Source organism: Lysobacter humi (ex Lee et al. 2017), assembly GCF_054781815.1.
In genome coordinates this window covers 57,038-105,147 of the sequence record NZ_BAAGTR010000006.1, presented here as the reverse complement: position 1 = coordinate 105,147, position 48,110 = coordinate 57,038, and the positions used below count along the sequence as shown (strand labels likewise).

At 71.7% G+C, this 48,110-nt stretch carries 49 protein-coding genes and 1 pseudogene (1 of these 50 cut by a window edge); 28 read left to right on the top strand and 22 right to left on the bottom strand.

The genetic code is table 11. The annotated features are described in order from the left end of the window. From ACYVJJ_RS05995 to ACYVJJ_RS05980, 4 genes are all read right to left on the bottom strand, one after another. A partial coding sequence (locus ACYVJJ_RS05995) for a hypothetical protein (protein ID WP_460831941.1) occupies window positions 1-189 on the bottom strand: 189 nt, incomplete at its 3' end. A 103-nt stretch (window positions 190-292) separates the two neighbouring features. Then, complete coding sequence (locus ACYVJJ_RS05990) at window positions 293-919, bottom strand: ion channel (RefSeq protein WP_460831952.1); 627 nt, start codon at window positions 917-919, stop codon at window positions 293-295. A gap of 150 nt (window positions 920-1,069) precedes the next feature. After that, the gene (locus tag ACYVJJ_RS05985; protein WP_460831939.1) at window positions 1,070-1,405 is read right to left on the bottom strand and encodes a hypothetical protein; all 336 of its coding nucleotides are present in this window, start codon (window positions 1,403-1,405) and stop codon (window positions 1,070-1,072) included. A 61-nt stretch (window positions 1,406-1,466) separates the two neighbouring features. Continuing rightward, window positions 1,467-1,625, bottom strand: a complete 159-nt coding sequence (locus ACYVJJ_RS05980) for a hypothetical protein (protein WP_460831938.1) — start codon at window positions 1,623-1,625, stop codon at window positions 1,467-1,469. Between the two features lie 132 nt (window positions 1,626-1,757). Between ACYVJJ_RS05980 and ACYVJJ_RS05975 the strand changes: the two genes are divergently transcribed. Together ACYVJJ_RS05975 and ACYVJJ_RS05970 are read left to right on the top strand one after the other, a co-directional pair. After that, on the top strand, window positions 1,758-2,225 hold the full coding sequence (locus ACYVJJ_RS05975; protein ID WP_460831936.1) for a DUF1203 domain-containing protein: 468 nt from the start codon (window positions 1,758-1,760) through the stop codon (window positions 2,223-2,225). Between the two features lie 229 nt (window positions 2,226-2,454). Then, complete coding sequence (locus ACYVJJ_RS05970) at window positions 2,455-3,252, top strand: ZIP family metal transporter (RefSeq protein ID WP_460831935.1); 798 nt, start codon at window positions 2,455-2,457, stop codon at window positions 3,250-3,252. A gap of 38 nt (window positions 3,253-3,290) precedes the next feature. Here the strand turns inward: ACYVJJ_RS05970 and ACYVJJ_RS05965 are convergent, their stop codons facing one another. Next, complete coding sequence (locus ACYVJJ_RS05965; RefSeq protein WP_460831933.1) at window positions 3,291-4,322, bottom strand: sensor domain-containing diguanylate cyclase; 1,032 nt, start codon at window positions 4,320-4,322, stop codon at window positions 3,291-3,293. Window positions 4,323-4,495: 173 nt separating this feature from the next. Here ACYVJJ_RS05965 and ACYVJJ_RS05960 point away from each other — a divergent pair, with 173 nt between their 5' ends. Next, complete coding sequence (locus tag ACYVJJ_RS05960) at window positions 4,496-5,746, top strand: threonine synthase (RefSeq protein WP_460831931.1); 1,251 nt, start codon at window positions 4,496-4,498, stop codon at window positions 5,744-5,746. A gap of 1 nt (window position 5,747) precedes the next feature. On the opposite strand, the gene ACYVJJ_RS05955 is transcribed toward ACYVJJ_RS05960, so the two are convergent. From ACYVJJ_RS05955 to ACYVJJ_RS05920, 8 genes are all read right to left on the bottom strand, one after another. Beyond that, a complete protein-coding gene (locus tag ACYVJJ_RS05955) occupies window positions 5,748-6,635 on the bottom strand; it encodes a GGDEF domain-containing protein (protein WP_460831929.1) in 888 nt (295 codons plus the stop codon). Window positions 6,636-6,644: 9 nt separating this feature from the next. Continuing rightward, window positions 6,645-10,532 (bottom strand): response regulator, encoded by a 3,888-nt coding sequence (locus ACYVJJ_RS05950; protein WP_460831927.1) that lies wholly within the window; start codon window positions 10,530-10,532, stop codon window positions 6,645-6,647. Beyond that, on the bottom strand, window positions 10,529-11,377 hold the full coding sequence (locus tag ACYVJJ_RS05945; protein ID WP_460831926.1) for a porin PorA family protein: 849 nt from the start codon (window positions 11,375-11,377) through the stop codon (window positions 10,529-10,531). Before ACYVJJ_RS05945 ends, ACYVJJ_RS05950 begins: the two co-directional genes overlap by 4 nt. A gap of 139 nt (window positions 11,378-11,516) precedes the next feature. Next, complete coding sequence (locus ACYVJJ_RS05940) at window positions 11,517-11,837, bottom strand: hypothetical protein (RefSeq protein ID WP_460831924.1); 321 nt, start codon at window positions 11,835-11,837, stop codon at window positions 11,517-11,519. A 59-nt stretch (window positions 11,838-11,896) separates the two neighbouring features. Then, window positions 11,897-12,730 carry a phytanoyl-CoA dioxygenase family protein gene (locus ACYVJJ_RS05935; RefSeq protein ID WP_460831923.1) on the bottom strand — a complete coding sequence of 278 codons (834 nt, stop codon included), beginning with the start codon at window positions 12,728-12,730 and terminating at the stop codon, window positions 11,897-11,899. A gap of 31 nt (window positions 12,731-12,761) precedes the next feature. Then, window positions 12,762-13,109 carry a thioredoxin family protein gene (locus tag ACYVJJ_RS05930; RefSeq protein ID WP_460831921.1) on the bottom strand — a complete coding sequence of 116 codons (348 nt, stop codon included), beginning with the start codon at window positions 13,107-13,109 and terminating at the stop codon, window positions 12,762-12,764. 4 nt (window positions 13,110-13,113) lie between these two features. Then, window positions 13,114-13,302, bottom strand: a complete 189-nt coding sequence (locus ACYVJJ_RS05925) for a hypothetical protein (protein ID WP_460831920.1) — start codon at window positions 13,300-13,302, stop codon at window positions 13,114-13,116. A 9-nt stretch (window positions 13,303-13,311) separates the two neighbouring features. Beyond that, a complete protein-coding gene (locus ACYVJJ_RS05920; protein ID WP_460831918.1) occupies window positions 13,312-13,521 on the bottom strand; it encodes a hypothetical protein in 210 nt (69 codons plus the stop codon). Window positions 13,522-13,645: 124 nt separating this feature from the next. On the opposite strand from ACYVJJ_RS05920, the gene ACYVJJ_RS05915 reads away from it, so the two are divergent. Continuing rightward, a complete protein-coding gene (locus ACYVJJ_RS05915) occupies window positions 13,646-14,218 on the top strand; it encodes a hypothetical protein (protein ID WP_460831916.1) in 573 nt (190 codons plus the stop codon). On the opposite strand, the gene ACYVJJ_RS05910 is transcribed toward ACYVJJ_RS05915, so the two are convergent. The 3 genes from ACYVJJ_RS05910 to ACYVJJ_RS05900 form a co-directional block, all read right to left on the bottom strand. Beyond that, complete coding sequence (locus tag ACYVJJ_RS05910) at window positions 14,212-17,145, bottom strand: bifunctional diguanylate cyclase/phosphodiesterase (protein WP_460831915.1); 2,934 nt, start codon at window positions 17,143-17,145, stop codon at window positions 14,212-14,214. The genes ACYVJJ_RS05915 and ACYVJJ_RS05910 overlap by 7 nt on opposite strands. 108 nt (window positions 17,146-17,253) lie before the next feature. Next, complete coding sequence (locus ACYVJJ_RS05905; RefSeq protein ID WP_460831912.1) at window positions 17,254-17,859, bottom strand: DNA-3-methyladenine glycosylase; 606 nt, start codon at window positions 17,857-17,859, stop codon at window positions 17,254-17,256. 147 nt (window positions 17,860-18,006) lie between these two features. Beyond that, complete coding sequence (locus ACYVJJ_RS05900; RefSeq protein ID WP_460831910.1) at window positions 18,007-18,507, bottom strand: hypothetical protein; 501 nt, start codon at window positions 18,505-18,507, stop codon at window positions 18,007-18,009. Between the two features lie 113 nt (window positions 18,508-18,620). Between ACYVJJ_RS05900 and ACYVJJ_RS05895 the strand changes: the two genes are divergently transcribed. From ACYVJJ_RS05895 to ACYVJJ_RS05885, 3 genes are all read left to right on the top strand, one after another. Then, on the top strand, window positions 18,621-19,376 hold the full coding sequence (locus ACYVJJ_RS05895) for an HAD family hydrolase (protein WP_460831908.1): 756 nt from the start codon (window positions 18,621-18,623) through the stop codon (window positions 19,374-19,376). A gap of 104 nt (window positions 19,377-19,480) precedes the next feature. Beyond that, on the top strand, window positions 19,481-19,918 hold the full coding sequence (locus ACYVJJ_RS05890) for a hypothetical protein (RefSeq protein WP_460831907.1): 438 nt from the start codon (window positions 19,481-19,483) through the stop codon (window positions 19,916-19,918). 155 nt (window positions 19,919-20,073) lie between these two features. Beyond that, window positions 20,074-20,853, top strand: a complete 780-nt coding sequence (locus ACYVJJ_RS05885; RefSeq protein WP_460831905.1) for a hypothetical protein — start codon at window positions 20,074-20,076, stop codon at window positions 20,851-20,853. Window positions 20,854-20,949: 96 nt separating this feature from the next. On the opposite strand, the gene rpsU is transcribed toward ACYVJJ_RS05885, so the two are convergent. Further along, complete coding sequence (gene rpsU, locus ACYVJJ_RS05880; protein ID WP_115647413.1) at window positions 20,950-21,165, bottom strand: 30S ribosomal protein S21; 216 nt, start codon at window positions 21,163-21,165, stop codon at window positions 20,950-20,952. A 143-nt stretch (window positions 21,166-21,308) separates the two neighbouring features. On the opposite strand from rpsU, the gene tsaD reads away from it, so the two are divergent. Genes tsaD through folK form a run of 3 tightly spaced genes read left to right on the top strand, consistent with a single transcriptional unit; the run spans window position 21,309 to window position 23,258 of the window. Beyond that, window positions 21,309-22,367 (top strand): tRNA (adenosine(37)-N6)-threonylcarbamoyltransferase complex transferase subunit TsaD, encoded by a 1,059-nt coding sequence (gene tsaD, locus ACYVJJ_RS05875; RefSeq protein ID WP_460831903.1) that lies wholly within the window; start codon window positions 21,309-21,311, stop codon window positions 22,365-22,367. 43 nt (window positions 22,368-22,410) lie between these two features. Further along, on the top strand, window positions 22,411-22,767 hold the full coding sequence (gene folB, locus ACYVJJ_RS05870) for a dihydroneopterin aldolase (protein ID WP_460831902.1): 357 nt from the start codon (window positions 22,411-22,413) through the stop codon (window positions 22,765-22,767). Next, the gene (gene folK / locus ACYVJJ_RS05865) at window positions 22,764-23,258 is read left to right on the top strand and encodes a 2-amino-4-hydroxy-6-hydroxymethyldihydropteridine diphosphokinase (protein ID WP_460831901.1); all 495 of its coding nucleotides are present in this window, start codon (window positions 22,764-22,766) and stop codon (window positions 23,256-23,258) included. Before folB ends, folK begins: the two co-directional genes overlap by 4 nt. Window positions 23,259-23,270: 12 nt before the next feature. Here the strand turns inward: folK and ACYVJJ_RS05860 are convergent, their stop codons facing one another. Continuing rightward, the gene (locus ACYVJJ_RS05860) at window positions 23,271-24,023 is read right to left on the bottom strand and encodes a pteridine reductase (protein ID WP_460831899.1); all 753 of its coding nucleotides are present in this window, start codon (window positions 24,021-24,023) and stop codon (window positions 23,271-23,273) included. Between the two features lie 73 nt (window positions 24,024-24,096). Here ACYVJJ_RS05860 and ACYVJJ_RS05855 point away from each other — a divergent pair, with 73 nt between their 5' ends. The 10 genes from ACYVJJ_RS05855 (at window position 24,097) to ACYVJJ_RS05810 (ending at window position 35,287) form a co-directional block, all read left to right on the top strand. Further along, window positions 24,097-25,302 (top strand): class I SAM-dependent methyltransferase, encoded by a 1,206-nt coding sequence (locus tag ACYVJJ_RS05855; RefSeq protein ID WP_460831898.1) that lies wholly within the window; start codon window positions 24,097-24,099, stop codon window positions 25,300-25,302. Continuing rightward, complete coding sequence (locus ACYVJJ_RS05850; protein ID WP_460831896.1) at window positions 25,302-25,715, top strand: VanZ family protein; 414 nt, start codon at window positions 25,302-25,304, stop codon at window positions 25,713-25,715. Before ACYVJJ_RS05855 ends, ACYVJJ_RS05850 begins: the two co-directional genes overlap by 1 nt. Before the next feature lie 33 nt (window positions 25,716-25,748). Beyond that, window positions 25,749-26,885, top strand: coding sequence for a lytic murein transglycosylase B (gene mltB / locus ACYVJJ_RS05845; protein WP_460831894.1), 1,137 nt, complete (start codon window positions 25,749-25,751; stop codon window positions 26,883-26,885). Then, window positions 26,861-28,138, top strand: coding sequence for a septal ring lytic transglycosylase RlpA family protein (locus ACYVJJ_RS05840; protein ID WP_460831950.1), 1,278 nt, complete (start codon window positions 26,861-26,863; stop codon window positions 28,136-28,138). The genes mltB and ACYVJJ_RS05840 overlap by 25 nt, the downstream gene beginning before the upstream one ends. Window positions 28,139-28,180: 42 nt before the next feature. Beyond that, a complete protein-coding gene (locus ACYVJJ_RS05835) occupies window positions 28,181-29,386 on the top strand; it encodes a D-alanyl-D-alanine carboxypeptidase family protein (RefSeq protein WP_460831893.1) in 1,206 nt (401 codons plus the stop codon). 83 nt (window positions 29,387-29,469) lie between these two features. Continuing rightward, window positions 29,470-29,748 (top strand): DUF493 family protein, encoded by a 279-nt coding sequence (locus ACYVJJ_RS05830; RefSeq protein ID WP_460831892.1) that lies wholly within the window; start codon window positions 29,470-29,472, stop codon window positions 29,746-29,748. Beyond that, a complete protein-coding gene (lipB, locus tag ACYVJJ_RS05825) occupies window positions 29,736-30,425 on the top strand; it encodes a lipoyl(octanoyl) transferase LipB (protein WP_460831890.1) in 690 nt (229 codons plus the stop codon). The genes ACYVJJ_RS05830 and lipB overlap by 13 nt, the downstream gene beginning before the upstream one ends. A 272-nt stretch (window positions 30,426-30,697) precedes the next feature. Further along, window positions 30,698-31,711, top strand: coding sequence for a lipoyl synthase (lipA, locus tag ACYVJJ_RS05820; protein ID WP_460831888.1), 1,014 nt, complete (start codon window positions 30,698-30,700; stop codon window positions 31,709-31,711). Window positions 31,712-31,975: 264 nt separating this feature from the next. Beyond that, complete coding sequence (locus tag ACYVJJ_RS05815) at window positions 31,976-34,153, top strand: carboxy terminal-processing peptidase (protein ID WP_460831886.1); 2,178 nt, start codon at window positions 31,976-31,978, stop codon at window positions 34,151-34,153. Between the two features lie 306 nt (window positions 34,154-34,459). Further along, on the top strand, window positions 34,460-35,287 hold the full coding sequence (locus tag ACYVJJ_RS05810; RefSeq protein WP_460831885.1) for a methylated-DNA--[protein]-cysteine S-methyltransferase: 828 nt from the start codon (window positions 34,460-34,462) through the stop codon (window positions 35,285-35,287). On the opposite strand, the gene ACYVJJ_RS05805 is transcribed toward ACYVJJ_RS05810, so the two are convergent. Beyond that, a complete protein-coding gene (locus ACYVJJ_RS05805) occupies window positions 35,284-36,294 on the bottom strand; it encodes a LysR family transcriptional regulator (RefSeq protein WP_460831884.1) in 1,011 nt (336 codons plus the stop codon). The genes ACYVJJ_RS05810 and ACYVJJ_RS05805 overlap by 4 nt on opposite strands. Before the next feature lie 148 nt (window positions 36,295-36,442). Here ACYVJJ_RS05805 and ACYVJJ_RS05800 point away from each other — a divergent pair, with 148 nt between their 5' ends. The 6 genes from ACYVJJ_RS05800 to ACYVJJ_RS05775 all read left to right on the top strand — a co-directional run bounded on the left by ACYVJJ_RS05800 (window position 36,443) and on the right by ACYVJJ_RS05775 (window position 44,150). After that, window positions 36,443-36,712, top strand: coding sequence for a hypothetical protein (locus ACYVJJ_RS05800; protein ID WP_460831882.1), 270 nt, complete (start codon window positions 36,443-36,445; stop codon window positions 36,710-36,712). Next, window positions 36,709-37,485 carry an SDR family NAD(P)-dependent oxidoreductase gene (locus ACYVJJ_RS05795; RefSeq protein WP_460831881.1) on the top strand — a complete coding sequence of 259 codons (777 nt, stop codon included), beginning with the start codon at window positions 36,709-36,711 and terminating at the stop codon, window positions 37,483-37,485. Before ACYVJJ_RS05800 ends, ACYVJJ_RS05795 begins: the two co-directional genes overlap by 4 nt. Further along, complete coding sequence (locus ACYVJJ_RS05790; RefSeq protein WP_460831880.1) at window positions 37,482-38,645, top strand: efflux RND transporter periplasmic adaptor subunit; 1,164 nt, start codon at window positions 37,482-37,484, stop codon at window positions 38,643-38,645. The genes ACYVJJ_RS05795 and ACYVJJ_RS05790 overlap by 4 nt, the downstream gene beginning before the upstream one ends. 90 nt (window positions 38,646-38,735) lie before the next feature. After that, entirely contained in the window at window positions 38,736-41,906 is a 3,171-nt protein-coding gene (locus ACYVJJ_RS05785) for an efflux RND transporter permease subunit (RefSeq protein ID WP_460831878.1), read from the top strand. A gap of 76 nt (window positions 41,907-41,982) precedes the next feature. Beyond that, window positions 41,983-42,714: an SDR family oxidoreductase gene (locus ACYVJJ_RS05780; RefSeq protein ID WP_460831877.1), complete on the top strand. Its 732-nt coding sequence runs from the start codon at window positions 41,983-41,985 to the stop codon at window positions 42,712-42,714. Beyond that, the gene (locus ACYVJJ_RS05775; protein ID WP_460831875.1) at window positions 42,708-44,150 is read left to right on the top strand and encodes an efflux transporter outer membrane subunit; all 1,443 of its coding nucleotides are present in this window, start codon (window positions 42,708-42,710) and stop codon (window positions 44,148-44,150) included. Before ACYVJJ_RS05780 ends, ACYVJJ_RS05775 begins: the two co-directional genes overlap by 7 nt. A 173-nt stretch (window positions 44,151-44,323) precedes the next feature. Here ACYVJJ_RS05775 and ACYVJJ_RS05770 read toward each other — a convergent pair whose 3' ends face one another. Next, complete coding sequence (locus tag ACYVJJ_RS05770) at window positions 44,324-44,818, bottom strand: Lrp/AsnC family transcriptional regulator (protein WP_460831874.1); 495 nt, start codon at window positions 44,816-44,818, stop codon at window positions 44,324-44,326. Between the two features lie 101 nt (window positions 44,819-44,919). On the opposite strand from ACYVJJ_RS05770, the pseudogene yedA reads away from it, so the two are divergent. After that, a pseudogene (gene yedA / locus ACYVJJ_RS05765) lies at window positions 44,920-45,804 on the top strand (drug/metabolite exporter YedA); the annotation flags it as partial. A gap of 62 nt (window positions 45,805-45,866) precedes the next feature. Further along, window positions 45,867-46,760, top strand: a complete 894-nt coding sequence (gene rarD, locus ACYVJJ_RS05760; RefSeq protein ID WP_460831872.1) for an EamA family transporter RarD — start codon at window positions 45,867-45,869, stop codon at window positions 46,758-46,760. A gap of 5 nt (window positions 46,761-46,765) precedes the next feature. Here the strand turns inward: rarD and ACYVJJ_RS05755 are convergent, their stop codons facing one another. Beyond that, the gene (locus ACYVJJ_RS05755) at window positions 46,766-47,953 is read right to left on the bottom strand and encodes an ABC transporter permease (protein ID WP_460831870.1); all 1,188 of its coding nucleotides are present in this window, start codon (window positions 47,951-47,953) and stop codon (window positions 46,766-46,768) included. A gap of 4 nt (window positions 47,954-47,957) precedes the next feature. After that, on the bottom strand, window positions 47,958-48,110 hold the end of the coding sequence (locus ACYVJJ_RS05750) for an ABC transporter permease (protein ID WP_460831868.1). The gene runs 1,008 nt beyond the window's last position; 153 of the gene's 1,161 nt are visible here — the last part of the coding sequence; its start codon lies beyond the right edge, outside the window; its stop codon occupies window positions 47,958-47,960.

Here is a 48,110-nt window from a genome sequence, read left to right as displayed (position 1 = left end):
GCTGCCGGCGCCGCCGCCCGCGAGCGGGGCCGTCGCGCGGTGCGCCGCCGAGGGATTGCTCGTCGCGGCGCGAGCCGCGGGGCGCGCGGCTGCCGCCGGCTTGCGGTCGCCGACGCGACCGCGCTCGAAGAACTTCGAGAACGCGCGGGAGATCGGGTTCGAGCGGTCGTGGTCGGGGGTACGGTCCATGGAGGGACTCCTGTCGTCGATTCCCCATGACGATCCCACCGCGACCGTGAGCATCGCATCGGCGGCGCGTGACCGGCGTGCGAAGCGCTCAGCTTGGGATCGCTCAGTCGCGCGGGCGCGCGACCGACAGGCCGATCAGGCGCGAGACCACCACCGCGATGTAGCCGATGCCCGCCATCTGCTCGAACATCACCAGCACGCGCGCGGGCCCGCCGAGCGGCACCACGTCGCCATTGCCCACGCCCGAGAGCGTGGCGCAGCTCAGGAACAGCAGTTCGAGCCAGGTGCGCGGCCGCTCGGGCTCCACCGCGCCGGTGAAGCTGTCGGGATACCAGGCCTGGCAGACCAGGAAGGCGTAGGCGAATGCGGTGGTGAGCAAGGTGAACGCGGCGCCGGAGGCATAGAGCTCGTCGGTCGTCACCACGTGGTCGTGCAGCATGTAGTGGATGAGGCTGCCGGCCGCGTAGAAATACAGCGCGGACTCCAGCAGCGACGACCACACCACGAGTTCGGGCCGGTCCAACGCGATCGCGGCGAGCGACAGCCCGATCGCCGGCAGCGCGAGCGCCCAGGCGATGCCGTTCGAGAGCGCGCTGCGCCGCACGACCCACACCGCGAGCGGCACCACCACCAGCGCGACGGCGCTGAGCAGCACGCGCGCATCGTGCGCATCGCTCGTGCCGACCTGCGCATACAGCAGCAGGCTCAGCAACTGCACGGCGAGCAGCATCGCGGACGGATGCCGCACGAGGTCGCGTGCGTTGAAGCGCACGCGCCGGCGCGGCGCATCGGGTGCCCGCGTACTCACGCGGGGGCCCACCGGCGCTTCGTCGCGCGCCTGCCGGACGGGGCAGCCGGCCGGCGCGCGTCGCGACGCGGATCAATCGCCATCGAAGACGTCATCGATGTCGAGCGCGTCGATCACGTCGACGCCGGCCGATCCGGGCCGCGCCGACCGCACGCGCGCGCCCGCCATGTAGAACAGCTGCATGAAGGCGAGCACGATGCCGGCGGTGACGGCCGAGGCGACGAACATGAGCAGCCCCGCCGACAGGCCCGCGGCGCATTCCAGCAGCGAACCGGAGCACCTCGCGAACAGGGCGTAGCCGCCGAGCACGACGGTGAGGGCGATCCCGAGCAGCGAGCCGACGAACCACAGCAGCGAGAGGTTGCGGAGCACGCGGAAGACCGTGGAGCGCGGCGCGATGGTGCCCATGGAGACCACTGGCGGGGACGAAGCCGCAAGGATAGACGCGCGGCGTCCACGGCGCCCGTGCTCACGGCTCGACGATCACGCAGGCCGCGAGCACGAGGCAGGCGACCACGAGCAGCACCAGTCGCCGGAAGCGATGCTCCATGCGCCGGAGCTGGCGCCGGCTGAGATGGCGCGAGGGGCGGCCGGCAGCGCGTCGGGCAGCGATGTATCGAGGCGTCATCGCAGCATCCTGCCCGCGCCCGACGTCATGCCGGCGAGAACGCGCGGTGGAGGCACCGCTCTGGCCGCATGATCCGGATGTCGGGCGGATCGCGCCGTCGCGATGCTGGGCACCCGTCTCGGAGACATGGCCATGGCCTACCGCATCCGCGGGCTCGACCCTGCGCCCTTCCGCCACCTCTACGGGCTCGACGATGCCGCGCTCGCCACGCACGGCGCGCGACGCGTCCGCGTCGATCGCGCGCCGGGCGTACCCGATCGGATCGAGCTGCGCGACCTCGCGCCCGGCGAGACCGCACTGCTCGTCAACCACGTGCACCAGCCCGCGCCGACGCCCTATCGCGCGAGCCATGCGGTCTACGTCCGCGAGGGTGCCGACGCGGCGGTCGAGGCGGTCGACATTGTTCCCGAGGTGCTGCGCCGGCGCAGGCTCTCGCTGCGCGCCTTCGACGCAATGCACATGATGGTCGACGGGCGCCTGGTCGACGGCCTGCAGCTGCACGAGACGCTGCCGGCGATGCTCGCCGCCACGGAGGTGGCCTACGTGCATGTGCACTTCGCCGCGCACGGCTGCTACGCGGCGCTTGCGGAACGCGCCTGAGGCCGACTTCGTCGCATGCTGCGCTGCAACCCCATGCATCGCGGGGCCTGAACCGTTTCACCCGCCACTCATCGTCGCTGCGTACCTTGAAGCCACGGCGCCCACACGCCGCACCATCTCCTCCGTCTCGGGAGGGGCGGGCCCCCGGCCGGAGTTGGCGCTCTCCCGGGGGCTCTTCTCGTTGGGGTCCTTCTCGTTCCGGTCCGGCCTTCGCCGGCATGCTGCCGCGATGCCCGACTCCAGCCCCGCCCTCTACGATCCCGTCGCCGCCGCGCTCGCCGGGGGCGCGATCGCCGCGGCCGCGACGATGGTCGGCGCGCTGCTGGGTGGGCTCGGCCAGCGCCTGTCGCCGCGCAGCAAGGACGCGATGCTCGGCTTCGGCGGTGGCGTGATGCTCGCGGCCACGTCGTTCTCCCTCGTGCTGCCAGGCATCGCGGCCGCGCGCGCCGCGGGCATGGGGGCCTGGGCCGCGGGCGGCACGGTCGGCGTGTCGCTCCTCGCCGGCGCCGCGCTGGTGATGCTGCTCAATGCCTGGATCCCGCACGAGCACTTCATCAAGGGCCTGGAGGGGCATTCGCCCGAGCGCGTGCGGCGTGCCTGGCTGTTCGTCTTCGCGATCGTGCTGCACAACCTGCCGGAGGGTTTCGCGATCGGCGTGGGCCATGCCGAGAGCCTGGCCAGCGGACGCATCCTCACCACCGGCATCGCGGTGCAGGACCTGCCCGAGGGCTTGGTGGTCACCCTGTCGCTGATGGCGGCCGGCTATCGGCGTCGCCATGCGGTGGTCGCAGGGATTGCCTCAGGCCTGCCGGAGCCCGTGGGTGCGCTGCTCGGCGCGGGGCTGGTGGCCTCGATGCCGTTCCTGCTGCCGACCGGGCTCGGCTTCGCCGCCGGCGCGATGCTGTTCGTGATCAGCCACGAGATCATTCCCGAATCGCACCGCAGCGGGCACGAGACGCCCGCCACGCTCGGGTTGCTCATCGGCTTCGTGGTGATGATGCTGCTGGACACGGCACTCGCGGCCTGAGCGTCGCGCAGGCCCAAGCGCGGCGGCGCGATCGCGCCTCAGCGCACCTCGATGCGGTCGCCGCCGGCGCCGCGCGCCTGCGCGAGCGCATGCGTCGCGGTCTCGATCGCATCGCTGCCGGCCTCACCGGGTTCCACGCGCGCGATGCCGATGCTGAGCGTGACCGGGATGCCCGCCGCGGGATTGCCGACGAGCTCGGCGGCGCGCCGGCACTGCGCGACCGCCTGCGCGAGCGGCACCGGCATCAGCAGGCCGAAGCCCGTGCCCACCCGTGCGAGCCGGCCCTCCACCACGCCGGCGCGCAACACGCCCGCGAGCGCGCGCAAGGCCTCTTCCGATTGCCCGGCGCCGTGCAGGCCGTCGAGCGAGGCGTGGTCGTCGATCTCCACGAGCGCGACCTGCAGCTCGCCGCCGCTGCCCTCGCGCAGCCAGATCTCTTCATCGACCGTCTCGGCGAAGGCCTGCGGGCCGGGCAACCCGGTGAGCGCATCGATCGTGCCGGGAGCGACCCCGTCGGCGCCGGCGTGGCGCAGCTGGCGCTCGTACCAGTCGCGCTCGCGCAGCTGGATGCTGAGCAGGCGGCTCACGCGGCGCAGCTCGATCAGCCGCGAAGCCTGGCGTGCGAGCGACTGCAGCGCATCGCGCTGGCCGGCGTCGAGCTCGCGGGGCTCGTGGTCGAGTACGCAGACGGTGCCGATCGGCAGGCCCTCGACGAGGATCGGCGCGCCCGCATAGAACTGGAAGCCGTCCTCGGTGACGAGCGGATTGTCGGAAAACCGTGCGTCCTCGCGTGCGTCCTGCACGTGCATGACCTCCTCCGGCGCGAGGATCGCGTGCGCGCAGAACGAGATCTCGCGCGGCGTCTCCTCGAGCGCCACGCCCAGGCGCGCCTTGAACCACTGGCGCCGGTCGTCGATCAGCGAGACCAGCGCGGTCGGCACGCGGCAGATGCCGGCGGCGATGCGCACGAGGTCGTCGTAGTCCGACTCCGGCGTGGTGTCGAGGATGCCGAGCGCCTCGATCAGGGCCTGGCGGGAATGTTCGAAGGCAGGCAGGGCAGCGGCGGGCATGGCGGGCATCCGATGGGCTGCGCGCAGCCTAGCGGCGCACGGGCGCGGCGTCATGGGGGAGAACCCCCCAGTCCGCCGGCTCATGCGGATCCGCCATGGCGACGGGCGCGACCGGCATTGGCCGCGGGCGCGCCGGCCGCCTAGCATCGGCGGTTTCCGTCTGCGGCCCTGCCATGAGCTACGTGCGTTGCCTGCGCGGCATCGCGTCCGGGATCGAATACCCGGCCGATCGCCCGATGAACCTCGATCCCGCCGACGGCCGCCCGGTCGAGATGGTGCTCGACCTCGAGCGGCTCGCGCGCGAGAAGCCCGATGCCGCGTGGTACGACCCGTCGCGCCGCGACATGTGGCGATTCGGCGCGCTGATGGCACTGGATGCGAGCGACCCGCGCGACGCCGCGCATCTCGTGCCGCTCGGCGAGGGCGGCACGCCGTCGCTCGACTACCGCGCGCACCCCGTCGCGACGCAGGCCGGCCTCGCGCTCGAGCTCAAGGACGAAGGCCGTGCGCATCCGGGCTTCGGCGCGAATCCGACGCAGAGCTTCAAGGACCGCGGCATGGCGATGGTGGCCGCGCAGGCGCGCCGTCTCGGGCTCACGAAGCTCGCGGTGCCCACGCAGGGCAATGCCGGCGACTCGCTGGTGCGCTACGCGCTTGCCGGTGGGCTCACCGTCGCGGTGGCGATGCCCGACGACACGCCGCTGCCGATCCTCGGCAGCGTCGCGGCGGCCGCGCGGCGGCATCCGGAGCGCGTCACGCTCGAGCTCATCGGCCCCACCATCCGCGAGGCGGGCGCCTTCCTCAAAGAGCACTACGTGCCGCGCGGCTACTTCTCGGTCGCGACGTTCCAGGAGCCGGGCTGGCGCATCGAAGGCAAGAAGTCGCTGGGCCTCGAGCTCGCGGAGCCGCGCGACGGAGGCACGCGCTGGTCGCTGCCCGATGCCGTCGTCTATCCCACCGGCGGCGGCACCGGCGTGCTCGGCATGTGGAAGGCCTGGGACGAGCTCGAGGCGCTCGGCCTGATCGACGCGCGCCGTCCGCGGATGCTGTGCGTGCAGAGCACGGTCACCGCGCCGCTCGTGCGTGCGTTCGAGGCCGGCGCCGACGACACCACCGTGGTCGCGGCCGGCAGCACGCTGGCGACGGGGCTCAACGTGCCCGGGGGCGTCGGGCATTTCCGCGTCCTGCAGATCATCCGCGCGAGTGGCGGCGCGGCGATCGCGATCGACGAGGCCGACATCGCTGCCGAGCTCTCGCGCGAGTGGCGCCGCACGCACGACTGGCTGAGCCCCGAGGGTGCGGCCTGCCTCGCCGCGTTGCCGCAGCTGCTCGACCGCGGCCTGCTGCGCGCGGGCGAGCGCGTGGTCGCCGTCAACACCGGTTCCAGCGAGAAGTACCTGCCGGCGCTGCGCCACCTGCTCTAGCTCAGCCGAGGATCTCGACCTCGACGCGGTCGCGGCCCGCCGCCTTCGCGCGGTAGAGCGCGCGATCGGCCGCCGCGAGCATCGCCTGCGGGTCGCCGGGCGCGACCGGCGCCACGGCGACGCCGATGCTCACCGTCATGGCGATCGGCTCGCCGCCGCCGATCGCGACCGGCGTCCCCGCGATCGCGTGGCGCACGCGCTCGGCGATCACCGACGACTGTCCGTCGGCGCTCGACACGAGCACCACGAACTCCTCGCCGCCGAAACGCCCGACGCGGTCGTAGGGCCTCAGGGTGGCCTGCAGGCGGCGGCCGATCTCGCGCAGCACCTCGTCGCCGACGAGATGGCCGCGCGTGTCGTTGACGCGCTTGAAGTGATCGATGTCGAGCAGCAGCACCGCGGTGGTGCCGCCCTGGCGCGCGGCCCGATGCAGCTCCACCTGCAGTGCGTCGAGGATCGCACCGCGGTTGAGCACGCCGGTCAGGCGGTCGCGCGTGGCCTCGAAGCGCAGCGCCTCGTGCAGGCCGAGGATGCGCTCGGCCACGCTCAGCCGTGCGGCGAGCACTTCGCGGTCGAGCGGCTTGGTGATGAAGTCGTCGGCACCGGCTTCGATGCCCGCGAGGTAGTTGCCCTTGCCCTCGAGCGAGGTGAGCAGGATCGCGTAGGTGTAGTACGAGCGGTGCTCGCTGCGGATCGCGCGGCAGAGGCCCGGCCCGTCGAGCTCCGGCATCAGCCAGTCGGAGATCACCAGCGCGAATTCGTCGCGCCGCCAGAGCTCGAGCGCCGCGGCGCCGTCGGCCACCGCGGTGACCTCGTGGCCGAGGCTGCGCAGCGTGGCGGCGAGCACGAGGCGGGAGGTGACGTCGTCTTCTGCAACCAGGATCTTCATGCGGGAACGTCAGTCCATGTCCGGAAGGAGGCGGCGCAGCTGCACGAGCACGTCGCCGTAGTCGCCTTCGAGGCGGCGGACCAGGGCGTCCACCCCGTCGAGCCGCCCGCTGCGGGCGATCGTATCGAGCTCGCCGGCGGTTGCGGCCAGGCGTGCGGCGCCGACGTTCGCCGCGGCGCCCTTGAGCGTATGCGCGGTGCGGCGAAGGAGGTCGGCATCGGCATGCGCGGCCGCGGTGCGCAGCAGGCCGAGGCGCTGCGCCGTGTCGCTGCGGAAGGCGCCGAAGATCTGCGCGAGCAGTGCGGGGTCGCTCGCCTCGGCGAGCGCGCGCAGCTGCGTGACCACCGCCTCGTCGAGCACCGGGCGGCTGTCCTCGACCGCGGCATCGGGCGGCGCGCCGGCCTCCGTCGCCACGGACGGGCGACGCAGTGTCGGCACCCAACGGCGCAGCGCGCGGCGGAAGTCGTCGATCTGCACCGGCTTGGTGATGTAGTCGTCCATGCCGGCCGCGAGGCAACGCTCGCGATCGCCCTGCATGGCCTGCGCGGTCACGGCCACGATCGGCACGCGCGCGCGCGTATCCTCGCGCTGGCGGATGAAGGCGGTAGCCTCGAAGCCGTCCATCACCGGCATCTCGCAATCCATGAAGACGATGTCGTAGTCGTCGCGGTCCAGCCGCAGCGTGGCCTCGCGCCCGTCCGCCGCGACCTCCACCCGGCAGCCGAGGTCGCGCAGCATGAGCGAGGCGACATAGCGGTTGGTCGCATTGTCCTCGACCAGCAGCACGCGCGTGCCCACCGTCGCCTCGCCGGCCTCGTCGCGCCGGTGCAGTGCATGGCGCGGCGCGTGCACGCCGCCGCGCGCCAGGCTCAGTGCATTGAGCAGGTCCGACTGGCGCACCGGCTTGGACAGGAACGCCGCGAAGCCGATGTCCTGCAGGCTGCCGCCGCGCTCCACGTTGCCGAGCGAGGTCAGCATGATCAGCGCGGTGGAGCGCAGCTGCGGATCGGCCTTGATCGCGCGGGCGAGCATCTCCCCGTCGATGTCCGGCATCTGGTAGTCGAGGATCGCGATCGGATACGCGTCACCCTCCTCCACCGCGCGGCGCAGCGCGGCGAGCGCCTCCTGCGCGTTCGCGCAGCTGCCGTTGCGCATGCCCCACTGCACGATCTGCTCGTGCAGCACACGGCGGTTGACGGCATTGTCGTCGACGATCAGCACGCGCGTGCCGCGCAGGTCGACGGGCAGCGGTGCCTCGACGACGTCCTGCTGCAGCTCCAGCGGCAGGCGGATCCAGAACGTGGAGCCCTGCCCGGGCACGCTCTCGACCCCGATCGTGCCGTGCATCAGCGCGATGAGCTGGCTGCTGATCGCCAGCCCCAGGCCGGTGCCGCCGTAGCGGCGCGTGGTCGAGACGTCCGCCTGGCTGAACTTCTCGAACAGGCGCGCCTGATGTGCCGGATCGATGCCGATGCCGGTGTCCTCGACGCGGATCATCACGTCCGCGCCCGCGTCGTCACGCCGCACCAGGCCCACGTCGACCAGCACATGCCCGTGCTCGGTGAACTTGATCGCGTTGTTGACGAGGTTCACCAGCACCTGCCGGATCCGCGCGGCATCGCCGACGAAATGCCGCGGCACCTCGGCCGGATAGCGCACCACCAGGTCCAGGCGCTTGTCCGCCGCCTGCAGGCCGGTCATGCCGCTGACTTCCTCGACGGTCTGCAGCAGGTCGAACGGCATCTGCTCGAGGTCGAGCTTGCCGGCCTCGATCTTCGCGAAGTCGAGGATGTCGTTGATGATCGTGAGCAGCGTTTCGCCGCTCGCGGTCGCGAGCCGCGCGAGCTCGCGCTGGTTGCGGTCGAGCGGCGTGTTGAGCAGCAGGCCCACGGTACCGAGCACGCCGTTGAGCGGCGTGCGGATCTCGTGCGACATGTTGGCGAGGAATTCGCTCTTGGCGCGGCTGCCGGCCTCGGCGGCCTCCTTCGCGCGCTGCAGGGCCTCCTCGGACTCCTTGATGCGCGTGATGTCCGACGCGGCGGCATAGATCAGGCCGTCCTCCGGCGACGGCGCCGACTGCCACATCAGCCAGCGGTAGCTGCCGTCCTTCGCCCGGTAGCGATTGGTGAAAGCCACCGAGTCCGCGCCTTCGGCGAGCTTGCCGGCTTCGGCGACCGTGCGTGCGACGTCATCCGGATACACGAATTCGATGAAAGGCTTCGCGCGCAGTTCGTCGAGCGAATAGCCGAGCAGCTCGCTCCAGGCGGGATTGAGCCGCACGAAGTGGCCGTCGATCGTGGCGATGGCGAGCAGGTCGAGCGAGAGCTCGAAGAAGCGATCGAGCTCGGCCTGCGCACGCTTGCGCTCGCCGATGTCCAGGAAGGTGACCACGGTGCCGACCCGTTCGCCGTGGCGGCGCATGGGATAGGCCGAGAGCTGCGCGAGCAGGCGGCCGCCGTCGGCGCGCCGCAGCGGCACCTCCTCGAGTTCGACGGCCTGCTCGAGGGCATGCGCGGCAGTGACCGGACGGCGCGCGGCATCGACCGGCGTATCCGCATGCCGCAGCATCGAAGCCATGTCCTGCCCGAGCAGCGCGCCGGCATGCGGATAGCCCAGCATCCGCACGCAGGCGCGGTTGACGAACGTGCAGCGCCCCTCGAGGTCGACGCCGTAGATCGCCTCGGCGGTGGAGTCGAGCAGCAGGCGGATCTGCGCCTCGCTCGCGCCGAGCTCGGCGGTGCGCGCCGCGACCGTCTCCTCGAGGCGCTCGGCATTGCGACGCAGCTGCTGCTCGCTGTCGTGGATGGTGCTCGCCATCAGGTTGAACTTGCGGGCGAGCCGGCCGAGCACGTCCTCCCCGCGCACCTCGAGGCGCACGTCGCGATCGCCGCGTGTGAAGCGGCCCACGCCCTCCAGCAATGCATTGACCGGACGCACGACGGTGCGCGCGAGCGCGTAGGCGATCGCTGCGGCGAGCAGCATCACCAACGCGGCGAACACCGTGAGGCGCCGGCCGAACTCGTGCGCAGGCTCCAGCACCTCGGCCAGGTCCTGCTTGGTGACCAGGCACAGCTGGTGCTCGGCGATCCAGCGGTAGGCGATCACTGCCGGTCGGTGGCGGTAGTCCGGCGCGATCGCAACACCTCGACGGCCGGCGAGGCATTGCCGCACGGCGGGCGTGTCGACCTTCTCGCGCATCACCACGGGGCGCCGGAGCAGACGCGGCTGGGTGACGAAGAACCGATCGCGCCCGACGAGGTAGGCATCGTCCGTTGCACGCAGCCCGCTGTGGGCGCGAACCATCTCGTTGAATTCGTCGAGGGTGAACCAGCTCACCAGCACCGCCACGGTGCGGCCGGCATCGTCGCGCACCGGCGTGCCGATCGCGAGCGTGGGAATGCGCAGCAGCGGGGAAAGGAACGGCGGCTGCGCATAGGTGCGGCTGCGGCCTTCCACGAAGTACGGCAGGTCGGCGCGGCTGATGCCGACGAAGCGGCGGTCGGTCGCGGCGACGATGCGGCCGTCGCGCGCATCGAGCAGGGCGAGCAGGCGGTGCGACTCGGGGTGCGCGGCCTGGCGCGCGAGCAGTTCGCCGACCACGACGGCGTTCGCCTCGCCGGCCTCACTCGTTCCCGGGTCCGCCTGCAGCAGGCGGCGCGAGGCCTCGCGGACGGACGGCGAGGCGGCAAGCGTCTCGACCGCCTGCGACTGCTCGTCGATCCACTCGCGGATGCGCCCCTCGCGCACGATCGCGATCGAGAGAAGCTCCGAGGTGGCCGCGGCCTGCAGCGAGGCCTGTCCGCTCTGCTTGGCGAGCCAGCCCAAGCCGAGCAGCAACGCCGCGGCGAACACCAGGATCGCCACGTAGATGCGCGGGGTAAGGCCGAGGTGCCTCATGCGGCAAGCCTCCGGCGCATGAGCAGGCCCGCCGCCAGCAGGGCGAGACCGAATGCCGCGGTCGCGGCCGGCAACACGATGCCGGCAAGCAGCATGCGTCGCCTCGCGGTCGCGGCACGCGCCACCTGCGCCGCGCGCGTGGCGGCGGTGAAGCGCGCGTCCCATTCGAAGAAGGCGCTGGCCGCGCTTCCGTCGGGGCGCGCGAAGAAGCTGAGCCCGTGCTCGACGTAGTCGAGGATCAGCCCGCTGCGGGGCTCCACCCACAGGCGGCCGTGGCCGTCGGTATGCGCGCGATAGCGCTCGGGCACGTCGGCGAGGTGGCGGTACCCCTGGGTCTCGTCGATCGCGCGCACCTCGAAGTCGAAGCGGTAGGCGGTGAGCCCGCCGAGCACCTCGCGCCGACGGAAGCGCATCGTGCGCGGGCCCATGAACTGCGCGTCCCAGAGCATGTAGTCCCGGCGGCGCACGTTGGGCGGGAACATGAACTGGCCGGTGCGGCTCGACGAGCCCAGGCCGGGAAGATTGCGGCGGGTGCGCCGGTCGACCGCGTAGACGCCCGCGTTCTCGAACAGGAGGCTGCCGTCGCCGAGCGCCCAGATCACGTCCGACTGCAGCACCATGCGCTCGTCGGTGGCGACCAGCATGGCGTCGACGCGGCGGCCGATCAGCCGGAGCGACGTCCAGGGGCCGTCCACGCTGTCGCGCGAGCGCGCCTTCGCATCGAAGTCGTAGCGCGACTGGAACCCACTGCCGAGGCGGCCGACCGACGGGCCGACCAGCACCAGCCACAGCGCCGCGACGAGCAGCAGCGCGAGGCCTGCAGGTATCCAGAGGGTTCGCATCATCTCGGGCTCCGGGCGCGGGGCAGTCTAGGCCGGTGCGCCGTGAGTGCCGCGACAGCGACGACACGCGCGTCGATCACCGCGGTTCGGGCTGCCGTCTCCGGTATCGACGGCGATGCGCCGCACTTGAGCGGCATCGTGCTCAACGGCCTTCACGGAGTCGGGCGGGCGACCACAGCGTGAAGCGCAGCTGCCCCGCGCGCGTGTCGACCAGGAGCTCGACCTCGTCGCCGGGCAGGTGCACGAATACGCCATCGGCCCGCTGGGCGGTGCGTTGCAGCGCCTTGAGGAAGCTGCGGTCGACGCCGGCGGCGAGGTGCGGCGCGGCGAGCAGGCGGATCGCATGCACGTGCTCGTCGAACATGGCCTGCCAGCGGCGGGCGGGCTGCTCGCGGCGATCGAGGCGGGTCAGGGCGACCGCATGCTCGACGATCGATTCGGCGACTTCGTTGAATGCACTCACGGACGGGGATCGACGCGGCGGGCCAGTCTACGCAGCGCGGTCGCAGCGGGGGCGACGCCTCACGCGCGGCCCATCACCAGCCCCTCGATCTGGTGCAGCTGCACGATCGGCTCGAGCGTGTCGACGACGCGGCAGTGCAGGTGCCGGCGCACCGCCTCGGGCAGCGCGTCGAAGTAGCCGCGCGTGCATTGCAGGTCGTGCTTGTCGGCATTGGTGCCGGTGGGGCCGTCGACGCCGAGCACGAGCACCGGCCGGGAGAGCTGCGAGCGGTTCGCGGTGCCGCGGTGGATGGTGAGCGCCGAGCGCGCGGAGATGTCGCCGCGCATCGGCAGCTTGCGCACCGCGCGCGCCGCGTAGCGCGCGGCCTCGCTCTCGGGCGGAAACATGCCCTGCTCGAATGCCTCGCCGGGCTCCCATTGCGTGCCCGGCGCGATCTCGAACGGGCCCATGTCCTCGGTGGTGTCCACCGCGGTGAGGTTGAAAGCCAGCGAATTCAGGCGCCGCCCGATGCGCGTCTCGTCGGGCGAGGGGAAATCGCGATGCCAGGGCTGGTTCATCGCGCCCGGGCCGGGCACGTCGAAGCCGATCTCGACGATGCGCCAGTCGGGCCCGAGGACCGCCTCGCAGACGGTGACCACCCACGGATGCGTTGCGAGGTCCACGAAACCGCGCAGCCGCTCGGGATGGATCTCGACGTAATAGCGATTGGGCCCGCGGCCGACCGCGCCCCCTGGCCGTGCGCGCGCGTCGGCGAAGAGCACTTCGATGTCCTCGCGCATGCGATCGGCCCAGGCCGGCTCGAACGCGCCTTTCAGGCCGATGATGCCGTCGCCGTAGAGGCCGCCGAGGATCGCGGCGACGTCGAAGGGCGCGGCGACGGGGTCGAGGGACATGCGCGGGGTTCCGGGAAGCGGACTCGGATCATCAACCCGTGCCGGTGTCCGCGGCGTCATCGGCCTCGTCGAGCAGCGCGGCGAGCTCGGACATGCGCGTCGGGCGCACGCGGCGCCCGTACTCGACGCCGTCGCGCAGCAGCACGAAGGTCGGCCAGAGCTTCACCGAGAAGGAACGGCCGAGGCGGCGGCCGCGGCCGTCCTCGATGCGCAGGTGGTGCACGTCATCGCGATCGTGGAGCACCTGCTCGAGCAGCGGGCGCGCCGCGATGCAGTGCCCGCACCAGGGCGCGCCGAACTCGAGCAGCACGAGGCCGGGCATCGCGTCGACCGCGTCGCGCGACGGCTCCTGCGCGACCCAGGCGTCGTTTGCCGCCATCGGGTCAGTGGTGGCCGCGGCCGAAGTTCGGGTCGCGCGAGCGGTTGCGGTCGAGCGCCGTCGTGTCGTCCTCCGCCTGAGCTTCCGGACGGTTCGCCGGCGAGACCTTCTGGCCGTGGCGGTCGAGGTCCTTCGCCTGGTCCTTCCTGCCGGACTGCTGCGTGACCTGCTGCTGGGCGGGATCGGGTCGCATGGGGCCTCCTCAGTCGGCGCCGTGATCGGAGCCGTTTCGATGGTCGTCGCGCCCTTCCTCGCGGGTCCGCGACTCGTCGGGCCGGTAGTTGCGGCGCTGCGTCGGCCCGTCCTTGCCGGCGCGCAGGGCATGCGTGCCGCCGCCCAGCTTGTCGGGCCCCGGCGGCGGGTTCGAGCGGCCGGCGTCGTTGCGATGCTTCTCGTGGATGTTCGTGCCCATGCCGTGTCTCCATCGGGAGCGTCAACGCTAGGCCGATCGCCGTTACGCCCGCAGCAGCGGGAAGTGAGGGCCTCGATAAGCGCACACTGACGCTCTCTTCGCGGAAACGCGCTAGCTTCCGGGAATGGCCCGAACGCTCCTGCCCGCCTGCCTCGCCCTGACGTGCCTGCTGGCCGCCTGCACGGCGCCGGCGCCGCCGGCCGCGCCGGCCGCCGCGATCGCGCCCGGCCCCGCCGCACCGGCTCCCGTCGCACCGGCTCCCGTCGCGGTCCACACCCACGCCGAGGCCGACGCAACACCCGCCGCGGCGCCGAGCGGCGGCCAGTGGTTCGAGGGCCGTGCCGACGGTGCACCGTTCGCCGCCTGGGGCGCGCCCGCGAGCGAGGCGGTGCTCCGCCTGGAATGCGACGACGACGCTGGCCGCATCGTGCTCACGCGCGAGGCGCACGCCCTGCCCGGGGACGTCCGCATCCTCACGCTCGAGGCCGACGGCGTACGCATGGATTTCCCGGCCGAGCGCGTCGCGACCACGCTCGGCGCCGACCTCGTCACCCGCATCGCGCTCGATGCGCCGGCGCTCGATCGCCTGCTGGCGACGCCCCGCCTCGCGGTGATCACCGGCGACGAGACGCTGCACGTCGACGCGCCCGGGCGCGCACTACGCCCGGTGCTCGACGCCTGCCGCGCCCGTCACTGACCGCGCGCGGCGAGGATCGAGCCGAGCGAGCCGGGCTTGGCGAAGTAATACCCCTGCCCGAGCTCGCAGCCCAGGCTCATCAGCGCCTGCCGCTGCGCCTCGTTCTCGATGCCCTCGGCCACCACCTCGAGCTTCTGCGCGCGCGAGAGCGCCAGGATCGCCCGCACCACCGCGGTGCTGCCGCCCTCGTCCTCCAGCCGCAGGTCGTTGATGAAGGAGCGGTCGATCTTCACCGTGTGCAGCTTGAAGCGATGCAGGTAGGAGAGTGACGAATAGCCGGTGCCGAAGTCGTCCAGCGCGATCAGCACGCCGTGCTCGCGCAGGCGGTCGAAGACCTGCCCGATCTGCTCGGGGTTCTCCAGCAGTGCGCCTTCGGTGACCTCGATGCGCACCTGCGAGGGATCCACGCCCTTGGCGGCGATGAGTTCGAGGAAGCGCGTGTCCAGATCCGTGGAGCGGAAGTGCCGCGGCGAGAAGTTGAGGTTCACGTACTGGCCGGGCTGCACGAGCGCGGGCAGCATCTCGAGCGTGCGCTCGAAGACCTGCCAGTCGATCGGCTCCATGCTCCCGCTCGCATCGGCCACGTGCAGGAACGCACCCGGCGCCAGCACGCCGCGCTCGGGATGGTTCCAGCGCATCAGCGCCTCATAGCCGATCACGCGCGCGTCCGAAAGGCGCACGATCGGCTGGAAATAGGGCTCGAACTCGCGGCGCGTGATCGCGCGGCGCAGATCGCTCTCGATCTCGAGCAGCTGCAACGCCTGCTCGTGCAGCTGCTCGTCGAAGACCTCGATGCGATGGCGACCGCCGGCCTTCGCGCGGTACATCGCGATGTCGGCGTCGCGCAGCAGGTCCTCCGGACTGGAGTAGTGCGGCGAGCTCAGGGTGATGCCCACGCTCACGCCCGTGAACAGCTCCTTGCCTTCCACCCGCACGGGCTCCTTGAGCGCGTCGATCACGCGCTGGCCCATGCGCAGGGCCACCTCGGGGCCGTCAAGCTCCATGAGGATCGCGAACTCGTCGCCGCCCAGGCGCGCGACCATGTCGCGGCCGCCCCGCACGCAGCGCGAGAACCGCCTTGCGACTTCCTTGAGCAGCGCATCGCCGACGAGGTGGCCGACCGAATCGTTGATCACCTTGAAGCGGTCGAGGTCCATGAACAGCACGGCGAACCGGTACGACGGATCCCGCTCGCGATGCGCGAGCGCGCGCACCAGCTGGTCGCGCAGGTAGGCGCGGTTGGGCAGGCCGGTGAGCGAGTCGTGCAGCACCTCGTGCTTCAGGCGCTGCTCGATCTGCTCGCGCACCTCGATCTGCTCGGACAGCTCGATCGTGCGCTCGGCGACGCGGCGCTCGAGGTCGGCATACGCGTTCTTGAGCTCGGCGGCGGCGCGCTGGCGCTCCAGGCCGTTGGCGATCTGGTAGCTGATGAAGGTGAGCAGCTCGCGGTCGCGGTCGGTATAGCCCACGCCCGGCGTATAGCTCTGCACCGCGAGCAGGCCCATGACGCGGTCGCCGAGCACCAGCGGCACGCCCAGCCACGCCTCGGAGATCTTGCCGATCGGCGCCAGCTCGCCGCGGTCGCGCAGGTCCTGGATGTGGTCGCGCGTCGCCGGCTCGGACATGTCGAGCAGCAGCGGGCGCCCGTAGCGCATCGCGTACTCGGAAATGCCCAGGCCCACGCGCCGGCTCTCGGCATGCTTGCCGTACTGGTCGACGAAATACGGGAAGTGCAGGTACTCGCCGTCGTCGGAGAGCAGCGCGATGTAGAAGTTCCGCGCATCGAGGAACTCGCCGACGATGCGATGCACCGCGGCGTAGAACTCGTCGAGGTTGGTCGCCGTGTGCGAGAGCTCGGCGATACGGTAGAGGGTCTCCTGCACCTTTACGCTGCGCTGGCGCTCCTGGATCTCGAGCGTGAGCTCCTGCGTACGCTCCTCGACGCGACGCTCCAGCTCTTCCTGCGCGAGCTTGCGGTCGAGTGCGGTAAGGATGTGGCTGCCCACGTACGACAGCAGCGCCTGGTCCGACGGCGTGTAGCGCGGCCGCTCGACGTAGCTCTGCACCACCAGCACGCCGCGCACGCGGTCGCCGACCATGATGGGCACGCCCATCCAGTCGACCGAATCCGCACCGATGTCGCGCATGGGCCCGGAGATCTGCTGCCGGATCTCGTCCATCGAGCCCATCAGCGGGTGCTTGTCGCGGATCACGTACCAGGTCAGACCGCGCTCGAGCACGTCCATCGAGATGAACTGGTCGGCCGGCCGGACCAGCTCGTCCTCGGTGTCGACGAGGTAGATGAAGCGGATCGCGTCCTTCTGGTCGTCGTACAGCGCGATGTAGAAGTTCTCGGCGTACATGAAGCGGCCGACGATCGCGTGCAGCTCGGGGAGCATGTCCGCGAGATCCATTTCCGAGCTCGCCATGTCGGCGATCTGGAACAGCGCCGACTGCAGCTGCTCGGAGCGTTCGAGCGCACGCAGCGAGTCGGTCAGCCGCGCCTTCTCGAAGACCGCGCGTGCGATCGGCGCGAGCAGCTCGCACTGCGCCTGCAGGGCGGCCCGCGCGCCGATGTCGCCGTCCACGACCACGCCGATGCTGTCGCCGCCGCCCTGCACCTCGATGCAGGCCGCCATGCGGCCGCGCGCGTCGCAGGCCCAGCCGTCGCCGTCGCGCGCGGCGAGGGCGACGTCGATGTCGCCCGGCCGCAGCGCGAGCGGATCGTGCACTTCGATCTCACCGCCGGCCAGGCGCCAGACCACGGCGACCTGCCCGAAGCCGGACTCGCGCAACTGCGCCGCGACCCGCCGCGCGAAGGCGGGGATGTCGGCGGCGTCGAGCAGCTCGGTCGGCACGCGGCTTGGGCCGGGCGCATCGTCGATGCCGATGTCGACTTGTCTGGCCACGCTCAGTGCAGTCCCCATGTCCTCATCCCCGGGCGCGGATGCCCACTGCCGACGTCCGAGCCGGGCGCGTCCTGACCGCGGTATCGGCCGGACAGGGGAGATTCTTGAAGGGCCTGCCCCACCGGTTCAGGCCCGCGAGATCCATGGGCTGCCGGGCACGTACCAGCGCCACGGGGCGTCGGCGGCATGGCGGATCCCGACCCGGGGCCGCGCCGTGGGCACGGCGGGTGGCGCGACCCCATCGTCCTCGATCCACAGTCCATCACTGCCTGTTATCAGGTCGGCGCCATCGTCGCCACCGGCGATGTCGAAGGCCTGGCAGAGCCGCGCCGGCCCGCGGCAGAGGTCGCGGTCGGTGCGCGCGGCCGGGCGTGCGGCGCGCATGCGTTCCAGCCCCGCGAGCGGCTCCAGCGCGCGCAGCAGCACTGCCACGCCCTCGCCGGCCTCCCCGCAGACCGGGTTGCAGCACCAGTGCATGCCGTAGGTGAAGTAGACGTACAACCGGCCCGGCGGGCCGAACATCGTCGCATTGCGCCGCGTCGGGCCGCGGTAGCTGTGCGCCGCCGGGTCTTCGGCCCCGCAGTAGGCCTCGGTCTCGACGATCCGGCCGCGCCGGCCGTCGCCGCGCACCAGCACCTTGCCGAGCAGCTCGGGCGCGACGATGCGCGGATCGCGCCGGTAGAACGCGCTCGGCAGGCGTCGCCCACGGCCGACGGGCGACGGCGGGTTCACGCGCGCCCGGCCACCGTCAACGGCCCTTCGCTGCCATCCATGCCCATGCCCGTCCGCGTCAAGACCAGTGGTTGCCTCTTCAGCATCGTCGCCTCGATCGTGCTGACCGTCGTGCTGAACCTCGCGCTACGGGCCTGCAGCGGCTGATCAGCCCGAGGCCGCGACGGTGCTCGTGTAGGGCAGAAGCTGCGCGCCGGAAGCCTCGATCGCCGGGCCGGCGACCTGCTGCGTGGCGTCGTCGGTATCCACCACCAGCAGGATCTTGCCGGCGGAGATCTCATCGTCGAATTTCTGCCGAACCGGATCGGGCAGCGCCGCGCCGAAGATCGACGAGGCCATGCCGCCGATCGCGGTGCCGGCGAGCGCCGCGATCCCGACGCCGGCGAGCGTGATGCCGATCGGCCCTAGCACCATCGCGCCGAGGCCGAGCAGCAGCCCGGTCGTGCCGCCCGCGGCCATGCCCTTGAGCGCGCCGTGCTTGAAGTCGCCGTCGGCTTCCTTGTGGTCGTTGGAGATCGAGTCGAGCTCGATGTCCGAGCGCGCGACCAGCATGATGCAGTCCTCGCCGATGCCGGCCTCGCGCGCGGCGCGCATCGCCGCGCGGGTGACCTCGAGGTTGTCGGTGCTGTAGACGTGACGGGTCTTCATCGGGCTCTCCTGATCCGGGGCGCGGGCGACGCGCCGACCGCGCCAGCGTCGGTTCCGGGCGGTGCAAGAGGCGTGAGGGACGCGCGCGGGGCGCGGTCTGGGATACTGCGCGCATGGCATCGAGCACACCCCACGCGCGCCTCGTCGGCTTCGACGGCGACGACACCCTCTGGCGCAGCCAGGACTTCTTCGACGAAGCGCAGGCCGAGTTCGAGGCGCTGCTCGCGCCCTATGTCGAGCTCGGCGACGCCGCGCTGCACGAACGCCTCTACGCGGTGGAAAAACGCAACATCGCGATCTTCGGCTACGGCGTGAAGGGCATGGCCCTCTCGATGATCGAGGCCGCGATCGAGATGACCGACGGGCGCGTCCGCGCGCAAGACATCCACCGCATCGTCATGCTCGCCCAGCGCCTGCTGCGACATCCGGTGGAGCTGCTGCCGGGCATTCGCGAGGCCGTGGAGACGATCGCCGAGCGCCATCCGGTCGTGCTCATCACCAAGGGCGACCTGTTCCACCAGGAAGCCAAGGTGCGCGATTCGGGCCTGTCGCACCTGTTCCGCCGCATCGAGATCGTCAGCGAGAAGGATGTGCCGACCTATGCACGCCTCATGGACGAGTTCGGCATCGCGCCGGAAGGCTTCGTGATGGTGGGCAATTCGCTGCGCTCGGACATCGCACCGGTGCTCGCGCTCGGTGGCTGGGGCGTCCACATGCCGTACCACACCACCTGGGTGCACGAACGCGAGTTCCAGCTCGACGACCGCACGCGCCTGCGCGAGGTTTCGTCCGCCGAATCCCTGCCGTCGGCGATCGCCGACATCGAGGCGGCAATGCGCATGGCCCAAGCGTCGATGAGCGCGAGCTGAGCGAACCTGAACAGGCAGCGGGCCGGTTAAAAACGGGTTCACCCGACGGCGCGCAAGGTCGACCCGTGCCCCGCATGGTGCGGGACGTGCTCGAGGAGATCTCCATGGCTACCGCCCGTTGGCTCGCCCCCGCCGCTCTCGCCGCCGCACTCGGCGCGGCCGCGCTGGTGCCGGCTCCCGCGAAGGCGCAGTCCGCCGACCTGGTTCGCACCATCGTCGACATCGCCGATGTCGTGATGCGTGGCAACCAGCCCTACTACCGCCATGGCGACTACAGCGCCGACGATCGCCTGGTGATGGGCCGCGACCGCTACGGCCGTCCGGTGTACTACCGCGTCGCGACCGACCCGCGCTATGGCTACGACAATGGCTACGACAGCCGCTACGGCTACCGCATCGGTGCGACCGCGCCGTACGGCCGGGCCGTCGGCTACCACGACAATCGTGGCCAGCGCCAGAAGTGCAACAAGCATGGCAAGTGCAAGGTCGAGTATTACGACCCGCGCGCGGATCGTCGCAATTACGGCTATCGCGGCTACTAAGGCCTGATCTGTTGGCGTCACGAGGCCACGGCCCTCCGGCCGTGGCCTTTTTCATGCCGCCGGTCGGCTGCGCGCCGGCGTGGCGCATCGCGGCACGGATCATGCGCGCTTAACCGCATCGGTCCGACGATGCGCGCGCCTCCCGGAGCCCGCCCATGCGCCCGTCCCCCACGTCCACACGCCTGCGCGGGGTACTCGTCGCCGCGCTGCTCGCCTGCGCGACGCCGGTGCTCGCGCAGGACGCGGCCGTCGCGCCCGGTCCCCGCACCGGCGATGCATGGATCGACGCGCGGCTGGACGACATCAACGACTACGGCCGCGCCTATCGCGATCCGTTCATCGACGAGCTCGTGCGCTATCACCGCGCTCCGCGCGAGCTCGTGCTCGAGCTGCTCGGCCGCCGCGGCTGGTCGCCCGGCGACGTCTACTTCGCCTGTGCGCTCGCCATGCAGGCCGGGCGTCCGTGCCGGGCAGTCGCCGAGGACTACGAGCGCGATCGCACGGCGGGCTGGGGTGCGCTCGCGCAGCGGCTCGGGATCGCCCCGGGCTCGCCGCAGTTCCATGCACTCAAGAAGGGCTTCGTGCCGACGTACGACCGCTGGGCGCGGCCGCTGCGCATCGACGCCGACCTCGCCCGGGCGTTTCCGGGGCGCCGCGTGGAATCACCGGCAACGCGCGACGCGGGCGGCGGAGCCAAGCCACCCCCCACGCCCGGCAAGCCACCCCGCAGGAACGACCCGGGTGACACCCCCGATGGCCGGCCGGGCGTTCAGCAGGGCAACGCGCCTGAACATGCGGCAAGCGGGAAGCCCGGCAAGCCCGCCGTCGGCGACGACGCGGTGCGCACTCGGGGCGCGAAGCCGGGCAGCAAAGGCGCCGGTGGCACGGCGCAGGACCGGGGCCCGAAGCCCGGCGGCAAGGGCAACGGGCGCTAGCACAGGCCCCGCCGCGCCTTCACGCAGACGCAGAAAAGCCGACCGCGCAGGGCACGGTCGGCTGGTCTTCGACGCTGCAGTGCCGGACGAGCCGGCTCAGTACATGCGCTGACGCTTGGTCACGTCGCGCGAGGAGCGACGGGCCTGGCGCTTCACCGCCGCGGCGGCCTTGCGCTTGCGCTCCTGGGTCGGCTTCTCGTAGAACTCGCGCTTGCGGGTCTCGGCGAGGACGCCGGCCTTCTCGCAGGTGCGCTTGAAACGGCGCAGGGCAAACTCGAAAGGCTCGTTTTCGCGGACTTTGACGCTCGGCATACGGAATCTCGGGTGATTGGGACCGCCGGCCACAGGCCAGGCGAGCCGCCTATGATATCGGCTGTCGACGCGGCGTCGCAAGCCACGCCCTCACTTTTCTTGAACAGCGCGTGCCCCGCCGGGCCGCCATCGAAGGCAAGCCCTTGAAAGTCCTCGGAATCGAGACGAGCTGCGACGAGACCGGCGTCGCCCTGTACGACAGCCGCGAGGGGCTCCGTGCGCATGCGGTCTACAGCCAGATCGCGCTACATGCGCAGTACGGCGGCGTGGTGCCGGAGCTGGCGAGCCGCGACCACGTTCGCAAGCTGCTCCCGCTGGTGCGGCAGACCCTGGGCGAGTCGGGCCTGGCACTGCGCGACGTCGACGGCATCGCCTACACGGCCGGCCCCGGGCTCGTCGGCGCCCTGATGGTCGGCGCCGGGGTGGCGCGGGCGCTGGCCTGGTCGCTCGAGGTTCCCGCGATCGCCGTGCATCACATGGAAGGCCACCTGCTCGCGCCGCTGATGGACGACGCCGCACAGCGCGCCGCGCTGCATGCCGGACAGGCGCCCGAGCCGTTCGTCGCCCTGCTCGTCTCGGGTGGGCATACGCAGCTCGTCGGGGTCGACGGCATCGGCCGCTACCGCCTGCTCGGCGAGACGCTGGACGACGCCGCCGGCGAGGCCTTCGACAAGACCGCCAAGCTCATGGGCCTGCCCTACCCGGGCGGCCCGCAGCTCGCCGCGCTCGCCGAGCACGGCCGGCCGGGCGCCTTCCGCTTCTCGCGGCCGATGACCGACCGCCCCGGCCTGGATTTCAGCTTCAGCGGGCTGAAGACGCAGGTGCTGCTCGCCTGGCGCGACAGCGACCAGTCCGAGGCCACGCGCGCCGACGTCGCGCGCGGCTTCGAGGACGCCGTGGTCGAGACGCTCGCGATCAAGTGCGCGCGCGCGCTCGACGCCACGGGCTTCCGCCGGCTGGTGGTCTCCGGCGGCGTCGGCGCGAACCGGCGCCTGCGGGCGCGGCTGCACGAGCTCGCGGAAAAGCGCGGCGCGCACGTCGGCTTCCCGCCCCCGGTGCTGTGCACCGACAACGGCGCGATGATCGCCTTCGCCGGCGCGCTGCGCCTGCAGGCGGGCCAGCGCGAGGACCTCGGCGTGCACGTCACGCCGCGCTGGGACATGGCGACGCTGCCGGCGGTGGAGATCGCGGCGGCGCATTGAGGCGCCCGCTACGATGGCCGACCCCACGCCCCGACCGCCGCCCATGGACCACGTCTTCATCGAAGGCCTCGAGATCGAGGCGCTGATCGGCATCTACGACTGGGAACGCCGCGTGCGCCAGCCGCTGGTCTTCGACCTCGAGATGGCCTTCGACAACCGCGTGCCCGCCGCGAGCGACGACATCGCGCACACGCTCGACTACAAGGCGGTGAGCAACCGCATCCGTGAGTACGTGCAGGCCTCCGGCTTCGGGCTCGTCGAGACGCTGGCCGAGCGCGTGGCCGAGACGGTGCTCGCCGAGTTCCCCGTGCAGCGCCTGCGCCTGAAGCTGAGCAAGCCGGGCGCGGTGCGCGGCGCACGCGCGGTCGGCGTGTCGATCGAGCGGTCGCGCGACGCATGAGCGGCGGGCGCGCCTACCTGAGCCTCGGCAGCAACCTGGAACCGGAGCGCCACCTGCGCGCGGCGCTCGACGCGCTGCGTGCGCGCTTCGGCGCGGTGGTGGTTTCGTGTGCCTATCGCACGCCCGCGGTCGGCTTCGACGGGCCGGATTTCGTCAATGCGGCGGCGATCGTCGACAGCGACCTCGAGCCCGAGGCGCTCAACGACTGGCTGCACGCACTCGAGGCCGCGCACGGCCGCGACCGCAGCGCGCCGCGGTTCTCGAGCCGCACGCTGGACGTCGACGTCGTCCTGTTCGACGACCGCGTGCTCGAAGGCACGGGCAACCTCCGCATTCCGCGCCCGGAGTTGCAGCATGCCTTCGTGCTGCGGCCGCTCGCGGAGATCGCGCCGCAGGTGGAGGTGCCGGGAACCGGTCGCACGCTCGACGCGCTATGGCGCGCGCATCCCGATCGCCACGTGCCTCTCGCGACGGTCGACCTCGATCACTGATCGCGCGGCGACTCAGCCGGCGATCGTCCGCCCGCCGTCGACCGCGATCACCTGCCCCGTGCAGTAGGTGGCGTCGAACAGCAGCCAGCGCACCGCCTCGGCGATTTCCTCCGGCGTGCCGATGCGGCCGAGCGGCGTGCGCGCGAGCATCGCCTCGCGCGCGGCGGCATTGCCCGGGTCCTCGGGCCACAGGATCGCGCCCGGCGCCACCGCGTTCACCCGTACGCGCGGCCCGAGCTCCAGCGCGAGCGCGCGGGTGCCCATCAGCAGCGCGGCCTTCGCCATGCAGTAGACCGCGTGCCGTGGCAGCGGGCGCTCGGCGTAGATGTCGACCAGGTTGACGATCGCGCCGCCCGTGGCGCCGAGGTGCGGCGCCGCGGTCTGCGCGAGGAAGAACGGCGCGCGCGCGTTGGACGCGAACAGGTCGTCCCAGTCGGCCGGGGTGACGTCGCCCAGCGGCGTCGGCCGGAAGCCGGACGCATTGTTGACGAGCCCGTCGAGCCGACCGAAGCGGCCCACCGTGCGCGCGACCAGCTCGGGCAGCCGGTCGAATTCGGCAAGGTCGGCCTGCAGTGCGAGCACGCTGCCCGGTCGCACGGCTTCGAATTCATCGACCAGCGCGTCCAGATCCGTCTTCGAATGCCGGTAGTGCAATGCGAGGTCGCAGCCGGCGGCATGCAACCGCCGCGCGATCACGGCGCCGATGCGACGGGCGGCACCGGTCACCAGCACGACCGGGCGTTCGGAGGGATCTCGCAGCGTCATGGTCGATTCCGTGGACGCGGGCCTTCAGCACCGCGGGCGTATCCTGCCCGGTCCGTCCCCGCCTGTCCCGACGATGCCGATCGATCCCGCCCGCCGCGCCCTATCCGCCCTGCCCGAGCCCGCGGACGACGCGCGCGCGCACAGCCAACAGGTGGCACGGCAGATCCATGCGGAGATCGCGGCGGCCGGCGGTGCGATCCCCTTCGCGCGCTACATGGAACTCGCGCTCTATGCGCCGGGCCTCGGCTACTACAGCGCCGGCGCGACCAAGTTCGGCGAAGCCGGCGATTTCGTGACCGCGCCGGAGCTCGGGCCGGTGTTCGCCGCCTGCGTGGCCGACGCGATCGCGCCAGTGCTGCGGCAGCTCGGGCCGAGCGCGCTCGTGCTCGAGCTCGGCGGCGGTTCCGGCGCGTTCGCGCAGGTCGCCCTGATGCGCCTGCTGGAGCTCGACGCGCTGCCCGCGCGCTACCTGATCCTCGAGCCGAGCGCGGAGCTGCGCCAGCGCCAGCGTGCGCGCCTGTTCGAGCGCCTGCATCCGATGCTGTTCGAGCTGGTCGAGTGGGTCGACGGCCCCGTGCCGCACGACTGGAACGGCGTGCTGTTCGCCAACGAGGTGATCGACGCGCTGCCCACGACGCGCTTCTCGATCCGCGGCCGCGAGGTGTTGGAGGAATACGTCGCGAGCGACGGCGACCGCCTCGTCAGCCAGTGGCGGCCCGCCGATTCGATGCTCGTGCAGGCCGTGCGCCACGTCGAGCGCCGCATCGGCCGCGAGCTGCCGGAAGGTTACCGCTCCGAGGTGCTGCCACAGCTGCCGTACTGGATCCAGGCCGTGGCCGGCGGCATGCAGCGCGGCGCGATGCTGTTCGTCGACTACGGCCATGCGCGCGACGAGTTCTACGCGGTCGATCGCGACGAGGGCACGCTGCGCGCCTACTACCGCCACCACGTGCACGGCGACGTCCTCGCCTGGCCGGGGCTGCAGGACATCACCGCCTCGGTCGACTTCACCGCGCTCGGCGAGGCCGGGCTGTCGGCGGGCTTCGACTTCACCGGCTACTGCTCGCAGGCGAGCTTTCTGCTCGGCAATGGGCTTGCCGGCGTGCTGGCGCGCATCGAGTCGGTCGAGGACGACGTCGAACGCCTGCAGCGCACGGCCGAGGTCAAACGCCTGACGCTGCCGTCCGAGATGGGCGAGCGCTTCCAGGCGATGGGCTTTTCGAAGGACGTCGAGTTCGGCGCTGCGTTCCTGGCCGGCGACCTGAGCCACCGGCTGTGATGCTTCGCCCGCTGCGCTGGCCGCGCCTGGCGGTCGCGGGCTGGATCGCCCTGTTCGCGCTCGTCGCCGTAGGTTCCCTGATGCCCGCACGCGAGCTGCCGACACCTTCGGTGCAGGGCCTCGACAAGCTCGAGCACCTCCTCGGCTATGCGGCGCTCTCGGGCTATGCGGTGCTGCTGTTCGCGACCGCGCGGGCGCGCTGGGCCGCCGCGGCCCTGGTGATGCTGTTCGGGCTCGGCATCGAGGCCGCGCAGGCGGCGCTCACCACGTCGCGCGAAGCCGATCCGGCCGATGTCGTCGCCAACGGGCTCGGCGCGCTGCTCGGGCAGCTGCTCGCCCACGGCCGCTTCGCACGGTTCCTCGAGCGTCGTGACATCGATGAATCCTCGCTGCGCTCCCGCAGCACGCGGTGAAGCGGGCGGAATCTGCGTGATAACCTCGAATCGATGAGCCCGTCCCGTACCGTCGCGCGCATCGGAGCATGCGCCCTCGTCCTCGCTCTCGCCGGCTGCGCGATGCAGCCGCCACCGCAGGTGCCGCAGCCGGTGGTGCCACCGGCCGCGCCCGGCACCGACCCGCTGCCGCCACCGCTGCCCCGGATGCCGTTCGAGCAGGCCCGCGCGCAGTTCGTGCGCGACACCGCACGCGCCACGGGGCTCGATCCGGCGGTGATCGAGGCCACGCTCGCCAAGGCGCAGAAGCGCGACAGCATCATCGCGGCGATGTCGCGGCCGGCCGAGGCCAAGCCCTGGCGCGACTACCGCCCGATCTTCATGACCGATGCGCGGATCAACGGCGGCCGCGCCTTCATGGCCGAGCATCGCGACGCGCTGGCGTCGGCGGAGGCACGCCACGGGGTGCCCGCCGAGATCATCACCGCGATCATCGGCGTGGAGACGCAGTACGGCGGCAACAAGGGCTCCTATCCGGTGCTCGATGCGCTCTACACCCTCGCCTTCTGGTACCCGCGCACCGGCGACCCGGCCAAGGCCGAACGCGAGGATCGCCGCGAGGCCTTCTTCCGCAATGAGCTGATGGAGCTGTTCGCGCTCGGTCGCGAGACCGGCTTCGACATCAGCCAGCTCAAGGGCAGCTATGCGGGTGCGATGGGCTGGGGCCAGTTCATGCCCTCGAGCTACCGCCAGTTTGCGGTCGACGGCGACGGCGACGGCCGCCGCGACCTGTTCGACAGCACCGACGACGTCTTCCACTCGATCGCCAACTACTTCGTGAAGAAGGGCGGCTGGACGCGCGGCGCGCCGGTGGCGGTGCGCGCGAGCTTCGATGCGACCAAGCCGCCGTTCGTGCCCGAGGCGCTCGATCCGATCTACACCCTCGCCGAGCTGCGTGCCCGCGGCTACCAGCCGCTCGGCGCGGTGCCCCCGGGCGTGCCGATGGTGCCGCTCAAGTACGACGGCGCGAACGGCGTCGAATACTGGCTAGGCTTCCGCAATTTCTACGCGATCACCCGCTATAACATCTCCAAGCATTACGCGATGGCGGTGTACCAGCTGAGCGAGTCGATCGCCGGCCGGGACATCCCGCCGCTCCCCGTCGCATCCGGAGCCGCCCCGGCCCCATGAAGAACACCGTCGTCGTCCTGCTGTGCGCGGGCCTCGCCGCCTGCGCCAGCGCTCCGCGCAGCCGCGCGCCCGCCGTCGCCCCCGGTCCTGTCGTCGTCCCGCCCCCGGTCGCCTCGGGCTGCAGCGGCGTGTCCCCGTACGCGCCCGCGCAGGAGGATCTGTCCAAGCGTGGCGACTATGTGGCCGGCGGCCTGTTCCGTCCGGGCGAGCGCGACCGCGTGCCGGGCGCGGTGCCGGACGTCACGTGCATTCCGGAGCCGCAGGTCGTGGCGCTGCCGCGCTCCAAGCTCGGCAACAAGCCCGTCTACACCGTGCTCGACCGCGAATACCGCGTGCTCGACGACACCCGCGGCTATACGGAGGAAGGCCTCGCGAGCTATTACGGCGAGAAGTTCCACGGCCGCCGCACCTCGAACTGGGAGGTGTACGACATGTACGCCTTCTCCGCGGCGCACAAGACGCTGCCGCTGCCGAGCTTCGCGCGCGTCACGAACCTGCAGAACGGCCGCAGCGTGGTGGTGCGCGTGAACGACCGCGGCCCGTTCCACGAGGGGCGCGTGATGGACCTGAGCCTCGCCGCCGCGGTGAAGCTCGGCATCCATCCGGCCGGCACCGGCCGCGTGCGCGTCGAGGCGCTGCAGCCGGGTGACCCGGCCACGGGCTCCACCTTCGCGCAGGCAGCGCCGCCGACCGGCCTCGACACCGTCGTCGCCGCACTGCCCCCGGCCGCGCCGATGCCCACCGCGGTGCCGCTGCCCACGCCGGCGGCGAACGGCCACCGCTTCGACATGCAGCAGGGCGGCCGTACCTCGACCGCGGGCGAATTCGACGCCTGGATGGGCCAGCGCGGCGTGCGCATCGCGACGGGCCGCCCGGCACCGGTGATGGCGCCGTCCGTGGCATCGGTGGATGCACCGGCGCCTGCGGCACCGCAGTCCGTGCGCGCGGCCCCGGCGACGGCTCCGGCACCCGTGTTCGTCCCCGTGCAGGCGCCCGCCCCGATCGCCGCTCCCGGCGCGACCGGCGGCATCGTCCTGCAGCTCGCGAGCTTCGCCTCGCGCGACAATGCCGACCGCGCGCTGGCCACGCTCCGGCAGGCCGGCATCGCCGAAGCCCGCCTGCACGACGCGCTGTCCAACGGCCAGCCGGTCTGGCGCCTGCGCGTCGGCCCGCTCACCGCGGAGGCCGAGCCCGCGCTCGTCGCCCGCCTCGCCGGCCTCGGCTTCGCCGCACCGCGCCGCGTCCACGACTAATCCATTCGATCCACCCGCCGGTCCGCCGGCCCGGAGTCCCCCATGACCGCCACGTTCCGCCTTGCGAGCCTGTTCTCGGCCGCCTGCCTCACCGTCGGCCTCGGCTTCGCCGTCGCCCAGCCCGCCGTGCCCGCGCCCGCACCGACCGCGAGCGAGGCGCTGCCCGTCCCGCCGCCGCCCAAGCCGGTGGCGAAGTCGTGGGTGCTGATCGATTTCGCCAGCGGCAACGTGCTGGCCGGCGAGAACGTCGACATGCCGGTGGAGCCGGCGAGCATCACCAAGGTGATGACGAGCTACGTGATCGCCGCCGAGCTCAAGGGCGGCAAGATCAAGCGCGACGACCAGGTCATGATGACCGAGAACGCCTGGCGCTCCGGCGGCGCGGGCACCGACGGCTCCTACTCCGGCTTCGAGGTCAACAAGACGGCGCCGCTGGAGCAGATGGAGATCGGCATGGTGGTGCAGTCGGGCAACGACGCCGCGATCGCGCTGGCCGAGCACGCCGCCGGCAGCGAGCAGGCGTTCGCCGCGCTGATGAACCAGTACGCCAAGCGCATCGGCCTGAAGAACACGCACTGGGTCAATCCGCACGGCCTGCCGGCCGAGGGGCACATGTCGACCGCGCGCGACCTCGCGCTGCTCGGCCGCGCGCTGATCCGCGACTTCCCCGAGGCCTACAGCTACAACAAGATCAAGTCGTTCAAGGTCGGCCCGATCCAGCAGGACAACCGCAACCTGCTGCTGTGGCGCGATTCCACCGTCGACGGCATCAAGACCGGCCACACCGGCGCGGCGGGCTACTGCCTGATGGCCTCGGCCAAGCGCGGTGACCAGCGCCTGATCTCGGTGGTGATGGGCTCGACCTCGGTCGACCAGCGCACCAACGACTCGCAGGCGCTGCTCAACTGGGGCTTCCGCTTCTTCGAGACACATCCGCTGTATGCGGCGAACAAGCAGATCGCGGTGCAGAAGGTCTGGAAGGGCGCGCAGAACGAGGTGCGCCTGGGCCTCGCGCAGCCGCTGCTGGTCACCCTGCCGCGCGGGCGCTACCCGCAGCTCAAGCCGGTGATGGACGTGCCGAAGTCGCTGATCGGCCCGGTGAAGAAGGGCCAGCAGATCGGCAGCGTGAAGGTGATGCTCGACGGCAAGGTGCTCGTGCAGCGCCCGCTGGTGGCGCTCGAAGCCGTCGAGGAAGCGGGCTTCTTCAAGCGCCTCTGGCACGAACTGCTGATGTGGTGGGAATCCTGATTAACCCGACGGAGCCGGCGAACGCCGGCTCCGTCATTTCCGGCGCCCGTTGGCGCGCGTGCAATCGTCCCCATAATCCGCGCATGGACATCCATTCCGACAATCCCGAGCACGGCTTCCAGTTCCCCGGCGAGTTCGAGCTGTGCGCGATGGGCCTGGCTTCGGCCGACCTGCCCTCCGTGCTTCCGCGCCGCCTCGCCGAGGCCGGCGTGCAGGTGCTGCACGGCGGCGTGAGCTGGAAGCCGTCGTCGAACGGCAAGTACGTCTCGGTGCGCATTCCGTTCCTCGCCCCCGACCGCGACGCGCACGATCGCGCGCACGCGCTGCTGCGCGAGCACCCGGACGTGAAGTGGACGCTGTGAGCCTGCCCGCCGCGCACGTGCGCGACCTCGGCCGGCGTGCCTACGAGCCGGTGTGGCGCGCCATGCAGGCCTTCACGGATGCGCGCACCGAGGCTACCGCCGACGAGCTGTGGCTGGTCGAGCACGAGCCCGTCTTCACCCTCGGGCAGGCGGGCAAGCCCGAGCACGTTCTGATGCCCGGCGACATCCCGGTGCTGCACGTCGACCGCGGTGGCCAAGTCACGTACCACGGCCCCGGCCAGATCGTGCTGTATCCGCTGCTCGACCTGCGCCGGCTGAAGGTCGGCGTGAAGGACTACGTCTGCAAGGTCGAGCAGGCGATGATCGACACACTCGCCGACTGGAACATCGAGGCCGTGCGCCGCGCCGGCGCGCCCGGCGTCTACGTCGGCGACGCGAAGATCGGTGCGCTGGGCATCCGCGTGCGCCACGGCTGCACGTTCCATGGCCTCGCCTTCAACATCGCGATGGACCTCGAGCCGTTCCGCCGGATCAATCCCTGCGGTTACGCCGGCCTGCAGGTGACGAGCCTGGCCGACCTCGGCGGCCCGTCGGGGCTCGAGGTGGTCAAGCCGGCACTGGTCGCGCACGTCGCCCGCCAGTTCGGGCTGCGGACGATCGAGGTGGCGGACCAGCCGGGCTTCGTCGTCACCGGGCCGCCACTGGCCGAGGCCTGAAGCCTCGCCCGGCCCGGTGGGTCGGGCCTTCGCGATACCCCCTGCGGCGCGACGCGACCGCTGCTCCGGTCGGCGCGGCGATCGCCGTCTTCGCGCCCGACACGCCACGAGCCGCCCGTTTCGCCCGTGCCCCGGCGCATCCTACCGCCGGCATCCCACCCGACCGCCCGCGACGTTCCATCGATGCACGAACCGCGCTTTGGCGTTCGACCCCGCGGCGCGGGACAATACCCGCCCGGCCCCGGCCGGACCGCCGCCCACAGGCCATCGCCATGTCCGAGTCCGTCTCCCGCACGATCCCCCTCGCCGTCGTCGACGCGGGCGCGCCCGCGCCGCTGGTCGAGGGCGCCAAGCAGCTCGGCGGCGACAAGATCGCGCGCAGTCCGGTGAAGTTCGAGGACGCGCCGGTGCTGCGCAAGCCGTCGTGGATCCGCGTGCGCATCCCGTCGGGCAATGCAGTGGCGAACCTCAAGGCGAAGCTGCGCGAGAACCGCCTCGTCACGGTCTGCGAGGAAGCCAGCTGCCCGAACATCCACGAATGCTTCGGCCACGGTACCGCCACCTTCATGATCCTCGGCGAGGTCTGCACGCGCCGCTGCAGCTTCTGCGACGTCGCCCACGGCCGTCCGAAGCCGCCGGATGCCGGCGAGCCGCTCAAGCTCGCGCAGACGGTCGCGGACATGGGCCTGCGCTACGTGGTGGTCACCAGCGTCGACCGCGATGACCTCCGCGACGGCGGCGCACAGCATTTTGTCGACTGCATCCGTGAGATCCGCGCGCATTCGCCGCGCACAAAGATCGAGGTGCTCACGCCGGATTTCCGCGGCAAGGGCCGCATGGACCGCGCGCTGGAGATCCTCGCGACGAGCCCGCCGGACGTCTTCAACCACAACATCGAGACGGTGCCGGACCTGTATCCGAACGTGCGCCCCGGCGCCGACTACCAGTGGTCGCTGACGCTGCTCAAGCGCTTCAAGGCGCAGCATCCCGAGGTCGCGACCAAGTCGGGCGTGATGCTCGGGCTCGGCGAGACGATGGAGCAGGTGCAGGACACGCTCCGTCACCTGCGCGCGCACGACGTCGACATGGTGACGATCGGCCAGTACCTGCAGCCGACGCCGCACCACCACCCCGTGATGAAGTACTGGACGCCCGACGAGTTCAAGCAGCTGGAGGACTTCGGCTATGCGCTCGGCTTCACGCACGTGGCGTCCGGGCCGCTGGTGCGCTCGTCCTATCACGCCGACCGCTCGGCGATCGAAGCGGGCGTCGTGGAGACCGCCTGACCGGCACGCTGCGTCCCACGGGGCGATGCATCCGTGCCGGAGCATGACGGCGCCGACCGCCGCTGGGTGACGCACCCCACGAAACCGCCTGAACGCGCGCCGACCGCCGGCCCGCGCGGCTTGCAGTCGCGCGCCGATCGCGTTCAGATGCAGGCATGCCGTGCATGCAACTTTCGGCACTGGAGCGCGGTCACAACCGCGTCCACCGTGGACCCTCCGGCACGCCCGCCGGACCCTGATTCGGCGGCCCACCGCCCGGTATCGATGAAGCTCAAGACCTCCCTGCTCGCGCTGTTCCTCGCCGTCCCGGTCGCGCTGCTCGCCCGGCCCGACGCGGCGTCCTCCGCCACCCCGCTGTCGCCCACGGCCGAACAGGCCAAGGCCGCCGAGCTGCTGCACGGCTGGCTCTCCGACAGCCGCTACGCCTACCGGCCGCGCGCGCTCGACGATGCGCTGTCGCAGGAGGTCTACCGCCGCTACCTCGAGTCGCTCGACCCGAACAAGCAGTTCTTCACCGCGGCGGACATCGCGAAGTTCGACGCGCACAAGCTGCAGCTCGACGATGCGATCAAGTCGGGCGACATCGCGCCGGCGTACGCGATCTTCGAGGCCTACATGCAGCGCGCGAAGGCGCGCTCGCAGTACGCGCGCGACCTGCTCAAGCAGGACATCTTCGACTTCACCGGCAACGACCGCTTCGTCTATGACCGCGAGGACGTGCCGTGGGCGGCGAACGAGGGCGAGCTCGACCAGGTCTGGCGCCAGTCCGTGCGCAACGACTGGCTGCGCTTGAAGCTCGCCGGCAAGCAGCCCGAGGACATCCGCAAGACGCTCGACAAGCGCTATGCGAACGTCGCGACGAGCGTGGCCGAGCTCAAGGGCGAGGACGTCGTGCAGACGTTCCTCAACGCCTACGCGAACGCGATCGATCCGCACACCGACTACTTCACCCCCCGCTCGGCCGACAACTTCAACCTGTCGATGAGCAACACGCTCGAGGGCATCGGCGCCGTGCTGCAGAAGCAGGACGACGTCGTGGCGATCCGCGAGATCGTGCCGGGCGGGCCCGCGTCGAAGACGGGCAAGGTCAAGCCGGGCGATCGCGTGGTCGCGGTCGGCCAGGGCGACAGCGGTGCGATGGAGGATGTGGTCGGCTGGCGCATCGACGACGTCGTGGCCAAGATCCGCGGCGCCAAGGGCACGCGCGTACGGCTCGACGTGATTCCGGCCGAGGCGGGCCTGGACAGCAAGCCCAACCGCATCACCATCGTGCGCGAGCGCGTGCGCCTCGAGGACCAGGCGGCGAAGGCCGAGACGATCGAGATCCCGGGCACGAACGGCGGCCCCGCGCAGAAGATCGGCGTGATCAAGCTGCCGACCTTCTACCAGGACTTCGAGGCGCGTCGCCGCAATGCGGCCGACTACGCCTCGGCCACGCGCGACGTCGCCAAGCTGCTGCAGGTGCTGCGCCAGCAGAACGTCGACGGCGTGGTGCTCGACCTGCGCAACAACGGCGGCGGCTCGCTCGACGAGGCCGTCGAGCTCACCGGCCTGTTCATCGACCAGGGCCCCGTGGTGCAGGTGCGCGAGTCCGGCGGCCGCGTCTCGGTCAACGGCGACGACGACGACCAGATCGTGTGGACCGGCCCGCTCGCGGTGCTGATCAACCGCGGCTCGGCCTCGGCGTCGGAGATCTTCGCCGGCGCGATCCAGGACTACGGCCGCGGCCTCGTCATCGGCGAGACCACGTTCGGCAAGGGCACCGTGCAGAACCTCGTGGACCTCGACCGCTGGCCGATCAGCCAGGAGGACCGCTACGGCCAGGTCAAGCTCACCATCGCGCAGTTCTTCCGCGTGAGCGGCGGCTCGACGCAGCACAAGGGCGTGGTGCCGGACATCGCCTTCCCGGCGTCGGTGGACGCCAGCGAGTTCGGCGAGAGCACCTACGACAACGCGCTGCCGTGGACACGCATCGCCTCGGTGCCGCACACCTCGTATGGCGACTTCCGCCCGATCATGCCGACGCTCACGCAGCGTCACCTCGCGCGCATCGCGAGCGACCGCGAGTTCCAGTGGTGGTCGCAGGACGTCGCGCAGTTCCGCAAGGAGCGCGCGGAGAAGTCGGTCTCGCTCAACGAGGCCGAGCGCCGCGCCGAGCGCGATCGCGAGGACGCCAAGCGCAAGGAGCGCCAGCTCGCGCGCCAAGCCGCGGGCCTCGCGCTCGACCCGCTGGCCGACGACGTCGACGACGGCCTGCAGGCCGGCGAGCGCGACATCGCCAAGGACGCGCAGCGCGAGAAGCTCGCCGAGAAGCGCCCGGACCCGCTGCTGCGCGAGGCCTCGGCGATCCTCGCCGACGCCGTGCGCCTGCTCGAGTCCGATCGCCAGCTCTCGGCAAAGGTGCTGCCGACCGCGCAGACGCCGGGGCACTGGGCGGACTGATCGACCCAGGTGTGTGTATTCGAACGGGGCGCCGCGAGGCGCCCCGTTTCGTTCTGGGCCCACGCGTGCGGCATGGATCGATGCGCGGTCCAGGCTCGACCGCGCGGCATCGCGCGTCGGTTGAAACCGCGGACACGTGCATTCGGCGACGCTTCAACGCGCCATGGCCGGCGGCGCCCGGAACGGACCGGAGCGCCGCGGGATGCTTCCCGCAGGCAGCATGAACGACCCTGCCGTCGACGCGCACGCGCAGCGCAGCGCATGAATCGGATAGCCGTTCGCATCCGGCCGCACTACGCTGCCTCCATGCGCACGAACGCCGCCCCCGATCCCCGCCTCGATCGCGCCCGCGCCCTGCTCGACGCCGGCGAGCCCACGCTCGCCGAGCTCGGCCACGCCGTCGGCCTGAGCCCCGCGCACCTGCAGCGCCGCTTCACCGCGCGCTTCGGCCTGAGCCCGGCGGAATACCTCGCGCAACGCAAGCTCGGCCGGCTGAAGCAGGCACTGCGCGACGGGCTGGAGGCCACCGACGCGATCTACGAAGCGGGCTACGGCTCGGCCTCGCGCGTCTACGACGCGGGCGCCGCGCGGCTGGGCATGACGCCCGCGCGCTATTCGCGCGGTGGCGCGGGCGAAGTGATCCGCTGGAGCCTGATCGACACCGCGCTCGGCCGTGCGCTGGTCGCCACGACGCTGCGCGGCATCTGCGCGGTCGAGCTGGGTGACGACGATGTCGAGCTCGAGGCACGCCTGCGCCGCGAATTCCCACGCGCGTCGCTCGAGCGTGTCGATGCCGGGCGCGACGAATTCCTCGCGCCGCGCCTGCGCGCGGTGGCGGACGCGCTTGCGGGCATCGCGACGGATGTCGAGATCGATCTCGTCGGCACCGCCTTCCAGACGCGGGTCTGGCAGGCGCTCATGCGCATTCCGCGCGGCGAGACGCGCAGCTATCGCGAACTCGCCGAGTCGCTCGGTGCACCACGCGGCGCGCGTGCGGTAGCGCGCGCCTGCGCCGGCAATCGCGTCGCGATCCTCGTGCCCTGCCACCGCGTGGTGCGCGGCGACGGCTCGCTCGGCGGCTACCGCTGGGGCCTGCCGCTGAAGGCACGCGTGCTGGAGCGCGAAGCCGGCTAGGCCGCGCTCGCCGCTTCCCCCGCGCGCGCGATCTCCTCGGCGACCGCCGCGAACACCACGCCCTCCTCCTCGAGCCGCTTCCGGTGCGGGCAGATCACCTGCATGTAGTCGGCATCGAAGTTCAGGCGCTCGACGAGAAAGTCGACGAAGGCACGCACTTTCGGCGACTGCACGCGCCCCTTCGGGAACACCGCATTGCAGTCGACTTCCGGGCCGACCCAGCCGGCGAGCACGCGTCGCACCAGACCCTGCTCCACATACGCCTTCGCGGTGATGTCGCTGGTCAGCATCAGCCCTTCGCCGCACATCAGCGCACCGGTGAGGAAGCCCGGGTCGTTCGCGACGAGTACGGGGTCGACACGGTAGTCGACCGTGCGCTCGCCGTCCGACAGCGCCCACCAGTACGCGCCGTTGCGGCGGTACTTGGAGAACGTGAGCGCGCGATGGTGCTGCAGGTCGTCGGGATGCAGCGGCTCGCCGTGGCGAGCCACATAACCGGGGCTCGCGTACACCTGCGAGCGGAACGTGCCGAGCTTGCGCGCGACGAGGTTGGAATCGGGGAGGTGGCCGACGCGCAGCGCGACGTCGATCTCCTTGTCGATGAGGTCGAGCGGCTCGTTGGTGAGCACCATCTCGACACGCACTTCCGGATGCAGCGCGTGGAAGTCGCCGAGCAGCGGCGCGATCCACGTCATGCCGATCGAATACGGCGCGGTGACGCGCAGCCAGCCGCGCGGCCCGCCCTGCAACTGGCTCACCGCGCTCTCGGCCTCGTCGAGCTCGCGCGCGATGCGCTGGCAATGCTCGAAGTAGACATTGCCCGCCTCGGTGAGGCCGAGCTTGCGCGTGGTGCGATGCAGGAGCTGTGCACCGAGCCGCGTCTCGAGGTCCTGCACCTTGCGGCTCACGGTCGTCTTGGGCAGGCGCAGGGCGCGCGCGGCGGAGATGAAGCTGCCGTGCTCGACCACTTTGACGAAGACGAGGGTGTCGTTGAGATCGCGGGACATGGCCGGGCTCCTTGGGGACGGGCGCAGGATCGCATGCGGACGTTACGCCTTTTGTCCCGGCGACGGGATAATTTTTCCCCGAACTGTGGGCTAATCAAACGCCACCGACAGGCCTAGCCTGCGCAGCCTCCCCTCCGAGGTCGCCGCCATGGCCCCCGTCCGACTCGCCCGACTGCTGACCTCCGGCCTGTTCCTGGCCGGCGCGACCGGCGTGCTCGGGCTCGGCGTCACGCTGGCCGCGCAAGGCCTCGGTGGCGGACGAGGCGAGGCCTGGCTGCTCGCCTGGGGCCTGCTGTTCGCTGTACTCGTGCCCGCGGCCGCGCTCGTGCTGATGGCCGTGTCGATGCTCGCAGGGCGTGCCCCGCGCAGCCGGACTGTCCCGAATCCGGGGCGAACTGTCCCGAGGACGGGACAATGATCGGCGCCCTGCTCGTCATCGGCGCGACCGGCACGATCGGTCGCGCGGTCGTCGAGGCCGCGCTGGCGCAGGGCCGTGCGGTGGTCGCGGTGGCGCGCGGCTGCACGGCGCTGAGCGCACTCGAGGCCGCACACCCCGGCGCCGACCTCACCTGCCTGCGCGCCTCGCTCTCCTGCGAGCGGGGCGGCGCGCGGCTGGTCACGCGCCTGCGCCGCCTCGGCCGCCCGATCGGCGACGTGGTACTCGCGTTGCGTGGCGCGGGCGAGCGCGGCCGCGTGCTCGACGCTTCCGCCGACGCACTGCGCCAGCGCATCGACGACGACGTGCAGCCCTGCCTGGTCGCGGCGCGCCACCTGCTGCCCTGGCTCGCCACGCAGGCGCCGGGCGCGCGCTTCGTCGTGGTCGGCGGGCCGGGCAGCGAGACGCCCTGGGCGGGCTACGGCCATCGCTCCATCGGCGCGGCGGCCCTGAAGATGCTGGTGCGCGTGCTGCACGAGGAGGCTCGCGCGACCGGCGTGCGCGTGCAGATGCTCGACGTGGATCGCCCCGCCTGCACCGAACGCAACCGCGAGCAGGCCTGTCCGCAGTGGCCGCGTGCGCGCGCCATCGGCGAGCAGGCCGCGCGGCTCGCCTCGACGCGCGACGCGCGCGCGCCGGCGATCGTCCCCTTCCGCGATCCGGCGCCGATGCGCGCCGGCAACCACCTCACCGCCGCGCGCGCGCTGCTGCATGCGCTGGCGACCCCGAATCCCCCCCAGGAGCCCTCCCCATGACCGCATCGAATCCGTCGCGGCTGTCCGTCTTTGCGCTGGCGATCGCCACCGCGCTCGTCGTTGCCGGCTGCACCTCGCAGGCCGAATCCGCCCCGGCGATGCCGCCGCCGCCCGAGGTGAGCGTCGCGCAGGTGCTCGCCAAACCCGTGCGCGACTGGGACGACTTCACCGGCCGACTGCAGGCGGTGGAGACCGTCGAGCTGCGCCCGCGCGTGAGCGGGCACGTCGAGCGCGTGGCCTACCGCGAAGGCGATCTGGTACGCCGCGGCGACCTGCTGTTCACCATCGACCCGCGCCGGTACAAGGCCAACCTCGACCGCGCGATCGCCGAGCTCGAGCGGGCGCGCAGCGAGGCGCGGCTCGCGCAATCGCAGGACCGCCGCGCGCAGATGCTGGTCGACGCCAAGGCCATCTCGCGCGAGGAGTTCGAGGCGCGGCGTGCCGCGTCCTCGCAAGGCAATGCCGCGGTGCGCGCCGCCGAAGCCGCCGTCGCCGCCGCGCGGCTCGAGCTGCAGTACACCCAGGTGCGCGCGCCGATCTCCGGCCGCGCAGGGCGCGCGCTGGTGACCGAAGGCAATCTCGCGCAGGCGGACTCGACCGTGCTCGCCACGCTCGTCTCGGTCGATCCGGTGCACGTCTACTTCGAGACGGACGAGCAGACCTACCTGCGCCATCGCGAGGCCGGTGGCGGCAGCGGGGAGGGCAGCCCGGTGCGCGTCGGCCTCGCCAACGAGACGGGCTATCCGCACGAGGGGCGCCTGGACTTCGTCGACAACCAGGTCGACCCGCGCACTGGCACCATCCGCGCGCGGGCCGTGCTGCGCAACCCGGACGGGCAGTTCACCCCGGGCCTGTTCGCCCGCGTGCAGCTGCAGGGCGGCGCCGAGCGCAGCGCGTTGCTGATCGACGACCGCGCGGTGCTCACCGACCAGGACCGCAAGTACGTCTACGTGCTGGGCGCGAAGAACACCGCCGAGCGCCGCGACGTGGTGCTCGGGCGCATGGCCGACGGGCTGCGCGTGGTCGAGTCCGGCCTCAAGCCGGCCGACCGCGTGATCGTGCACGGCGTGCAGAAGGTGTTCTTCCCCGGCATGCCGGTCCAGCCCAAGCCCATCGCGATGGGCGCCGCGCCGCCGTCGCCAGCCGTGGCCGCCCGCTAAGCGCTCCACCGCGCCACGACGTCTCCCCGCTTCCGGCTCCGGCCGGAGGCCCGGGCCCCTGCGGCCCGGATATCCGCCAAGGACCGAGCCATGGACTTCTCCCGCTTCTTCATCGACCGCCCGATCTTCGCGGCCGTGCTCTCGATCGTGATCTTCGCCGCCGGCCTGATCGCGATCCCGATGCTGCCGATCGGCGAATACCCCGAGGTGGTGCCGCCCTCGGTGGTGGTGCGCACCGTCTACCCGGGCGCGAACCCGAAGGTGATCGCCGAGACGGTGGCCACGCCGCTCGAGGAGGCCATCAACGGCGTCGAGGACATGATGTACGTCAAGTCCGTCGCCGGCTCCGACGGCGTGCTGCAGATGACCGTCACCTTCCGCCCCGGCACCGATGCCGACGAAGCCGCGGTGAAGGTGCAGAACCGCGTGAGCCAGGCGCTCGCGCGCCTGCCCGAGGACGTGCGCCGGCAGGGCGTGACCACGCAGAAGCAGTCGCCCACCTTCCTGATGGTGGTGCACCTGACCTCGCCGAACGGCAAGTACGACACCCTCTACCTGCGCAACTACGCCCGCCTGCACGTCAAGGACGAGCTCGCCAAGATCCGCGGCGTGGGCGATGCGCAGATCTTCGGCGGCGGCGACTACGCCATGCGCGCCTGGCTCGATCCCGACAAGCTCGCCGCGCGCGGCCTGACCGCCGGCGATGCGGTGCGCGCGATGCGCGAGCAGAACATGCAGGTCTCGGCCGGCCAGCTCGGCGCCGAGCCGATGCCCGATTCGCGCTTCCTCACCTTGATCAACGCGCAGGGCCGCCTGCGCACCGAGCAGGAGTTCGGGCAGATCGTGCTGGAGAGCGGCACGGACGGGCAGATCGTGCGCCTCGCGGACGTCGCGCGGCTGGAGCTCGGCGCCGGCGACTACACCCTGCGCTCGCAGCTCGACGGCAAGAACGCCGTCGGCATCGGCATCTTCCAGGCGCCGGGCGCGAACGCGCTGGAGATCCGCGACGAGGTCATCGCCCGGATGGAGGCGATGAAGTCGCGCTTCCCCGAGGGCGTGGCGTATGCCTCGGTCTACGACACCACGATCTTCGTGCGTGACTCGATCAAGTCGGTGGTGACCACGCTGCTGGAGGCCACCGCGCTCGTCGTGCTGGTGGTGATCCTGTTCCTGCAGACCTGGCGCGCGTCGATCATCCCGCTGATCGCCGTGCCGGTGTCGGTGGTCGGCACGTTCGCCGCGCTCCACCTGCTGGGCTTCTCGATCAACACGCTGACGCTGTTCGGCCTCGTGCTCGCGATCGGCATCGTGGTGGACGACGCGATCGTCGTCGTCGAAAACGTCGAGCGCAACATCGAGGAGGGCCTCACGCCGCTCGCCGCCGCGCACCAGGCGATGAAGGAGGTCTCCGGCCCAATCATCGCCATCGCGCTGGTGCTGTGCGCGGTGTTCGTGCCGATGGCCTTCCTGTCGGGCGTCACCGGGCAGTTCTACAAGCAGTTCGCGGTGACGATCGCCATCTCGACGGTGATCTCGGCGATCAACTCGCTCACGCTCTCGCCGGCACTCGCCGCGCGCCTGCTCAAGCCGCACGGCGCGCCGAAGGATGCGCCCACGCGCCTGATCGACCGCCTGTTCGGCTGGATCTTCCGCCCGTTCAATCGCTTCTTCACCACGAGCGCGGGCCGCTACCAAGCCGCCGTCTCGCGCACGCTCGGTCGTCGCGGCGCGGTGTTCGCGGTGTACGCCGGCCTGCTCGTCGCCACCGGCCTGATGTTCCAGGCCGTGCCGCCGGGCTTCATCCCGACGCAGGACAAGGGCTACCTGATCGCCGGCGTGAAGCTGCCGGAGGGCTCCTCGATCGCCCGGACCGACGCCCTGCTGCGCAAGGTCAGCGAGATCGCGATGCAGACCGAGGGCGTCGAGCATTCGATCGCCTTCCCGGGCCTCAATGCGCTGCAGTTCACCAATACGCCGAACACGGGCGTGGCGTTCCTGACGCTCAAGCCGTTCCATGAGCGCGCGCGCTCGGCGGCGGAGATCAACGCCGAGATCAACCAGAAGATCGGTGCGCTGCAGGAGGGCTTCACCTTCTCCTTCATGCCGCCGCCGATCCTCGGCTTGGGCAACGGCAACGGCTACCAGCTCTTCATCGAGGACCGGGCCGGTCTGGGCTACGGCGCGCTGCAGGGCGCGGTGCAGTCGCTGCAGGGCGCGGTCGCGCAGACGCCGGGCATGGCCTTCCCGATCACGAGCTACCAGGCCAACGTGCCGCAGCTCGATGCCGAGGTCGACCGCGTCAAGGCCAAGGCGCAGGGCGTGCCGCTCACCGAGCTGTTCGACACGCTGCAGACCTACCTCGGCAGCGCGTACGTGAACGACTTTAACCAGTTCGGCCGCACCTGGCAGGTGATCGCCCAGGCGGACGCGCCGTTCCGCGACAGCGTCGAGGACATCGCGGGCCTGCGCACGCGCAACGACCGCGGCGAGATGGTGCCGGTCGGCTCGATGGTGACGATCCGCCAGACCTACGGCCCCGACCCGGTGCTGCGCTACAACGGCTACCCGGCGGCCGACCTCGCGGGCGAGGCCGATCCGCGGACGCTGTCCTCGTCCGAGGCGATGGAAACGATGGCCGAGCTCGCGGCGAAGACGCTGCCGCGCGGCATGGACATCGAGTGGACCGACCTGAGCTACCAGCAGGCCACGCAGGGCGACGCCGCGCTGGTCGTGTTCCCGCTCGCGGTGCTGCTCGCCTTCCTCGTGCTCGCCGCGCTCTACGAGAGCTGGACGCTGCCGCTCGCGGTGATCCTGATCGTGCCGATGACGCTGCTCTCCGCGCTCGCCGGCGTCTGGCTGGCCGGCGGCGACAACAACGTCTTCGTGCAGGTGGGCCTGGTGGTGCTGATGGGCCTGGCCTGCAAGAACGCGATCCTGATCGTGGAGTTCGCCCGCGAGCTGGAACTGCAGGGCCGCTCGATCGTCGACGCCGCGCTCGAGGCCTGTCGCCTGCGCCTGCGCCCGATCGTGATGACCTCGATCGCCTTCATCGCCGGCACCGTGCCGCTGGTGATCGCGTCCGGCGCCGGCGCCGAGGTGCGCGCCGCCACCGGCGTGACGGTCTTCGCCGGAATGCTCGGCGTGACGCTGTTCGGCCTGTTCCTGACGCCGGTGTTCTACGTCGCCCTGCGCAAGCTCTCGCGCCGCGAGCTCGTCCGCCACGACGACGCGCACGGCGACGTCCACGCGCTCCCCGCCTGATCCATCGCATGCCGCGGATATCGCGCGGCGTGCGTCGCTCGCAACCTCACATCTCCCCGAACGAAGGAATCCGATCATGAGCACCGACACCCGCATCGCCCTCGTCACCGGCGCCACCCGTGGCATCGGCCTGGAGACCGTCCGCCAGCTCGCCACCGCCGGTCTTCGCGTCCTCCTCGCCGGCCGCGACCTCACGCGCGCCACCGCCGCCGCGCTGCCGTTCAAGGCCGACGGGCTCGACGTCGAGCCGATCACGCTCGACGTGACGGATGAGGCCAGCATCGCCGCCGCCGTCGACGAAGTGACCCGCCGCCACGGCCGCCTCGACGTTCTGGTCAACAATGCCGGCGTCTTCATCGACGACTTCTCGCTCGCACCCTCGCAGCAGTCGCTGAAAGTCTGGCGCGAGACGTTCGACACCAACCTGTTCGGCGCGGTCGCGGTGACGCAGGCGTTCCTGCCGCTGCTCAGGCAGTCGCCGGCCGCGCGCATCGTCAACGTCTCCAGCCTGCTCGGCTCGCTGACCTCGCACACCGACCCGGCCTCGCCGATCTTCAACTTCAAGATGCCCGCCTACGACGCCTCGAAGTCCGCGCTCAATGCCTGGACGGTGCACCTCGCGCACGAGCTGCGCGACACGGGCATCAAGGTGAACGCCGTGCATCCGGGCTCGGTGAAGACCGACATGAATGCCGGTGGCGAGCTCGACGTGGTCACCGGCGCGCGCACTAGCGTCGACATGGCGCTGCTGGGCGATGAAGGCCCGAACGGCGGCTTCGTGCATCTGGGCGAGGTGCTGCCGTGGTAAGGCCGCTCGCCCTCGCGACGCTCGCCGTCGCGCTCGCGGCGTGCACGGTCGGCCCGGACCATGTGCGCCCGGGCACGCCGGTGCCCGACCGCTTCGTGCGCGGTGCCGAGCTGCCGGCATCGACGACCGCCGTCGCCGATCCCGCGGCGCCGTTCTGGCATCGCGTCGGCGATCCGGTGCTCGCGGCGCTGATCGACGATGCGCTCCTGGCCAACCGCGACCTGCAGGCCGCGCTCGCCAACCTCGATCGCGCTCGTGCGCTCCTGCGCGGCGCGCGCTTGGACCGCCTGCCGACCGTGACCGCCGGCGCGGGTGGCAGCGAGACGGAGCCGTCGCGCGATGCGTCGCCCACCGGCGACACGCGTGCGGTGCGCAGCTATGCGGCGCAGGCCAATGCGAGCTGGGAGATCGACCTGTTCGGCCGCGTGCGCCGCGGCGTCGAGGCGCAGCAGGCCGAGGCCTGGGCGACCGCCGGTGATCTCGACGCGCTGCAGGTCGCGGTGGTCGGCGAGCTGGCGCGCACCTACGTCGACCTGCGCGGCGCGCAGGAGCGCCTGCGCGTGGCGCGTGCCAATGCGGACGTGCAGCGCGAGACGCTGCGACTCGTGGAGACGCTGGACTCGGCCGGTCGCGGTACCGCGTTCGACACGGCACGCTCGCGCGCGCAGCTCGAGTCCACGCTCGCCCGCGTGCCCGCACTGGAGGCCGCGGAAGCGGTCGCGATGCATCGCATCGCCGTGCTGACCGGCCGCACGCCGGACGGACTCGTCGAGCGGCTGCGCACGGCGGCGCCCATCCCCGCGATCGAGGCCCGCATCGCCGACGAGACGCCGGCCTCGCTGCTGCGCCGGCGTCCCGACGTCGCGGCCGCCGAGCACCGCCTGCACGCGGCCACCGCGCGCATCGGCGTGAGCACCGCCGATCTGTTCCCGCGCCTCACGCTGGGCGGCCTGCTCGGCACGCAGGCCGCCGACGCCGGCGACCTGTTCGAGGGCGGCAGCCGCACGGGGCTGGTCGCCTTGGGGATCGACTGGTCGTTCCTCGATGTCGGCCGCGTGCGCGCCCGCATCCGTGCGGCGGAGGCCGGCGCCGACGTCGCGCTCGCGCAGTACGAGCAGACGGTCTTCACCGCGCTCGAGGAGACCGAGAACGCGCTCGTGCGCCATTCGCGGGCACAGCGCGAGGCCGAGCACCTGCGACGCGCGGCGGCCGACAGCGGCGATGCCGCGCGGCTCGCCCGCGTGCGCTACCAGGCGGGTGCATCGGGCCTGCTCGAGGTGCTCGACGCCGAGCGGGGCCGCCTGCAGGCCGAGGACGCCCTCGCCGACGCGCAGGCGCGTGCCGCGTCGACCGCGGTGCAGGTGTACTCCGCACTCGCCGGCGGCTGGCCGGATCACCGGCCGGCGCCGGTGCGGCGTACCGCGAGCGCGAAGTGAGCCCCGCGCGACGGCGGCTTCCCCCGAGCGTCGTCGCCCGCCGAACCGCTGTCAGGCGGAACGCCGCCGCATCGTGCTCCCACCCGTGCGTGGTCCGACCTGAGCTGCAGCGTCGTCGCTCACCGCGCCACCGCATCCGCTCCGGGGCCCGGGGCTCGGAGACGGCGCGCCCGTCAGCGGCGCCGTCGCGGCCCCGAGCGCGTGGGCAGCTGCAGGCCCGCCTTGACCACGTCGAAGACCATGCGTGTCTCGTAGCGGCGCACGGTGCCCTCGTCGCTGAAGAGCCGTTCGGCGACCTCGCGCGTGTGCGCCACGCCGCCGGTGGCCAGCAGCACGAGGTAGTCCCACTCGCCGGCCAGCACGTAGCACTGCTGCACCTCGGGTGCGGCGCGCATGCGCGCGGCAAACGCCGCGTGCCGCTTGGCGGACTCGCGCTCCATCGACACCAGCACCATCGCGAGCGTGGAGGTCGCCAGCCGCGCCGGGTCGAGCACGGCCACCTGCCGCATCAGGCCGGCCTCGCGATAGCGGCGGATCCGTCGCTGCACCGCGCTCGCCGAGAGCCCCACCTTCTCGCCCAAAGCGGCGAGCGTGACGTCGGCATCGCGCTGCAGCAGGTCGAGCAGGCGGTGGTCGAAATCGTCGAGCGGTGGAACGCTGTGGGCCATGCAAGATTTTTGCGCCACGACGCGGTTTTTTTCAAACGCGACGCATGGCCACCGGCTAGGCTCTGGTGATCGACCGGCCGGCGCCGGATCCGTGGACTCCCATGAGCACCCTCGCCTCTCCCCGTGCGGCCGCCTCGCCGCTCGCGATCGCCTTCGCGCTCGTCACGCTCTACATCCTGTGGGGCTCGACGTACCTCGCGATCCGCTTCGCCCTGCACGGCTATCCGCCATTCCTGCTCGGCGCGATCCGCATGTCGCTCGCCGGCGCCCTGATGTACGCGGTGCTGCGCTGGCGCGGCACGCCCGCGCCGACGCTGAAGCAGTGGAAGACGCTCGGCGTGCTGTCGATCTTCATGGTGCTGCTGTCGAACGGGCTGGTGAACCTCGCCGAGACGGAGGTCTCCTCGGGCCTCGCCGCGATCGCGGTCTCGTCGATGCCGCTGTTCGCCGGCGTCTTCGCGATGCTGCGCGGCCGGCATCCCACGCGCATCGAATGGACGGGCCTGATCGTCGGCTTCCTCGGTGTGATCTGGCTCAACGCCGGCAGCGCGCTGACCTCGTCGCCGATGGGGCTGACGTGCCTCGTCATCGCGCCGATCGCCTGGGCCTGGGGCTCGATCTGGAGCCGCGACCAGGACCTGCCCGAGCCCTTCATGGCCGCGAGCGGACAGATGCTCGCCGGCAGCGTCTGGATGCTCGCCGCAGCAGTGGTCACCGGCGAGCGCTTCGAGGCGGTGCCCGATGTGTCGTCCACGATGGCGATGCTCTACCTCGTCGTCGCCGGCTCGATCTTCGGCTTCACCGCCTACATCTGGCTGCTGCACCACGTGCGGCCGGCGCTCGCGACGAGCTACGCCTACGTCAATCCACCGATCGCCGTTTTGTTCGGCGTGCTGCTCGGTGGCGAGCACTTCACGGCGAGCGACCTCGGCGCGATGGCGGTGATCCTCGCGGGCGTGGCCGTGATCACGCTGGCCAAATCGCGCAGCGCGAAGCCGCCGGTGCCCGCCGGCGAGGCCGCCGCCGCACCGGTGCGCGAGCCGTCCGCATGACGACGGGCGTCGACCGGCGCGGCCTTCAGATCGCGGTCGCGTCCTTCGTGCTGTGGGGCGTGATGCCGCTGTACTGGCACCTGCTCAAGGCCGTGCCGTCGCTGCAGATCACCCTGCACCGCATCCTCTGGAGCGCGGTACTGGTCTGCGCCTGGCTCGGATGGACGCGCCGCGGCTGGCTGCGCGCCACGCTCGCGCAGCCGCGCGCGGCGGGCCTGCTCGCGCTGAGCGGCGTGCTGATCGGCGGGAACTGGGGCCTCTACATCTGGGCCGTGAATGCCGGCCACGTCGTCGAGGCGAGCCTCGGCTACTTCATCAATCCGCTGCTCAACGTCGTGCTCGGCGTACTGGTCTTCCGCGAGCGGCTCACGCGTCTGCAGACGGTGTCGGTCGCGCTCGCCGCGCTCGGCGTGCTGTGGCTGACCTGGCGCTTCGGGGCGCCGCCGTGGATCGCGCTTGCGCTCGCCGGTTCGTTCGCGGCCTACGGGCTGATCCGCAAGGTGGTGGCGGTGGAATCGGTGGGCGGGCTCGCGGTGGAGAGCCTGTACCTCGTCGGCCCGGCCGTCGCCCTGATCGCATGGAGCCAGGTGCGCGGCACGAGCGATCTCGCCGGCGCGTGGTGGCCCGGCCTCGACCTGCTGCTGGTGCTCTCGGGCGCCCTGACCGCGCTACCCCTGATCGGCTTCGCGTACGCGGTGCGACGCGTGCCGCTGAGCACCGTCGGGCTGCTGCAGTACATCGCACCAACGCTGCAGTTCCTGATCGGCGTGCTCGTCTTCCACGAAGCCTTCGACCGCGACCGCGCGATCGGCTTCGCCTGCATCTGGCTCGCGCTCGCATTGTTCGCCGGCGAAAGCGCCTGGCGCAGTGGCCGTGCGACGCCGCGCTGAGGCGGTCAGGTCGCCCGCAGTGCGTCCGTGACCGGAATCCGCGCCGCCCGCAGCGCCGGCAGCAGTCCACCGAGGAAGCCGATCACCAGCGCGCCGCCGAGGCCGAGCAGCACCAGTTGCGGCGTCACCGCGAAGTTGAAGGCGACCTGGGTGAACGAGCCCGGGCTCAGCGTCGATACGCTGTAGCCGTTGAACAGCCCGTAGGCGAGGACCGCGCCGATCAGGCCGCCGGTGAACGCGAGCACCAGCGATTCGGCCATCACCGAGGCGACGACCGGCAGCTTCCGGAAGCCGAGCGCGCGCAGCGTACCGATCTCGCGCGTTCGCGCCGACACCGCCGAATACATCGTGTTGAGCGCGCCGAACAACGCACCGAAGGCCATGATCACGGTGATGAAGCCGGTCAGCACGCGGATCAGGAAGGTGAGCGTCTCGGACTGCTTGCTGAAGTAGTCGACCTCGCGCTCCACGTCGACGGTCAGCTGCGGGTCGTTCTTGAGACGCGCCTTGAGCGAGTCAAACGAGGCCTCGTCCTGCAGTTGCACGAGCACCGACGAAAAGCCGGTGCGGCGGAACGTGCCCTGCACCGATTCGGTGTCGGCCCAGAGTTCGGATTCGTGCCCATCGCCCTTGGAGCGGAACGCGCCCACCACCGTCCACGACGAGCCCTTGAAGGCGAGCCGGCGCCCGACCTCGAGCCCCGCGAACTGCTGCTGCGCCTGCACCCCGACCATGAGCTCCTGCAGCCCGGGGCGGAACCGCCGGCCCTCGACGATCTCCACCTCCGGCCGCAGCTCGAAGGCGATCGGCTCGACCCCACGCAGGGTGACGTTCGTGCTCGCGCTCTCGCCGCGACGCGAGGCCTCGGTGATCACGATCAGTTCCCCGGACGCGAGCGGCAGGCCGTCGCGACCGCGGCGGATCGCGGGGTCCTGCTTGATCAGCGTGACCAGCGAGCGGTCGAGGAAGCTCGACAGCTCCGCCCCGGCGCCGCCGCGCAGGATCACCGCGCGGTCGCGCTGCCCGGTGCTGCCGAGCGTGCGCGACAGGCCGCTCGCCATCGACAGCATCGCCACCAGCACCGCGACGACCCCGGCGATGCCGACCACGATCACCAGGGACGCACCCCACCGCTGCGGAATGCTCTGCAGGTTCATCCAGACGATCTCGCGGATCTGGCGCCAGGTGTTCATCGCGTCACCGCCCCGCGAGCGCGTCGACGATCTTGAGCCGCATCGCGCGCAGGGCCGGCGGTAGGCCGACCGCGCTCGCGAGCACCAGCACCGCCGCGACCACGAACAGCCACACGCGCCGGTCGGGCTCGATCGGTGGGAAGCCCGCGGGCAGCGC

Excerpts from the sequence above, each read along its gene's own strand:
- ACYVJJ_RS05990 (WP_460831952.1), bottom strand. The coding sequence starts at position 919 with ATGCTGCTCGCCGTGCAGTTGCTGAGCCTGCTGCTGTATGCGCAGGTC.
- ACYVJJ_RS05985 (WP_460831939.1), bottom strand. The coding sequence starts at position 1,405 with ATGGGCACCATCGCGCCGCGCTCCACGGTCTTCCGCGTGCTCCGCAAC.
- ACYVJJ_RS05980 (WP_460831938.1), bottom strand. The coding sequence starts at position 1,625 with ATGACGCCTCGATACATCGCTGCCCGACGCGCTGCCGGCCGCCCCTCG.
- ACYVJJ_RS05975 (WP_460831936.1), top strand. The coding sequence starts at position 1,758 with ATGGCCTACCGCATCCGCGGGCTCGACCCTGCGCCCTTCCGCCACCTC.
- ACYVJJ_RS05970 (WP_460831935.1), top strand. The coding sequence starts at position 2,455 with ATGCCCGACTCCAGCCCCGCCCTCTACGATCCCGTCGCCGCCGCGCTC.
- ACYVJJ_RS05965 (WP_460831933.1), bottom strand. The coding sequence starts at position 4,322 with ATGCCCGCCGCTGCCCTGCCTGCCTTCGAACATTCCCGCCAGGCCCTG.
- ACYVJJ_RS05960 (WP_460831931.1), top strand. The coding sequence starts at position 4,496 with ATGAGCTACGTGCGTTGCCTGCGCGGCATCGCGTCCGGGATCGAATAC.
- ACYVJJ_RS05955 (WP_460831929.1), bottom strand. The coding sequence starts at position 6,635 with ATGAAGATCCTGGTTGCAGAAGACGACGTCACCTCCCGCCTCGTGCTC.
- ACYVJJ_RS05950 (WP_460831927.1), bottom strand. The coding sequence starts at position 10,532 with ATGAGGCACCTCGGCCTTACCCCGCGCATCTACGTGGCGATCCTGGTG.
- ACYVJJ_RS05945 (WP_460831926.1), bottom strand. The coding sequence starts at position 11,377 with ATGATGCGAACCCTCTGGATACCTGCAGGCCTCGCGCTGCTGCTCGTC.
- ACYVJJ_RS05935 (WP_460831923.1), bottom strand. The coding sequence starts at position 12,730 with ATGTCCCTCGACCCCGTCGCCGCGCCCTTCGACGTCGCCGCGATCCTC.
- ACYVJJ_RS05930 (WP_460831921.1), bottom strand. The coding sequence starts at position 13,109 with ATGGCGGCAAACGACGCCTGGGTCGCGCAGGAGCCGTCGCGCGACGCG.
- ACYVJJ_RS05925 (WP_460831920.1), bottom strand. The coding sequence starts at position 13,302 with ATGCGACCCGATCCCGCCCAGCAGCAGGTCACGCAGCAGTCCGGCAGG.
- ACYVJJ_RS05920 (WP_460831918.1), bottom strand. The coding sequence starts at position 13,521 with ATGGGCACGAACATCCACGAGAAGCATCGCAACGACGCCGGCCGCTCG.
- ACYVJJ_RS05915 (WP_460831916.1), top strand. The coding sequence starts at position 13,646 with ATGGCCCGAACGCTCCTGCCCGCCTGCCTCGCCCTGACGTGCCTGCTG.
- ACYVJJ_RS05910 (WP_460831915.1), bottom strand. The coding sequence starts at position 17,145 with ATGGGGACTGCACTGAGCGTGGCCAGACAAGTCGACATCGGCATCGAC.
- ACYVJJ_RS05900 (WP_460831910.1), bottom strand. The coding sequence starts at position 18,507 with ATGAAGACCCGTCACGTCTACAGCACCGACAACCTCGAGGTCACCCGC.
- ACYVJJ_RS05895 (WP_460831908.1), top strand. The coding sequence starts at position 18,621 with ATGGCATCGAGCACACCCCACGCGCGCCTCGTCGGCTTCGACGGCGAC.
- ACYVJJ_RS05890 (WP_460831907.1), top strand. The coding sequence starts at position 19,481 with ATGGCTACCGCCCGTTGGCTCGCCCCCGCCGCTCTCGCCGCCGCACTC.
- ACYVJJ_RS05885 (WP_460831905.1), top strand. The coding sequence starts at position 20,074 with ATGCGCCCGTCCCCCACGTCCACACGCCTGCGCGGGGTACTCGTCGCC.
- rpsU (WP_115647413.1), bottom strand. The coding sequence starts at position 21,165 with ATGCCGAGCGTCAAAGTCCGCGAAAACGAGCCTTTCGAGTTTGCCCTG.
- folB (WP_460831902.1), top strand. The coding sequence starts at position 22,411 with ATGGACCACGTCTTCATCGAAGGCCTCGAGATCGAGGCGCTGATCGGC.
- folK (WP_460831901.1), top strand. The coding sequence starts at position 22,764 with ATGAGCGGCGGGCGCGCCTACCTGAGCCTCGGCAGCAACCTGGAACCG.
- ACYVJJ_RS05860 (WP_460831899.1), bottom strand. The coding sequence starts at position 24,023 with ATGACGCTGCGAGATCCCTCCGAACGCCCGGTCGTGCTGGTGACCGGT.
- ACYVJJ_RS05855 (WP_460831898.1), top strand. The coding sequence starts at position 24,097 with ATGCCGATCGATCCCGCCCGCCGCGCCCTATCCGCCCTGCCCGAGCCC.
- ACYVJJ_RS05850 (WP_460831896.1), top strand. The coding sequence starts at position 25,302 with ATGCTTCGCCCGCTGCGCTGGCCGCGCCTGGCGGTCGCGGGCTGGATC.
- mltB (WP_460831894.1), top strand. The coding sequence starts at position 25,749 with ATGAGCCCGTCCCGTACCGTCGCGCGCATCGGAGCATGCGCCCTCGTC.
- ACYVJJ_RS05835 (WP_460831893.1), top strand. The coding sequence starts at position 28,181 with ATGACCGCCACGTTCCGCCTTGCGAGCCTGTTCTCGGCCGCCTGCCTC.
- ACYVJJ_RS05830 (WP_460831892.1), top strand. The coding sequence starts at position 29,470 with ATGGACATCCATTCCGACAATCCCGAGCACGGCTTCCAGTTCCCCGGC.
- lipA (WP_460831888.1), top strand. The coding sequence starts at position 30,698 with ATGTCCGAGTCCGTCTCCCGCACGATCCCCCTCGCCGTCGTCGACGCG.
- ACYVJJ_RS05815 (WP_460831886.1), top strand. The coding sequence starts at position 31,976 with ATGAAGCTCAAGACCTCCCTGCTCGCGCTGTTCCTCGCCGTCCCGGTC.
- ACYVJJ_RS05810 (WP_460831885.1), top strand. The coding sequence starts at position 34,460 with ATGCGCACGAACGCCGCCCCCGATCCCCGCCTCGATCGCGCCCGCGCC.
- ACYVJJ_RS05805 (WP_460831884.1), bottom strand. The coding sequence starts at position 36,294 with ATGTCCCGCGATCTCAACGACACCCTCGTCTTCGTCAAAGTGGTCGAG.
- ACYVJJ_RS05800 (WP_460831882.1), top strand. The coding sequence starts at position 36,443 with ATGGCCCCCGTCCGACTCGCCCGACTGCTGACCTCCGGCCTGTTCCTG.
- ACYVJJ_RS05795 (WP_460831881.1), top strand. The coding sequence starts at position 36,709 with ATGATCGGCGCCCTGCTCGTCATCGGCGCGACCGGCACGATCGGTCGC.
- ACYVJJ_RS05790 (WP_460831880.1), top strand. The coding sequence starts at position 37,482 with ATGACCGCATCGAATCCGTCGCGGCTGTCCGTCTTTGCGCTGGCGATC.
- ACYVJJ_RS05785 (WP_460831878.1), top strand. The coding sequence starts at position 38,736 with ATGGACTTCTCCCGCTTCTTCATCGACCGCCCGATCTTCGCGGCCGTG.
- ACYVJJ_RS05780 (WP_460831877.1), top strand. The coding sequence starts at position 41,983 with ATGAGCACCGACACCCGCATCGCCCTCGTCACCGGCGCCACCCGTGGC.
- ACYVJJ_RS05770 (WP_460831874.1), bottom strand. The coding sequence starts at position 44,818 with ATGGCCCACAGCGTTCCACCGCTCGACGATTTCGACCACCGCCTGCTC.
- rarD (WP_460831872.1), top strand. The coding sequence starts at position 45,867 with ATGACGACGGGCGTCGACCGGCGCGGCCTTCAGATCGCGGTCGCGTCC.
- ACYVJJ_RS05755 (WP_460831870.1), bottom strand. The coding sequence starts at position 47,953 with ATGAACACCTGGCGCCAGATCCGCGAGATCGTCTGGATGAACCTGCAG.